Raw genomic sequence first — 57,671 nt, forward strand, 5'->3', positions numbered from 1 at the left:
CATTTCGACCTTGCCCTTGAGCGTTTCGGAGATCGGGAAGCCGATGGCTTTGATCTTGCCTGCGTAATTAGAGACCGCAGGGTCATTGAGCTGAGCTGCGCGGGCAAACGGCAGCACGGAGAATGCCGCGCGACCCTGCTGCATCCATGTCAGGAGCTCTTCGCCTTTGTTCGTCGCATAGGAACGAGGCAATGCCCCCTTCTGGAACATGTCGGCCATCACAGTCAGAGCAGTCTGCATTGCGGCCGGATCGGGCAACAACTCGAAGTCGCCATTGATGAAATCACCGCCAAAGGCGCGTGCAAACATTACCGGGAACACGGCCAGATCCGAAGCCAGGATCATGCCGGTGGCCTTGCCATGCTCGCTGATGGCGATCGTCTGTGCGACCAGTTCCTCAAGCGTCGTCGGGGGAGCGTCAAAACCAGCTTCGGCCAGCAATTCCTCGTTGTAGAACAGGCCCTGCGTCGCCGTGCGGACCGGGATGCCGATGAGACGGCCATCGATAGTCATGCCGCGCACCAGACCGGCGGCGATATCGTCAAACGCCTCGATCGGGTCCTTGTCCTGGTATTCCTGCAGTGATTCGAACAGCTTGGCATTGTCGCTGGTGGGTCGATTGTCGACCATGTAGCCGACCGAAAAATCGGTCTGCGCCAGGCTGGCTTCACGGAAGAGACGATCCATCAGAGGATTGGAGTCGAGCGTAGTGAACACCACATCGGTATCGTGCTCCTGCTTCCAGGCGGCCAGCAGGTCCTTGTCACCCTCGCCCAGCGAGGTCTGGTGCACCCGGTGGCTCAGCACCTGCAGGGTCTTGGATTGGGCAAAGCTGGGCCCGGCTGCCATCAGGGCGATACCGCCGGCCACTGTTCCCAGGAAATGACGCCGAGTGATACGGAATGTGTTGGATTCAGACATAGTTTCCTCCCATTGAAGTTTTGACTTCAGTTCAGCCCGACTTGCGTCGGGTATTGGATCAGCCCTTCGTCGCTCCGGCCGTTAGCCCCGCAACCAGGTAGCGGTTCATCAGCATGACGAAGATCAGGACGGGCAGCAGCTGGATGGTCGAAGCGGCAAACAGCACACCCCAATCCACCCCTTCGATCGAACCGATCATCTCGGAAATCACCAGCGGCGCAGTCTTGGCCTTGGTGCTGGTAAAGATGAAGGCGAAGAGAAATTCGTTCCAGGCGAACACCACCACGAACACCGCAACGGCAATGATGCCTGGCGCCGCGAGAGGCATAATGATCCGCCAAAGAACCACCGGCAGGGTCGCACCATCCATGGACGCCGCCTCATCCAGTTCGCGTGGAATCTGGTCGATAAACGTCCGCATCAGTACGGTACCGAGCGAGACAAAGAAGGTGGCGTAGAGCACTGACAGAATAAAGTGCGTGTCGGCCAAACCCAGATTGTTCACAATCGGGAACAGTGGCAGCGTGACAACGATCGGCGGGATCAGCCGGATCGCAATCAGCGACAGCAGTGACGCCCCAAGCCAGCGGCTGGAGTAACGCGAGTAGACATAGCCCGCGCACGTCGACGCCATTACCGCCAGCGCAGCAGCGCCAATGGTGACAATCGTCGAGTTCAGCAGCCCGTGGAAGAACACCGCCCACCGCTGCCACAAAGTGATGTAGTGGTCGAAAGTCGGCGCAAAGAACCACTGCGGCGGGACAGCAAAGATCTCGCGTCCCGGCTTGAACGACGACGTGATGATAAACACGATCGGGAACAGCGACCACACCAGCAGCAACAGCACTGCAAGGGTCTTGCCCGCGTTGACGAGTATACGCTCAACCCGCATTTCGCACCTGACGACGAAGGAGGTAAATGTAGCCCGACGCCAACAGCATCGAGACGATGACCATGATCCAGGCGGTTGCGGCCGCAGGACCAAATGCGCTGAAGGTAAAGGCTTCTTGGTAGAGATAGACCGCGACCACCTCGGTGGTCCGTGCCGGTCCGCCGCCGGTCAGCAACCAGACCTCGGAAAACAGCCGGAAAGCGAAGATGTAGCGGAACAGCAGCGCCACCAATATGGCTGGGCCGAGCAGAGGCATCGTGACCCGGTAGAAACTCTGCAGCGGGGTGGCGCCATCAATGCGAGCGGCTTCATAGAGATCCGATGGCAAAGCCAGACGCGCGGCGTAGATGATGACGAAGGTGAAAGGCAGATGCATCCAGATGGTCAGGATGGCGATCATGATCATCGCGTGCGACGGCTCATAGGACCACTCCAGCAGCGGCAAGTGAAGCGCTGCCAGGAGGTTGGAAACCGGTCCAACATCAGGATCGAACAGAAACCGCCACATGGCGACGCCAACAACTTCTGACACAGCGTAAGGCGCCAGGACCGCCACAAAGAGAATGCGCCGAAACCACAGACCGGAGTTGAACAGCAGCGCCATGCCGAGGGCGATCAGCATCTCAAGATGCACAGCTACGACAACCAGAACCACAGTGTTCCACAAAGCACTGTGGAAGCCTGGATCAGTCAGCACCTGAACATAATTGCCCCACCCTACGAAGCTGGCGCTTTGCCCGAACGTAGACGTGTGGAAGCTCAGCCAGATCACGTAGACGGACGGGATAACGATCACGCTGAGCAGCAGCAGTTGTACCGGTGCGAGCAGCGGCACCATCTGCCATATTCTAGAAGTCTTCATTCTTTCCTCCGACCGCACAGCCTAGGCAATGCGGCAAACTCTTTGCTGCCCGCTAGGCAAGGCGCGCCACAGAACTGCGCAACTGAAGGGATGCATCCAGCACGATGTCCTCACGCGCTTCGGGAGAGCCATTAATCCGGGACATCAAACGCCCCCATGCCCGGTCGGCGATCTGTTCCAACGGCTGACGCACGGCAGTGAGAGGGACTTTGCGAGCCGTCATCCAGGTGTAATCGTCGAACCCAACCAGGGAGATCGCATCCGGTATTTCGAGCCCCCTCCGGGCCAGTGCGGAAAGCGTCGCCAAGGTCGTAACGTTGGTCATCGCCACAATTGCTGTTGGGTGTGCATTCGCGCCGAGCCATTCGCTCAGGATTTCAGCGCCAGATTCGTGACTAAGGCCAACTTCGACGACGCGCGGCGCGGGCACACCTTGTGACGCACAGCAGTCCGTCACACCACGAATACGATCATGGATCGGGCGGAAGGCACTGACCGAAGACGCGATTGCTATGGAGCGATGCCCACAATCGATCAAATGCTGCGCCGCGCTCCAGCCGGCTGCATGGTTATTGACTGTAACAGTGTCGACCACCAAGTCGCTCTGACCCACACGGTCAACGAGGACGATGGGCAAGCCCCCTACTTCCCCGCTCAAAAGGCGAGGAACGGCGTTGGTAGCGGGGATCGCTATGATCCCCGATGGGCGCCAGCCCATCAGCGCATCAAGACGAGCCGTTTCGATGCCCTGATCGTCCTGCGACGATACAACGATGACCTGGTAGTGCGCCTCTGCAGCAAGCTGCTCGATGCGCGATACAAGCGAAGTAAAGAACGTATCGTTGAAGTTAGGAACAAGCACACCAACAACCTGCGCTCTTCCGGACTTGAGCTGCGAGGCCGCGCGGTCAACTTGATATGACAGCGCATGCGCCGCCTCTTGCACGCGCGCACGAAGCTCTTCGGTAACAAGTTTTCGCCCCGAGAACACATTCGACACGGTCGCAATAGAGACACCTGCTCTTTCAGCAACCTCCCTGATTGTAACTTTGGTCATGCAGACTCGCAGTTAAACGTTTATCTATCGTGTTAAACGTTTATCTCTTGGAAAATCGGCTGTCAAGCCAGCCGGTCGGCTATGAGCCTAGGTGTAAAAATCTATGGACACCTATTCGGGCAGGCTGAAGTTCTGCCATACCTAGGGTGGCGCACCTGTTTTCATGCCCCCGCACCGGCTTGAGAGAGACAGGCCCTCCGGGAGGTCACAAAAGTTCTGCGAAAGAATAATCGGGTATGGCGAGTGGCTTCGCGCCGGCTCAGTTCCTCCCAGCACCGTCTCGCTAACTAGCCAGGCCTCGCACCTTTACAGATCAAAAAATGGTAGACCGGCATGGAAAGATGGGGCGCCACAGCACTTGAAGTGCCGGCTAATAAATTTCGCCATCCACACAGGAGTAGTTACCTGAGCCTCTAGACAACGACCTGACCGACAGAAGGGGATCGTCCTTCTAACAGATCCAGCACACAGCGGGCCGATATGAGATTGGTTCGCGCGAGCGCCTCGCGGCTACTCCCCGCGATGTGGGGTGTGGCGACCACGCGGGGATGGCGGACGAGAGCTAGTGTTTGAGGATCATCGCCTGTCTCGCCGGCAAAGACATCTAAGCCAGCGCCCCAGATGCGGCCATTGTCGAGGGCCTGGAGCAACGCCTGTTCGTCAACGAGCCCACCGCGGGCAGTGTTCACCAGAATAGCAGTTGGCTTCATGATCTGTAGCTGGGGTGCACCGATCAAATTGCGCGTTTCGGCGCTGACCGGCACATGCAAACTGATGATGTCGGCTTGCGTAAGCAAGGCGTCAAGGGAAACCGCTTCGACCCCAAGGTGATGCCCAGCCTCCGCATCAAGAAACGGATCATACGCGAGAATACGCACACCAAAGCCGCCCAAACGTTGCGCGACGAGTCGACCGATCCGCCCGAATCCGACAAGACCCACAATCTTACCGGTGAGTTCCAATCCGGGCAAAGCCCGCCAGTCGCCCTCGGCCATGCGTGCCTGACTTTGTGGTACCCGCGCGCCCACCGACAGCATCATAGCTATGGCATGATCGGCGACCGCGGGTTCATTGCCACCGGGTGAGATGGTGACGATCTTCCCCAATTCGCCTGCCGCCGCCACATCGACCAGATCATAGCCAACGCCGCGACGTGCGATCACCTTTAATCGCTGCGATAGAGCCAGAACCGAACGGGAGACGCGTGCCGCGCCCACGATCCAGGCATCCGTGTCGGCCAAAAAAGGCGCGAGTGCGGCTTCGTCGAGATGCCCGTCAGACTGATCATAGCGCAGACCGGCACGCTCCACGGCGCAACGGTGAGCCTCAAGCCAGGCCACCGCCGCGTCATCGAAGAACCGGGTGGTGACCAAAACACGCCACTTGGCTGACATTGGTTTTTCCTTTCTTACGACATGAAGCCGCGCAATTGCAGCGTCTCGTCCACCCAGCTGCGGTCAAAACTGCCATCGGCGATGGCTTTGAAAATGCCACGTTCCATTGCGTTGTGACGCTGCGCGTCGGCCAGCACGGCCTCCGCCTGATCGATCGGGATGGCGAGCACACCATCAGCATCACCCACAATGATGCTGCCCGCCTCCACTACGGCCTGCCCAACGACCACCGGAACGTTGATTTCACCCGGACCGTCTTTGTACGGGCCGCGATGGCTAACTCCACGGGCGTACACCGGAAGGCTGCCGTTACGGACCGCGTCGAGATCGCGAATTGCACCGTCGATGACAAAGCCAGCCACCCCGCGCTTTTCGGCGTAGCGCAACATGATCTCGCCGATGATCGCATTGGTAAGGTCCCCGCCCGCCTCAACGACGACAACGTCACCGGGCCGGGCCATATCGAGTGCCTTGTGCACCATTAGATTATCGCCAGGCCGGGTGCGCACGGTAAGCGCAGTGCCACACAGCACTGTTCCATCGTGAAATGGGCGCAAATCCGCGCCGCCAGCAAAAAGCCGGTGCATATTGTCGCTAATGTTGGCCACGGGGATCGCTCGGAAGCCATCCAGCAGTGCGACAGGTGCTGGGGGAGCCATAGGCAGGATGCGCAGTGCCATAGTCATGGATCAGCCCTTCACTGCAGTTGTTGCTTCAAGATCATTGAGCGCAGCGACGAACTTATCGACGACCTGATCAACTTCACTTTCGGTTATGACCAGCGGAGGCGACATGACGATCGCATCGTTCGGGCACGCCCGGATGATCAGGCCGTGCTTCTGGCAGAGGCCGACCATGGTTGGGCCGACCTTGCGGGACGGCTCGAAGTTCTTGTGGCTGTCCTTGTCGGCAACAATCTCAAAGCCGGCGAGAAGGCCAGCGCCGCGCACCTGACCAACCAGGGGATGACTGCCAACGCGCGCGTTGAGCTGCTCGAACAGATGAGACCCCACTGTGCGGACATGAGAAATAATATCGATCTCATCATAGATCCGTAGGGTCTCAAGCGCGACCGCAGCTGGCACTGGATGGCCGGAATAGGTGAAGCCGTGCCCGAGAACGCCAATGCGATGCGCCTCGCTGGCAATGCCATCGACAACCTCCTGGGAGATCATGAGCGCGCTGAGCGGCAAATATCCGGAAGTAAGCGCCTTGGCGCAGGTCAACAGATCAGGCTGGATGCCCATCGTTGTCGACCCCCAGTGATTGCCGGTTCGGCCAAAGCCACAGATGACCTCGTCTGCAACGACGAGCACGTCATACTTGCGCAGCACCGCCTGCATTTTCTCGTAGTAGGTGCGCGGGGGCACAATCAGCCCACCACCGCCCAGAATAGGCTCCATGAACATGGCGGCCACAGTATCCGGGCCAGCCGTGAGGATCGCGTTTTCCAGCTCCTGTGCACATCGGGTCGCGTAGTCTTCCTCACTCTCGCCGGGTAGACCGGCGTGATAGAAGTCCGGCGTCTGCACATGCAGGTAGCGGTCGTTCAACGGCACGTCGAAGGAGGTATGGTTGATCACCTGACCGGTTACAGATGTGGTCGCCAGGGTAATGCCATGATAGCCGCGATGACGGCCGATGATCTTCTTCTTGCCAGGCTTGCCGCGAGCGTTGTTGTAGTACCAGATCAGCTTGATCGCAGTGTCATTGGCCTCCGAACCCGAATTCGCGAAGAACACCTTGCCCATTGGCACGGGGGCCATGGCGAGAAGCCTTTCCGCGAGTTCAATCATCGGCACGTGAGATTTGCCGGTAAAACCATGATAATATGGCAGTGACACCATCTGGTCATAGGCAGCTTTGGCCAGGCGTCCTTCGCTGAAGCCTAGAGAGGCGCACCACAGCCCCGCCATTGCGTCGATATAGCTCCGCCCCTCGCTGTCCCAGACTCGAATGCCTTCGCCACGCTCCATGATGAGCGGTTCCACTTCGGTGAGCGGATCGGAATAGGGATGAAGAACAGCAGCTTTGGCGCGGCTGGCGAGAGAGTTCAACGTGCTGGACATAGGGTTCTCCAAGACAAGCGGCACCGTCCTCATGGAAGACCATGAGCTGGGCCGATCAATGATGCGATTGTGCTAGGCGGCTACCAGGTGCCGCTATTCGATTGGGACGCCCAGGGTTCCCGCGGCGCCAGCCGCTCACCCTGCTGCAGAAGTTCTATCGAGACACCGTCGGGGGTGCGGACGAAGGCCATATAGCCATCGCGTGGCGGTCGATTGATGGTGTAGCCCATCTCCGTCAGATGCTGACTGATGGCATAGACATCCTCAACCCAGAAGGCGAGGTGCCCAAAATTGCGCCCACTCGGGTAATCCTGCGGATCCCAGTTATAGGTCAGCTCGATCTGGACCGAGGTGTCACCCGGCGTATTGACGAAAATATTGGTGTAGCGGCCTGCTTCGACTTCCTGACGACGAGTTTCAACCAGACCAAGTCCCTCGCAGAAAAAGCGCAGGCTCTCCTCGACATTGGAGATGCGCAGCATCGCATGCCAGTACTTCATGGCGTTCATTCCTAATGCATTTTGGAAAGGTGCCCGGACACATCGTCCGGGCACTGACGGATCAAACCTGGTGGGCTTTGGCCAGTGACCAGTATGGATACCCAGACTTGAGGTCGTATCCGAGATCAACGCGTGGATTACGCGCTACGATCGCAGAAAGGGTGACAAGCCCCATCATCGGCATGTCGGTGAGCACCCGACGCTCCGCTTCGCCAATCAGTGCAACCTGCGTATCGAAATCAGCCTCTTCGAGGACTTTGTCGATGAGATCGTCGACACCCGGGATCGCGACCCCATAGTGCGAATAGTTCACTCCACCGTCGCCGCTCGCCTTAACCACGGACCCCGATACCAGATGACTGACAAACGGATGCGTCGGCACCGGCGGAAGGCTGGTGATGTAAATGGTCAGCGCGTTCATGTCCTTGTTGTTCTGCGCATGCATCGTTGCGTGATCGATGATGCTCAGATCTAGGGTGATATTGGCAGCGCGCAGCTGCTCCTGAATCATCAGCATGATCGCGGCGTAATCCTCGCGCTGGCTGGTGTAGCAGGGGATGGTGATGCCATCGGGGAAACCGGCTTCGGCCAAAAGGGCGTTGGCACGCGCGGGATCGTAATCGTAGCGCAGATCTTCTGGCAGATCGTCGCGCTGCACGGCACCGGGGAATGATGGCGCCGTGATGCCGAGCATTGGCGTTGCGATACCCTGATAGGCCTCCGCGATTTGGGCATTGTTGATGGCATAGCGGAACGCCCGCCGCACCCGCACGTCATCGAGTGGCGCCCGTGTCAGATTGAGGAACAGGAACACCGATGCGCCTGGCTCGGTGGTATCAAACTGGGTGTTTGGATCGCGCTGTAGCATAGTTCCGACCCAGCCCGGGGCCCGAACGCCTTCCATCATATCGACCTGGCCCGAAGCAAAGGCCAGGGTGCGTGCTGTCGTGTCAGCAATGAACCGGACGTGCAGGCGCTCGTTGGCAGCAGGCTCACCAAAATAGTCCGGGTTCCTGACCAGGATCACGCCGTCTGCCTCGCTAACGCTTTCGAGCTGGTAAGGACCAGTGCCAATCGGATCGAGGTTCACGCCATCGCCCTTTTCTTCAGTGGCTTTGCGCGACAAGATTACGCCGGTGTGCTTGGAGAGAATGGCGTTGAACAGCGGATCGGGACGCTTCAGCGTGAAGACCACGGTGTAGTCATCAGGCGCTTCAACCGTAGAGATGATCGAGAACATCACTTTGTCTGGCGTCAGAATTTGTGGATCGAGAATGCGATCGTAGGTGAACAGCACATCGTCTGCGGTAAGCTCGCCATAGCCTTTATGGAACTGAACCCCTTTACGCAGGCGGTATGTCCAAGTCAGCCCATCAGCGCTGCTCTCGTAGCTTTCCGCCAGCAACGGCAGGAAGTCGTCTGGCTTCAACGAGAAGGAGCCGTCAGCCGGAGCGATCAGCGTCGAAAACAGATGAATAATGGCCCAAGAGTCGCCTGTAGTTCCGCCCGGGCGATAGGGATCAAGGGTTGTTGGCGCACGCGCTGCAGTCGCGATGACAACAGTCCCCCCTTCCTGCGCCAGAACTTTATAGGGCGCCAGGCCGAAACTGGTGGCAAAGCCAGCGGCGGACGCCATCAACAAAAACTCGCGACGTGAAGTACGCATTCAGATCCTCCCAATGATCCCTGCCCCATGTGCGGATCGACACCCTCAAACTTCGCCGACCCGCAAGGCCTGACCTCAAGAAATCACATTTATAGCGGCGTGGCTAGTTAGTTTGTAAAAATGCCGAACTAACATAATCAGAGGTATGGATATCGATTTTTAGTCGACATAACAGTCGGATACGCACAAAATGCGACTGCTCACACACCCGTTGATCAAAACATTTTTCCGGAAATCTGCACTCTCAATCATGCAGTCGCGAATTCGAGTTCAGCGACAGCTCGGCGCTGAGTTCCACCCGAACTTTGAGTAACAGAAAAATAGTTCGTCAAAGTGTCGAACTAAACTGATGCAGCCAGGTATATGATATGCGACTTTCGCATATAAATTCGCTCGATGAGCAACCATGAGCGCGTGGACGCCTCTCGCGAACCCGCTGTAGACAATGATGGAGATAGGCTTGCGGCGACGCGCGACCCATGATCGACCGGCAACCGGCACGACACCAGACGCTAAACTCACGCTAACCGATAGCGCCAGGGCGGTATTGCGCACACTCGCCGAACAAGGGTCGGTCACTCGACCGCAATTGGGTGCCCTCCTCGCACTGTCCAAGCCAACGATGTCGGCCGCAGTGTCGGAGCTCGACAACTTGGGTTTGCTGGCTGAAAAAGGGATCCATAAAGGCGCGACCGGCCGATCGGCTCAGATCTACGGCCTTGGACCTGGCGCAGGCTACGTCATTGGTGTCGATATTGGCGCGACGCAGATCCGCGCTCTTGCCTACGGCCTGGACGATGAACGACTGGGGGCCGCCACCAAGACCAAGCTCGCGGCGGACAAATCGTCGACGGATGGACTTATCGAGGTCATCGATGAGGTGACCAGCCTCGTGGCCGCCAGCTCGGGTCGCCGGGCTCGCCCGCTGGGGGCAATCGCAGTCGCCGTTCCGTTGAGCGTCTCAGAACGACGGCTAAAAGAAGACGCCCTGCCTCTGCAGGATATGCTTGCAACGCTGCGCAAACGATTTCGCGCACCGGTGATCGTCGAGAACAATGTGAACTGCGCCGCCATAGCCGAGCATCGTTTTGGCGCAGCTCGGGACATCGACGTACTGGCCTATCTTCAGGTGGGCGTTCGCATCGGTCTCGGGCTGATCATCGACGGCAAACTATTTCGCGGTGCCAACGGCTTTGCTGGCGAGGTGGGGCGCATTCCTTTCCCTTGGTCTGAAACCGAAGTGCCGACACGCGAAGCGCTGGAACACTTCCTTGGCGCCAACGCCTTCATGGAGCGGGTTAAAGAAGGTTGGTCGGGCGAAGACGGCGAGGTGCCCGCCGGCGCCCGCGAGTTGTTCGAACTGGCAGCGGAGGGTTCAGCGACAGCTCAAGCCTGGGTCGACCGGCATGCTCGCGATATTGGCCGGCTGGTAGCAGCCTGTATCGGCATGTTTGACCCGGGTCGCATGGTGCTCGGCGGCGGTGTTGGGCAAAATCCGATGCTGATCGGCGAAGTCAGCAAAGTTGTACAGGAGCTGACCTGGAACACCGAGATTGCAGTGGGCACCCTGGGCGACGATGCTACAGCGCTGGGCGCAATGCGCATCGCCAGTCAGTTTGGCTTGGCCCAACTGACTGGCGACCCCAGCGGCGCAATTCTCTTGCCGCCGACGCCCCGGCAGCGCCGTAGCGCGTGACCTTAACGGGTCACGCGACCCTCCACAGGATAAGCCGGATCAATGTAGCCCGGGGTGGAATCGTGGCCGGCTGGAACCATGGCGCTGAGAGTTTCTTCGTCCTGAGCGCTGTAGTCGTAATTCAGTGCCTCAACATAGCCCTGCCATTGCTGCAGCGTACGCGGCCCGGCAATAACAGAGGACACCGACTTGTTAGCCAGAACCCATTGCGTCGCCAGAGTGACTGAGTTGGTCTTACGCGTCGCCGCATAGGCTGCCACCTTCTCCGCTATGGCGAGGGATTCTTCTCGCCACTCCGTAGCCAACATACGTGCATCCTTGCGACCGGCGCGGCTATCTGGATCGGGCTCCTGACCCGCCCGATACTTACCGGTGAGCACGCCACGGGCCAGCGGGCTATAGGGCACCAGCCCAATGCCATAATGCAGAGCAAGCGGGATCAGATCGTATTCGGCGGTGCGGTTAAGCATGTTGTATTGCGGCTGGAACATGACCGGACGATCAATCCCCAGATCGTCGCACATCTGACTGACGATGGCCGCGCGCCATGGGCGGAAGTTCGACATACCGAAATAGCGAACCTTGCCGTCTCGGATCAGGCTTGCAACTGCCAGCATGGTCTCTTCAAGGGGCACATCGCGATCTTCACGATGCAGGCACAAGACGTCCAGATAGTCGGTGTCGAGCCTCTTCAAACAAGCTTCAGTGCCTTCCAAAACCCAGTGGCGCGACAGGCCGCGTGAGTTGGGATTGGTACCAGTGGCGTTGCCCATCTTCGAGCACAGAACCCAATCGCCACGATCTGCCTTGATGGCCTTACCGGTGATCTGCTCGGCCGCACCGCCGTTGTAGACGTCAGCACTGTCAATGAAATTCACACCACCATCCTTGGCGGCAGCGATGATTTCGATGGCATCCTTTTCGTTGGTCTGATTGCCGAACATCATTGTGCCCAGGCACAGCTCCGAAACGCGCAAACCACTGCGCCCTAATTGACGATAGTCCATACGATTGCTCCTCTTCGTAGACGCGAGCTATTGCGCCCGCACTGGAATGCTGCGGCGCGTCATAGCGGCAGCATCGAACTCGAGCCCCAGGCCTGGGGCTGTGGGCAAAATGAAGTGACCATCCACTGGTCGGGACGGATTGCGGAAAACTGAATCGGCGCGCTCCCAGCCGTCACACAACTCTACGGGTTTGGAGCGCAGCATGATGGTGGACAGCATGTGCAGATTGGCCATGTGACCGATGGTGGGCTGGGTCTGGTGGGGCGCCAGTTCCACCCCGTGAGCAGCAGCAATGGCCTGGCATTGCATGAGACCGGATATTCCACCCATCTTGATGATGTCCGGCTGCACCATGCGCACGCCAGCTTCGATCAGATCTTTCACGCCCTGTAGCGTATAGGTCTGCTCACCCGCCGACACGGTAATATCGAGGCGCCGGGCCAGCTCGCCGGTGGCCGCAACATTGTAGTGCTGCAGCGGCTCCTCGAACCAGATGTAGCCTAGATCCTCAAGCTCACGCCCGACGCGAATTGCTGCGCCGAGCGAATAGCCATTGTTGGCGTCAAACGCCAAGGGGAAGTCATCCCCCAGCGCCTTGCGCACGGCCCGTGCCTTGGCGATATCGCCAGCAACATCGAGATCCTGCTTGGTGCGATCCCCATCGCGGCGCAGCTTGAGGGCTGCAGGGCGCTCAGTCTCGACGCGTTGCATGGCCGTCTTTACCAGCCAATCAACCGTGTTTGCCGCCCCGCCACCCATGGACGAATAGCAAGGCAACCGACCCTGCCAGGCACCGCCCAAAAGCTTGTAGACCGGCAAATCCAGCAACTTGCCCTTGAGATCCCACATGGCAATATCAAGCGCGGCAATCGCCCCCGTCACCACGCCCTCGGGGCCAAGCTTCATACATTTGTGCAACAATCGATCGAGCAGCACCGCCTGGTCCAGCACATCTTGCCCAACCAGATCGCGCGCCATGTCATTGGCAATTACGATGAGCGATGCCAACCCGCCCTGCATGGGCGACGTTTCACCCAGGCCGAACAGTCCGTCCTCCCCCTCCACCCGCACGAAAGCGCTACGGAAGCCCTGCCCCGGCTCGGCCCACTCCAATTGAAAGGTCTCTATCTTGGTGATTTTCATGTTGGGCACTCAGGACGAAAGCGGGATCGGATTGGGCACCGCAAAGTGGCATGCAGCCTGGTGGGCATCACCAATGGAGCGCAGCGGCGGCCGCTCGACGCGACAAATATCCTGCGCCAGGGGGCATCGGGTGTGAAAATGACAACCCGGCGGAATGCGCCGTGGGCTGGGCACATCGCCCTTGAGCACAATGCGCTGGGTTTTGCGATGCGGATCAGGTTGCGGCGCAGCCGACAGCAGGGCCTGAGTATAGGGGTGATGCGGTGTATCGTAGATGGCGCGCTTCGGACCGATTTCGACAACGCGGCCTAAATACATGACCATGACCCGGTCGGCGAAGTGGCGGACCACCGCCAGGTCATGCGCCACGAAGAAATAGGAAAAGCCACGCTCTTCCTGCAGGTCTTGCAACAGATTGACGATCTGCGCCTGCACCGACACATCCAGGGCCGACACTGGCTCGTCGGCCACGATGAAGGATGGATTAAGGGCAATGGCGCGGGCAATCCCGATGCGCTGACGCTGCCCGCCAGAAAACTGACGCGGAAACTTGTCCATGATGGCAGACGACAATCCCACTTGTTCAAGCAAAGTCGCGACCTTGTCGCGGCGTTGGGTGCGGTTCAGCGATGGCTCGAAGACCTCGAATGGTTCGCCAACAATCTCGCCGACGCGACGTCGGGGACTGAGCGAACCATAGGGGTCCTGAAAGATGATTTGCGCGTTTGCACGCACCGCCCGCATGTCGCGACGCGATAGCTCGGTGACGTTAACGCCATCCAGATGGACGGTCCCACTGGTAGGCTCAATGAGGCGCAACAACAAACGCCCCAAGGTCGACTTGCCGCAGCCACTTTCACCGACCACCGCGAGCGTTTCACCCCGCGCAATCTCGAACGAGACGTCGTCAACGGCCCGGACGCCGGGATCGCTTTTCCCGAACAGGCGGCCAGCTGAACTGAAGGTTTTTCCGAGACCTTCGGCTCGCAACAGGGTCTCGGCCATTACTGCACCTCCATCTCGGTCGTCCTCACTGGCGCCGTGACCCAGCAGGCGGCTCCGTGGCCAGCGCCGTGGTCGAACATCGGTGGCATGTCCACTGCACAGCGATCGATCTTGCGCGGGCAGCGCGGCTGGAAAGGGCATCCGGCCTTGATCGATCCAGCGGGCGGAACGGATCCAGGTATCTGATAAAGCCTGCGCTCTTCGTGACCGGGGCGAACAATCGAGCGCAGCAAGCCATCAGTGTAAGGATGGGCTGGGGCGTCAAAGATTGTCGCAACAGGACCAGTTTCCACCACCCGTCCGGCATACATCACCACAACGCGATCACAGACTTCGGCAATGACGCTCAGGTCGTGAGAAATCAGCAGCACAGCGGTCCCGGTGTCCTGGCGAACCTTGTTCATCACATCCAGAACCTGGGCCTGGATGGTCACGTCCAGCGCCGTTGTTGGCTCGTCAGCGATCAGCAGGCGCGGCTCGCATGCCAGCGCCATGGCAATCATTACACGCTGGCGCATGCCACCAGAAAACTGGTGCGGATAGGCCCCCATACGGGCTTCGGCATCGGGAATGCCGACCATTTGTAGCAACTCAACGACGCGTGCCAGCCTGTCCGATCGTGACATGCGGCGGTGCAGCTTGATCGCCTCGCCGACCTGATCGCCAATTGTCATGACCGGATTGAGCGAACTCATCGGCTCCTGAAAGATCATTGAAATCTTGCTGCCGCGGATTTCCGGCATGACGTCGCGTGGAAGTTGCAAAAGATCGACCCCTTCGAACTCAATGCGACCGCGCGCGATAAGACCTGGAGGTTCGGGGATCAGCCGCAACACGGCCAGCGAAGTCAGCGATTTGCCTGATCCGGATTCCCCCACCAGGCCCACGGCCTCGCCCGCATTGACCGTAAAACTGACACCTTCAACGACGCGGGTGATCCGTCCCTTGGCGATGAAATCCACGGCCAGGTCGTCAATTTTGAGAAGCGGGCTCACGATTGCGTCTCCGGATCCAGCGCATCGCGCAGGGCATCACCCATGACATTGAACGACAGCACCACGACGGTGATAAGCAAACCAGCGCCGATGATCGGCCAGGGCGAACCAAAGATATTGCTCAGGGCGTCACGGATAATGTTGCCCCAGCTGGCGGCTGGTGGTTGCGTGCCGAGGCCAAGAAAGCTCAGCGAGGCCTCCAGGCGGATGGCCGACGCGACCCACAAGGTCAGCAACACCATGATTGGCGCGGCGATATTGGGCAGCACGTGGCGAATAATGATGCGGGGCGAACTCAACCCCACAGCGACCGCCGCCTCAACATAGGGTTCCTGAACCACCGACAAGGTTGAAGCACGGGCAACACGAGCAAAACCCGGAATGAACGCAACGGCGATAACGCCCACCACATTCCAGAAGCCACCGCCAAGGACCGAGGCAATCATGATGGCCAGCAACAACTCTGGAAAAGACAGCATGGCGTCGTTGAGCCGCGTCAAAAGACGATCAACGATGCCACCGTAGTAGCCAGCCACCACGCCGAGAATTGTACCGATCACAGCGGCAATGACGGGTGATACCAACCCCACAATCAACGAATTGCGCGAGCCGAATATCAACCGGGATAGCACGTCACGCCCGAACTGGTCGGTGCCGAGCCAATGCTCCATGGAAGGATATTGATTGATTTTGAAGACGCTCTGGGTGAGCGGATCCATCGGGGCCAGAAATGGCGCGAAAATCGCCACCAGCACCATTATCATGATGACAACGCCGGCAGCTGTCACCGCCAGATTGCCGGTGAACAGGGTCTGCAGGAAGTTGGGCGAACGGACGACAGGCACAGTCGGAACAGCCAGACTCATTTGCCAGCCCTCACGCGCGGATCGATGACGACATAGGCCAAGTCGACCAGAAGGTTGACCGAGAGTACGATGAAGGCAAACACCGCCACGCCGCCCTGAATGACGGGATAATCGCGGCGCGCGATGGCGCTGATCAACATTTCGCCAATGCCAGGCCGGTTGAATACCAGTTCGATCGCCACTGAACCGGAAAGCGTCGCCAGAAGGCTCAGGCCAATACCTGTCGCAATCGGCATCAGCGCATTGCGCAAGCCGTGACGATAGATAGCGCGAGGCTCGCGCGCTCCCTTGGCGCGCGCGGTGCGCACATAATCCTTGCCCAAAACTTCAAGCAGCGAGGTTCTGGTAAGACGAGCGACGAAAGCTGACTTCACGAATGCCAGGGTAATTGCGGGCAGCAGCAAATGGTGCAGCCGGCTCGCAAGATCAGTGCCCGCTCCGTTGATAGGCACCCAGCCGAGGTTGAGCGCGAAGACGATCAGCAACACCGCGCCCAGGTAAAAGTCAGGAACAGCGTAACCCACGAGCGAGTAGACCCGAACGGCAGCATCGGGCCATTTCCGGCGCTTGACCGCGGCCAATACGCCAAGGGGGATCCCAGCCAGAATGCCGAAGAGCATCGCCATCAGCGTCAGCTCGATCGTGTAGGGTAAGTTTCGCCCGATCATATCGACGACCAGGTTTTGACTGGTCAAAGACCGCCCAAAATCGAGCCGGACCATATCCCATAGGAAGACGAAATACTGCTGCCAGATCGGCAGATTGAGCCCCATCTGCTCTCGGAACAGCGCCAACTGTTCTTGGCTCGCATAGTCCCCCAGCGCAAGTAGAGCCGGATCACCTGGCAGCAGACGCAAGGCAACAAATACCAGGGTCAAGATCAACAAAATTGTGGGTACTGCATCCAGCACCCGCCCCAGAATTAGCCTCAGCATCTCACACCTATCCCTCCAAAGAGCCGTCGCCTTCTTAAGGAGGCATTTCGACTCTCATCGACAGCTCACCATCTATGGAGCCTTGACGCAGCAACCAAATCATAGTTTTAAGCCGATATCCAGTTAGTTCGTAAAAATTCCGAACTAACTTGTAATCGCCGAGAATTGTTGCCAGAGTACCGCGGGCCTTCACTCACGAGACCCACACTGCCAACGACGAACGCCCATGGTGGGCCGAACAGGACGACTGATGAATAACCAGCTTGTTGTTGGCATCGATATCGGAGGGACCAAGACGCATCTAATTGCGGCGAATGGCGAATCCGACCTTGCCGAACACGTGGTACGTACCGCCGAGTGGCGCGTAGCAGATGTGCAATCCAACGCAATTTCAATCCGCGATTTGGTGCAAAGCCTGTGCCGAGAGGAAACGCCTACGGCAGTGGCAGTCGGCGCGCACGGATGCGACACCGACTGGCATTGCGATCAACTGCAAGCGGCACTTGCCACAGTGCTCTCCTGCCCCGTTCGAGTCGTAAATGACTGCGAGCTCCTGATCCCAGCTGCCGGCTTTAGCGCCGGTATCGGCGTGGTATCCGGCACCGGGTCCATCGCAGTATCTCGCTCTGCTACGGGCAATATGTTGGCGGCGGGCGGATGGGGCTGGCTTTTGGGCGACGAAGGGAGCGCTCCAACTCTAGTGCGCGATGCGGCGCGCGCGGTGCGGGCTTCTATAGATCACGGCCTATCCGACGACCCGCTGATCGCCATGTTGCTGGGCGCGCTCGGCATTGATGACCCCATCAAGCTGGGCCGACGCCTCTATGAAATGGGTGATGGCGTTGTATGGGGGCAGCAAGCGCCAGTGGTGTTCGAGGCTGCAGAGGCAGGATCAAGGCTGGCCACAATGGTTGTCAGTCAGGCCGGAGAGGCCTTGGCTGAGCTAGTTACGACGCTTGTTGGCCGCGGTGCCGACGCCCGACATGTTGTTGCCGGAGGTGGCGTAATCGTCCAGCAACCGCGCCTCATGGAGGCTTTTCACACGGCCATGGCGAAAAAACATCCCTCCAGTCGGGTCACCTTGCTGGACGCCGCACCCGTCAAAGGTGCGCTCACTTTGGCGCGGCGCCTTTCCATGCCGAACGCTCACACTTGAAATCGAGGACCATCATGGAACGCGTCGGTTATCGCGCTGCAGTAAATCGCCAACCCCAAAGCCTAGCGACTTGCCTGACCAACCTTGCCAGCCTTGCGGGTGATGTGAACCTGGAGCATTTTCGTAAGGGGCCGCTAGCTCTGGTTGGCATCGGCGCCAGCTATCAAGTCGCCTTGGCCGGGGCACACTATCTTCGCCAGTCGGGTATACTTGCCCTCCCTCTCTACCCAGGCGAGTTTGAGACCAGTGATCTCAGTCTTTATGGCGGCATAATCTTGCTGTCCGCATCGGGAGAAAGCGCCGAGATTCTGGACGCAGCCACCTATGCAGCGCCTCTGCCTCGGATGGTGCTCTGTCGTGATGCCGTCAATCCGCTTGCCGAACTGTGCGATCTGGTGATTGCCGCAGAGAGCGGCGCGGACAACGGAGCCAGTTCAACCGGTTATACCGGAATGCTACTGGCAATCGGCTTGTTGACGCAGGCACTGACCAATCGGGGCATTCCGGCCGAGATCACGGCGCTTCCCGAAACAGTGGAAACCCTACTGCGCACCAATGGGCCAGCGTCGCTCCGCGCCGCCGAACGACTCGCGCTCAGCACGTCAATTGACGTGGTTGGCAACGGCGTGGGGCTGGCAACAGCCGGTGAAGGCGTGATTTTGCTGCGCGAAGCCGCGCGCATGCCCGCATTTGCCTGGGATACGCGTAACTATCTACACGGCCCGATGGAGTCACAGGACCAGAACACCGGCCTCATCGCCATCGGCACCGGCCGCGAGCCCAGCATCGCCACAGAAGCGGCTGCCTTTGGCAGCGCAGCTGTGTTGCTCGCTAACAGACAGCAGACCGACACCGCGACTTTGGTTGTACCGGTCCCGCACATGAGCGACCCAATTGCGAGGGCGATTGTCGACATTGTCGCCATTCAGATGGTCGTTGCTGAGATGCAGGATATGGCGGGCCTGACCGACACCCGCTTCCGGTATCCGCAATCGGATACAAAGCGGCGCGCGGCATCCTAGAACACGCCGCGGTGATGCAAGAGGGGTGATGCTTTGGCAGACTTGACGCTACAGACACTCCTCACGCGCCTCATCGTCTCCCTGCCGATCATTGCCGTCAGCGGCTATGTTATGGCCGTCGGCGCCCGGCTGCTAGGCGACCCCGGCCCCTCTCAGGACGGACGGCAAACACTCAACCCACTTGCCCATCTTGATGTTCTGGGCACAATTTCGATCGCAGTGTTTGGGTTGGGCTGGATACGGCCACAAATGGCGGACGCTTGCCGCATACGCGGCGGATTATGGGGCGTCGTTGCCATAATACTGGCGCCCCTTGCCTGCCTGCTGCTGCTTGCATTCGCCGCGATCAAATTATTGCCCTGGATGAGCAATGCTGCCTCGATCACCATGGCCGCTGTCCTTGCCAATGGATTAGTAGCGATGGCCCGCATGTCGGTCGGTTTCGTCATGCTCAACCTCTTACCTCTGGTCCCGCTAGTGGGTGGGCACCTGCTCTTGGCGAGCCAAGCGCGACTGCGAAGCTGGTTCGTCCGCTCGGGCTGGATATTGAGTGTTGTTGCCATCTGCATCGTGGCAACAGGGCTGCCGCATCAGATCCTAGCCCCGCATGTCGACGTCGTTTTGCGCTTTATCTCGCAAGATACGGCGAATGTGGTTCGCCAATACTAGCACGCCACCAAGCATCACTCGCGCGGCGCGTTTCCGGGCATGCCAGACCGCTCAATGAGCTCGCCAAGAACCCCGTCCGCAACCAATGATGCAATAGCCTCATCGATACTCGCCCGAAGAAAGCTATCCTGCCCGAGCAGGACCCCGGCTACGGCCATCACTGGCAGCGAGATTGGCGCGGAATCTATCTCAACGAGCTCTGCAAAGGCAGGGTGGTCATGCCTTAGCTGCCGGAAGCTCGGTCCCCACACCAGCCCAGCCGCTGCTACGCCATCAGCCACCGCCTCAAGGGTCAGTTCATCTGACGAGTATGGAAATCGCTGCCAGCGCTGCCTCGCTGGCAGATTATTGTTGTATTGCACGAAGCGGAAATCAGCGCTGGAACCAAGCGTGGCCGCGACCGGAGTTCCTGGCGCGATATCGGCAAGACGTGCCGGCGCCGATTTGGGCGCCACAAACACGTAGCCCGTTTCGTAGTAGGGTCGCGTCAGTGTCAGCCACTCGGGATAGCCAGCCGCAATCATCTTAAATCCAAGAAAGACCCGACACTCCCCCAAAAGATAGCGATAGAGCGCGATGAAATCTCCAGTTTCGTTTACGTCATCGAGTACTACCGGTCGGGCCTCTAGCAAGAGCGCGTCAGCAATCGCCTCACCAACAGCCTTGTCCAACGTCCACCCCGGATCACGGGGATCAACACAAAATTGTAGGGCATATTCGTCGCTAGGCCGACCAAACAACTCCTGGTCCGGCATATTGGGCAATTCGTTTTCCTGCGCGCCAGCCGAGGCAGCCGGCAGCATCAACAATGCAAGAGCGGTCGCTGCTAGAGCCTTCATCGCGCCAATCACCCGGTACACAAGGGAAGATTGGGGCGCCGCAGGAGGGCGCCCCATTTCGGCTTACTTTGCGTCTGGCAGGGCAAAGACCCACAGCACAGAACCCGCAACAGGGTTCTGGATTTCCGGCGTCAGCGACGCCAGCGTGTTGGCCTGACTCGAACCGCGACCAACAGCAACAGCAACGTACTGCTTGCCGTCGACTTCGTAGCTGATCGGAAAGGCATTCACGACGTTATTGGTCCGGATTTGCCACAGGATGTCACCGGTCTCGTCGTCAAATGCGTAGAAGTTTCGATCCCAACTACCACCAAACACCAAGCCGCCTGCAGTCGGCAGCAGGGCGCTGGTAATGGGCGCACGCTGGCGATAGCTCCAGCTGGTCGATCGATCGGCCAGATTGACCGCGTCGATGCGACCGATATTGCCATCGCTGCCCTCAACCGGAATGCGTGCAAAGGTTGCGCGTCCACCACCAGTATAGATCTGGCCAGCGTCGAGTGGCTGTGGCGTTGTGTTGGAGCAGAATTCCGCCAGGGGCAGGTAGAGGTTCTGAGTGCGTGGGCTGTAGGCGGTCGCGGGCCAGCCACGACCACCTGGGTCAGCCGGGCAGTTCACTGTCGTCTCGCCGATACGCGGAATGGCATCGGGATTGATGGTCTTTTCGCCGGTAACCGGATCGATTGCAGAAACGACGTTTTGCGGCACGGTTTCAACGCCCCACACCCAGTCGCCATTGTTGCGGTCGATAACCTCAACAATGCCAAGCTTGCCGGCAGTCACCAACAGCTGGCGATCTTTGCCATCGACAGGCATATCGACCAGGATACGCTCATAGATATAATCGAGATCCCAGGTATCGTTCTTGAGATGCTGATGATGCCATTTCAGCTCGCCTGTCTCGGGATCTAGAGCCAATGTCGAGTCAGTGTAGAGCGCATCATTGGTGACACCCTCCTTGGTACTGGCGGGCGACAGGCCACTCATCTCGGCAATCCATGGATAGGGCTGCCCCACACCGCTGAAGACCGTGTTGGTAGCAGGATCGTAGGTACCCGCAATCCAGACCGATGCCCCGTAGCGCGCCTCAATAGGAAGACCATTCCAGCTATCGTCACGTGCAATGGTGTTCAACCGCCAGAGCTCTTCGCCCGTATCCGGGTTATGCCCCGAAATAAAGCAACCGCCAGGCTGACCGTTACCACAGCCGGTCATGCCCTGAACGATAACGCCGTCGGCAATGACCGGGCCAGCCGAATAGCGGAACCCTTTGTTGAAGTCTGCTGGCTGCACGTCCCAGACCAGCTTGCCGGTCTTGGCGTCGAGCGCGATGATATGAACGTCTGTAGTCGCAACAATAATTTTGTCTTCATAGATGGCAATATTGCGCTTGGTTGCGCCGTTGGTACCCGTGCCCGAGTCGATGACGGATTTGGGCATGTCGCGTACATACTGCCAGAGCAGGTCGCCACTCGCGCCGTCGATCGCCTGAATCGTATCCATGTTGTTATGGATGAACAGAACGCCATCGTGGACAATCGGTGTCGTTTCAGTAGCACCTGGCGTTAGCGACCAAGTCCAGGCAACCCCCAGATTGGCCACGTTTTCCTTATTGATCTGCTCCAGCGGGCTATAGCCCCAGCCGTCATAAGTCCGCCGCCAGTGGAGCCAGTCTCCGTCGGAGGGGTTGGTCAAAGTATCCGTTGTGACTGGCGTGATCCCATCCAGTCGAGACGCTTCCTGGGCAGAGCTGATGCCCGCAGCACTCAGCGTAATCAGGACCAGGGCAGTATTCATGAGCAGGTTTCGTTTTTGCATGGCGATATCCTCCCGATGCCAGCGGCGTGCTTCGAAAAAGAGTTCCACCTCTTGTGAGCACTGCAAGATCATGTATGTATACATAACGTTCGTCAACCTTACTAACTAATATGGCAAAGTAAAGCTGACCCAGCGGCTGGCGCCGTTCAAGCACGGATCGACGAACCAACATCACCGCCCCCGCGCTCTCAGAAAAGCAAAATACAGATGGAGAGGAGACTTGATATGACGACAGCAAAAGCCAAACGCACTCTGAGAAGCCGCCTCGCAATAATTGCGGTACTGCCCTCGTTCGTTATCGCGAGCACAACGGCGTATGCCGAAGACAATCTTCCTTCAGCATCGTTCACGGCAGCTCAGGCACAGCGCGGGCACGATCAATACCGGCGCAACTGTCTGGACTGTCATGGCGAAAACCTTGATGACGGCGAGTTTGGCGGCGCTCCGCTTCGGGGAAATTCCTTCCGCAGCAAGTGGTTTGATTCTAACGCCGACTTCCTGTTCGATTACATGCAGGCAGCCATGCCGCCCGATCGCCCCGGCACGCTGAGCGATGCCACCTATGCCGACATTCTCGCCTATGTCCTCAGCCGAAATAATGTCGCCGCCGGCTCCGCAGAACTCCCGTCAAACTTCGACGCTCTCGCCGAACTCATGATCCGCCAATAGCTCACCAGCCAGGCATAACCGTGACCTCAAGTCGGCTCTGCGCCGTGTGTGAGGGTGCCTCGCCGCTGCAGGGCGGTCGCAATCGCGGTACAGAAAAGGGCCCAAGCGGCGCCGAGGCACCAGCCGGCGAGAATATCGCTCGGATAATGCACGCCCATGTAGAGCCGGCTGAGGCCAATGAGCAGGGTGAGAAACACGGCCATGCCAATGCTGAAAATGCGCAGTGCCCTTGTTGGGGCAAGCCGTGCAAGCAATGCGCCGAGCGTCAGGAATGTCACGGCTGACAGCATGGCGTGACCGCTGGGAAAGCTGGCGGTGAATTGCTGCGACATGGCAGTCAAATCCGGGCGCGGACGGTTGTAACCCATTTTCAGCACAGTGCTAAGAATGGTGCCCCCGAGCACGGAAATGAGCACAAACCAGGCCTCCGCCCGCATGCGCACCAGCCACAGGTAGGTACACACTGATGCCACGATCAATCCCAGCAGGGCGAAGCTTCCCAATGAGGTGATGTCCCGCACCATTTCCCGGAGCCAGGCCGGGCCAATGGGCACCGCAAGATTGGCTGGATCTCTGAACAGCATCAGGATCGTCTGATCGAACGCTTCCAGTTCCCCCTCAATCATCAGATCGGCGATGAACAGAAAAATCAGGATCAATCCGCTGACGGCAGCGATTGAAGCCAGGAGCTGCGCCTCGCCGCTGACAAAGCCACGAAGGCGGCGATAGGGCGTGGATCGGACCAGTCGATCGAACATTTTGGCATTTTCTCGCTATTTAGAGCGCAACGTACATCCGGGGAACACGTTCCACCTCTGCACAAAGGCGAGATTGGACCGTCCAGAACATGCCCCATCCCACCCACTACGTCATTCTCAACGCCAATGCAGGCACGGCGAACGCCACCGGCGTTACGTCGGCCGAGCTTGAACGCCTGTTCGAGGCTCATGGGCTTGATGCCAAGATAGATGCCGATAGCGAGCGCAATCTGGCGGAGCGGATCGACGCAGCGATGGCAAGCGGCGCTGAGACGATCGTAGCGGCAGGCGGCGACGGCACCATCACCGCGCTCGCGGCGGCGCTCGTCGGCAGCGACAAGAACCTGGCCATTCTGCCGCTTGGCACCGTTAATGCATTGGCAAAGGACCTTCACGTGCCGCTGGATCTGGAGGGGGCTGTCGCCGCACTGGCGACGGGCTCAAGCCAGCGGATCGACGTGGGTGAAGTCAACGGCCGCGTGTTCCTGCATAAGGTCGTCGTGGGGCTCATTCCCGGCGTCGCCGCCGGGCGAGAGCACATTCGCGGCAGGCAGGACGCCACTGCAAAAATCGGCTTTCTGCGATACTTTTTCCGCCGATTGGCGCGCGCCAGGAGGATCGCCGTGGCCATCGAGCCGAGCGATGGTGAACGTCGCGTCGAACGCGTGCAGGCCATCGCGGTCGCCAGCAACGCCTATGACGAAGGGCTCGGGCTGTTTTTCTCCCGCCACAGCCTCGATCGCGGCACCCTCACCCTCTATGTGCTGCACCACTTTACCGTCGGCGACTTCATTCGCCTCACCACCGGAATGCTGCTGGGTCGATGGAAAAACGACGAGGCCCTGACGATGGAGAGTGTTAAGGGCGTGACCATTGATGCGCGCAAACCGACCCTCAAGGTCATGTTCGACGGCGAGGTGATGAGCCTTCAGACCCCGCTGAATTTCACGATCAGGCCAGGCGCCCTGTCGGTCATCGTGCCAGCGACCACCGTAGCGCCTGAGGAGGCGGCATGAAAATCCTCCACATCTCAGACCTTCATTTCGGCCACCACGATCCCGTTCTGGCCGAGGGTTTTGCCGACGACATCAATGCGCAAAAGCCAGATCTGGTGGTGGCTAGCGGGGACTTCACCCAGATCGGCACCAGGGAGGAGTTTGTGCAGGCGCGCGAATTCCTCGACACGCTCGATGCGCCGGTCTTCGCGGTGCCCGGCAACCATGACGTCCCGGCCGTCAACGTGCTGCGCCGCTTCATCAATCCCTATGGTCTCTACCGGCGCTATATCTCGCCCGATCTTGAGCCCTTTCTAGAAATGAACGGCGTGGCCTTGGTGGGGATGCGCACATCACGACGGGCGCGCCTTGAATGGAACTGGGGACACGGCACGATTTCGCGAGGCCAGCTGGAAGAACTGGAACAGCGCTTTGCCCAGGCTTCGCCGACAGCCGTCCGTATCATTGTCGCTCATCATCCGCTGCTGTTTCCTACCGAGCCAATGGTGCAGAAGACCAAGCGCGTAAAGCGCGCGGACGACGCCCTTGCGACCTTTGCCGGCCTCGGGGTTCGCCTCGTGCTCTCCGGCCATTTTCACCTGTCCTATGTCCGCAAGCACGAGACCAATTCTGCAGCCCGCGAAGGCGAGCCAATGGGCCTCAGTAAATCGACAGTGGCACCAATTCTGATCGCCCAGGCCTCATCCGCCATCTCCACCCGTCTGCGCGGCGAGCCGAACGCCTATAACCTGATCGACATCAGCACCGACCAGATCACCGTCACGGTCCGCGAATGGCGCGACGGCGCCTGGCACACCCGCGACAAGGCAAGCGAGCCGGTATAGGGGCTTAGCGGATACGCTGACCGTCTGCGTCAAACACCAGGACGTCAGCGACGCGGAAACCTGCTCTGATCTGGTCCTGCTCTGGCGCTGCGCCGCGTTGTTCGATGATAACTTCCTCACCGCCCGGGCCACGGGCGTAGACGAAGCTGGTTCCGCCAAGATGCTCGGTGACGTCGACTTTGAGATCGAGCCAAGCGTCTGGCTCGCTCGGCTGGCTGAAGTGTTCGGGGCGCAGGCCAATGCTTAGGGCCGTACCAGGCGTGGGTGATGCGAACAGAGGCGGCAGTGCGATGATCTGACCGTCGCTGAGTGTCGCACCGCCGTTTGATACAGTGGCGCTCAGGAAGTTCATTCGTGGCGAACCAAGAAACCCAGCGACGAAAGCATTGTCAGGGTCAACATAGAGGTCGAGCGGCTTGCCGGCCTGTTCGACGCGCCCTGCCCGCATGACGACGATCTTGTCGGCCAGCGTCATCGCCTCGGTCTGATCATGGGTCACGTAGATCATCGTATTGCCAAGTGACTTGTGCAGCTTGGCGATCTCGACGCGCATCTGCACGCGCAATTCCGCATCGAGATTACTTAACGGCTCATCGAACAGAAACACCTCCGGCCGCCGTGTAATAGCGCGGCCGATAGCGACGCGCTGCCGCTGTCCTCCCGAGAGCTGTGCAGGCCGCCGCCGCAGCAATTCTCCGATGCGGAGCGTCTCGGCCGCTGCACTGACGCGCCGGTCGATCTCCGCGCGCGGGGTACCGGTCATGCGCAGGCCAAACCCCATATTTTCCGCGACATTCATGTGCGGATAGAGTGCATAGGACTGGAAAACCATGGCGACACCACGGTCTGCGGGGTCGGTGTCATTCACCTCGGCGCCACCAATGGAAATCACCCCCGCGGTGACCTCTTCGAGGCCAGCAATCATGCGCAAAAGCGTGGACTTGCCGCAGCCCGATGGACCAACGAAGACGCAAAATGCGCCATCCTCGATGGCCAGATCAATGCCATGCAAGACCCGGTGCCCCTCATAAGCCTTCTGCACACCGCTCAGTTGGACATCTGCCATGGTTATTTTCCGCCAAAACTGCCGGCGGTAAGGCCGGAAATGAATGCCTTGTTGCCAAGGATGAACACTGCGAGCACGGGCATTGTGGCAAGCACGCTCCCCGCCATCAGCAAGGGCCAGTCTGTGTTAAATTGACCCTGCAAGGTCGAGAGCGCGATCTGCACCGTCTGCATTTCAGGCTTGGTCGTCGTGATCAGCGGCCAAAGGAAGTTGTTCCACTGCGACACGAACGCAAAGATCGCCAGCGCAGCAAGGGCAGGCTTGCCCAGTGGCAGCACGATGAAGAGATAGATCCGCCAGTGGCTGCAGCCATCAAGCCGTGAGGCCTCGATCAACTCCCGTGGGATCGTCTTGAAATACTGCCGCAACAGGAACGTACCGAAGCTCGAGAAGGCGAAGGGCAGGATCAGCCCCTGATATGTGTCGATCCACCCCAGATTGCGCACCACCAGAAAATTGGGGATCAGCGTTACCTGCGATGGCACCATCAGCGCTGCCAGGTAAATCAGAAACAAAACCTCGCGCCCCCGGAACTGCAAGCAGGCAAAAGCGTAAGCCGCCATCGAGCACACGATCAGCTGCAAAATGGTGATGGCGCCGGTCACCATCAGCGAATTGGCGAAGGCCCGGCCAAACGGGATGACCGTGAAGACACGGAGGAAATTGTCCCAAAGCGGTGCCTCGACCCACAGCGTAGGCGGAAAACGGAACACTTCCGCGTTCGGCTTGATGGCCGTCGAAATCATCCAGGCGAAGGGTGCGCAGGTGATGATGACACCCGCCAAAAGCGCGATGAAGATCACCCAGTCCCAGGCACTGTGGCGCGTTGGTCTAGCCATAGTGCACCCAGCGGTTCTGCAGGCGATACTGCACCAGCGTAATGAACAACACGATCGCGAACAGTATCATCGCAGCGGCGCTGGCATAGCCCATCTGATAGAACTGGAACCCGTTCTGGTAGATGTAGAAGACCAGCGTATTGGTGGCGTTTGCCGGACCTGCATTGGTCATGATGAAGACCAATTCGAACACCTGAAAACTGCCGATCAGCGTGATAATCAGCACAAAAAATGTCGTCGGGGACAGCAGCGGCAGGGTGATGAACCACAGCCGTTTCCATCCCCGGGCCGCGTCGAGCGCAGCCGCGTCATAAACATCCTGACGGATGTTCTGCAGGCCCGCCAAAAACAGCACCATGCCATTGCCCAGATTTTGCCAGACCGACACGATGATAACAGCCGGCATGGCCCACTTGCTCGACGACAACCACTTCGGCGGTTCGGCGATGCCGACAGCGCTCAGCAGCGCGTTGACCACACCGAAATTGGTATTGAAGAGCCACGACCACACCAGAGCCGCCGCGATGGTGCTGGTCACGACCGGAAGAAAATAGGCGATCCGCAGCACGGTTTTGCCGTGGATCACGCGATTAAGGCCGAGCGCGAACAGCAGTCCGAGCACGATCTGGATCGGCACCGACGCCAGCACATAAAGTCCGGTATTACCCATGACCTGCCCAAAAATGCGGTCATTGAACAGGCTGGTATAGTTCTGTAGCCCCACGAACTGGGGCGGGTTGAACAGGTCCCATTGGGTAAAGGAAATGACGAGAGCCGCCACCACCGGCAAGCCGGTGAACAGCAGAAAGAGCACGAGGCTTGGCAGCAAAAACAGCCAGGCCACGCGTTCATCTCTTAGACGCAGCGGTGTGCGAGCTCGCGCCATCGTCTAGCTATCTACGCCGTAAATGCCAGCGGCATTGCGGTAGAAGATCTGGTCTTGCTCGTCCTCGGTGAGACCCATCGTGTCGAAGGCCGCCTTCCAGCGCAGGATATCACCCTTGATGCGGCGCAGGTCACTGTCCGAACCATAGAGCAATTTGCGCGGGCTGATTTCCTTGCCGATATAGCCGCCCTCGACGATGTGGTTGTGCACCACGTCGCCACCCGAGATATCGAAATAGAGCCGTGGACGCCAACGGGCGACCGCACTGGCGGTGCGATAATCCGGCCAGCCGAGGTGGGCACCGATGATGAAGAGCTCGGGGAAATAGAACGCGATGGTGTCGAGATAAATCGGCTGCATACGGGCGCTGGAGAACCCATATTGCTCGCGCTTGATATTACGCGACAGCCGCGTCACCAGTGCATCTTCCTCGGGCGAGCCTGCCGCTGGAGGCGCCTTCCAGGCGTCTTCCTTGGAGCCTTCGAGATAGTCGACTGGTCCACCCAGCACACCCGTATGGAACAGAATGCGCAGACCACGCGCCTGGGCCGCCTCATAGAACGGGTAGTAGTCGGGATGGTCGTAGTTCTTTGAAACCCCGGTCGTCTTGATGCCGTGGAATCCGCGCTGATAAAAATCCTCGACGAGGCTCACCGGGTCCTTATCCAGCTCCAGACGGCCCAGCGCGATGATCAGATCGGGACGCTGTTCGAGCGCCCAGGACAGCTTGTCATTGCCTCGACCCGGATTGGCCAGCAGCGCGACCTTCTGCACACCCGCATCTTCACAGGTGTCCGACAAAGCTTCGAGAAAACCCTTTTCCGCGTCGCGGCCGAACAGTTTGTCCCAGAAGCCATAATGCACGTGGGAATCGAAAACCCGCATGACCTATCTCCCTTATTGTCTGGAAGCTGCCCGGCGCCTGACGCCGGGCAGCAAGCGCGCGTTACTCGGCCAGCTTTGCGGTTACGTCCGCAACGATGCCGCCGATGGCGTCCTTTGCCGTCGCTTCACCGTTCCACACCAGATCCAGCGCAGGCTGCAGATAGAGGTTGGTGATGTCGACGTATTTGGGGAAGGACGCATTCAGCTTGCCGTTGGCTGCTTCAGACAGGAACACATCAGCGAACGGCGCTTTGAAGGCCGCCTTCACGGCTGCGTTGCCAATCTGGGCAGGCACTGCCGATGCGTTAGCGGATGCAAACACCACCTGACCGGGCTCACCGGCCAGGTAGGCGAAGAAGTTCCAGGCCGCTTCCTTGTCCTTGGCATTTGGATTGATGCCAAAACCAGCGCCACCAAGACTGTTGGACCGGATGCCCGTTGGGCCCTTTGGCAGCGGCGCCACCGCCCACTCAAAGTCGGCGTCTGCGAACGTGCCCAGACGCGCCGCATTGGCAAACACGATAGCCGCCTGCTGGCTCGAGAACAGCTGGCCCGTACCGCCAGCCTGATCCAGCTCGGTGAAGTTCGGCGTCACTTTGTCGACATTGATCAGGTCGCCGATGAACTGGATGGCCTCAAGGCCCTTTGGTTCGTCCAGCGTGAATTTAGTCGGGCGCGTTGGGTGATCGAAGGTCGTTCCACCGTTCTGGCGAACCCAGTTGCTCCAGTTGTTCTTTTCGATGGCAAGACCATAGCGGGTGATGCGACCACCATCGGTAACGGTCAGCTTGATCGCTGCATCGCGCAGCGCTGCCCAGTCCCAATCCGCAGTTGGATAGGCAACGCCAGCCTCATCAAAGGCGGCCTTGTTGTAATAGAGCACATTGGTGTCGTTATCGCGCGGCACCGAGTAGAGCACGTCGTCCAGCTGATGGATCAACAGAGCTTCCGGATTGAACTGATCGATCGGGAAACCCTTGTCAGCGATCCACTTGTCCAGAGGTTCCAGTTGCCCACGCGCCGCGTAAGTGGGCACATTGGTGATGAAGAACACATCCGGACCAGCGCCCGCAGCAAGCTGCGCATCAAGACGGGTGAAATAGCCAGACCACGGCGCATGCTGCACTTCAATTTTGACGTCTGGATTGGCCGCCTCATAATCCGCCACGATCTTTTCGAACGGCGGCAACTCGGCAGGATCGCCCCAATAGGCGAAACTCACCTTGGTCTCAGCCATGGCCGGGGCGGCGAACGCCAGTGCCAGAGCGGTTGTAACGAGAAGAAGCTTGTTCATGTCAGTTCTCCAGGGGTTTAAATGGGTGAGGCACGCGCCGCCGCCCCTGCAGCAGCGTGTGCAAACTGGAACCGATTGTTGCCGACGGATGTATGTGTGAGAAATCCTCCAACGCGGCACGCATCGGGCTGGCCCGACCGCCTGTGCCCGTGGTCGAGAGCGAGCCCGCCAACACTGCCAGCTGAGCTGCATTCAGCCAGTCAGCGCCCTGCTCAAGGCCAAGCAGAAGACCCGCATTGAACGCGTCTCCAGCGCCGATGGTGTCGACCACTGCCACCGTCGGCGCTGGGACGGTGACGACGTCACTCCCCTGCACCAGCAGCGCGCCATCTCCGCCATTTTTGATCAGCAAGACGGGCACCAGTGGCGCCAGCCGCGCGATGGCAACATCAAGATCATCCGTCTCGGCCAGCGTCAGCGCCTCGGCGGCGTTAGGCGAAAAGACATCGCAATGCGCAAGAAAGGCCCTGACGCCAGGCGTTGCCAGTGTGAACTCCCCGCCCCGACCATCGGCCAGCACCCGAGCATTCACCGCGCGCGCCGCCGCAATAAACTCGAGCCAATCCGAATCGAAACGGAACGTCTGCAGCAGCCATTCGGGCCGATCGAACAGAACATCCGTCGATGGCGGCGCCACCCGTGGCGCGCTATGGCTCAAGAAACCGCGTTCGCCATTGCCTGTGAACGCCACGGACAGGCGCTGTACCGGCCCATCGACATGTTCGAACGCCCGTTCATCCAGACCATCGCGTCGCGCCTGATCCAGCACGAATTGGCTGAAGAGGTCATTGCCAAACTGATTGGCCCAGCGGCTCGTCACCCCGAGGCGGCTAAGCGCCAGCGCCATATTGTAGGTGCCGCCCGGCATGATGCTGAGGCCATCGGCAAAATGCTCCTCGCCCAGCCGTGGCACGCCATCGAGCCCACTCAGGATCAGATCGCAGAAATACTCACCTGCCACCAGGACGCTCATGACCAGTCTCCGGTGAAATCGGCATGCGCCGCCAGATATTGATCCACCAAAGGCGTGGCCCGGGAGTAGGACAGCACCAGAGGATGAGCCGCCAGCGCCTCGATTGCGAGCACGCGATCCCGCGCCGCAATGGCGGCAACAGTCAGCCGCTCGTAGTGCTTGACGCTTTGGATGAGGTAGGACTGCTGCTCCGGCAGATTGCCCACCGCCACCGGACGAATACCGTCGGCGTCGATAGTGCAGGCAACCTCGACAATGTCGTCATCACGGAGCGCGGCAATCGCCCCTTGATTGGGCACATTGAGCCCGGTCCGCAATGCCCGCCCGCCGGTCAAAGCCTCGATGATGTCCAGGGCGACACCAGCATAGCCTTCGCCATCGGGCGCAACCGGCGCCTCTTCGATCGCCGTGGTCTGGCGCGCACTCCGCATATACGAGCCACTGCGGCGTTGTTCATAGGCGAAATACGCCGCGAGGCCTGCCGCGGGATCAGCCGTCAGGTCAATTTCCGCGAGTTGCCCCTGCAGCTCGGCATTGAGAAGACCGATCTCTTCGCCACGGCTCGGGCCAGCCTGCAACGCCGCCACGGCCTTCTCGGCATAGTAGAAATAGTAGAGGTATTCATTCAGCCAGACGCCGTGCCGACGCACCAGGCTCCGTTCGAACACGCGCTGCGCGCTGCTATCGAGAAAGCGATCATCAGCCAAAGCACGCGGCAGCACATCGACGCCATCAACCAGCACGCGCGGGCTGAATGACAGGTGGTTGAGGCCAAACAGCTCCGCGTCGACCTGCCGCGAACTAATTCCCAGCCAGTGGGCAACGGCATGTTGAGCGCCATTGGCGCTATCGCAAATGCCAACCGCCTGACTGAACCCGGCGTTGTGCAGCGCCTGTGTTACCAGCCCCGCCGGGTTGGTGAAATTGAGCAACCACGCATTGGGCGCCAGCTCTTGGATCAAGCGGGCGTAGTCAAGAATGATCGGAATGGACCGGAGCGCCATAGCAAAGCCGCCGGCGCCAGTCGTCTCCTGCCCCAACACCCCCAGATCGAGCGCAATCCGCTCATCGGCAATGCGCCCGGCGATGCCGCCAGGACGAATGGTGGTGACCACAAAGTCAGCGCCCGTTATCGCGACGCGCGCATCGGTGGTCGTGCTGATGGTAACGGCACTCGCCTGCTGTCGGACGATTTCACGGGCAATCGTGCCGAATATCTCCAGCTGGGCACCGTCCGTATCCATCAAGGCAATTTCAGAAAGACCAATCTTGCTCGCTCGCGTCAAAGCAGCCTGCACGAAAAGCGGTGCCCGGACACCACCACCGCCAATGAGCGCGAGCTTGACCATCAGTGATCCAATCCAATCTGGCTATAGCTGGTTATATCCAGTGATACTAAGTGATGCATTTCGATCTGAGAAGCCCTATGAGCCTGAGGTAGAAACCATTATGGGGATGAGCGCTCCACGCAGTCGGCGCGGAAACCTGCTTGTCTTTTGTCTATAGAAACAATCGAGTATAACAGCGACATGATCAAGGGCGTAGTCCGCAACAGTCCGCTGCCACTTTACCAGCAAGTGAAGAAAAACCTGCTCGACCTGATGCGAAGTGGAGAAATCCCTTCCAGCGGCAAGATTGCGTCTGAAAGAGAGCTGGTCGCGCAACTGGGCGTCAGTCGTATTACCGTGCGCCAGGCACTCAAGGAATTGGTCGCTGATGGACAGCTTCAGAGCCGACCGGGGAAAGGGTTTTACACCACCGCCAGAAGCGGTCGTGGCCACGAGCTGGAAGTGGTCCGCAGCTTCAGCGAGATGGCGCTGGCCAATGGGAGCGTTCCGGGAACAAAACTGCTGTCGCTGGATGTGATGGAGCCGCCCGAGGACATCGCGCTGGGCTTGGCACTTGAGCCTGGCGCCAAGGTCGTTCACCTCAAAAGGCTGCGCTTGCTCGACGATCTGGCCGTTTCCGTTACGCAGGACTGGCTCCCCGCCACGCTGGTACCAACTCTCGCCATGCTTGAATGGAACAAGTCCAACCTCTCGCTCTATGCCGAGCTTCGCGAACGCTACGCCGTCATTCCACTTCACGGCCAAACCAGATTGAGCGCCGCATTGGCGGAGCCTGACGAGGCCGAGCTCCTTGGCCTGACACCACCGGCAGCCGTGCTTGTCGTCGACCAGATCGCCTATGGGGCTGGTCGGATACCGATCAACATGACGCACTCCGTCCAGAACCCAAAGACCTATCCTCTAAGGCTCAGCCAGGGCACCGCCTCCTTCGCGCAGTGATTGGTACCCCATCAGCCCGCCGCTCTCATGCCTCTCCCGTCGCCTCCCGGTTGCGGTTGTGCAGGCCCGCGACCTCGGGCGTCAGGGCTTCGCCGAAATCGGAGAGTTCATAGACCGGGCGGATTTCGATTTCGCTGGGGCCGGGCATGGGATTGGGACAGCGTTTGACCCATTCCACAGCCTGATCCATGTCCCGCACGTCCCAGATCCAGTAGCCCGCCACCAGCTCCTTGGTTTCCGAAAATGGCCCATCGATCACCATGCGACTGGCACCGTCGAAGGCGACGCGCTTGGCCTGGCTCGTTGGCTTCAGGCCATCGCCCGCCAGCATGATCCCCGCCTTGATCAACTGCTCATTGTATCGGCCCATTTCCTCGAGCATCGCCGTGGTCGGCTGCATGCCCTCTTCGCTGTCGGTCGTTGCCTTCACAAACACTACAACGCGCATTTTTCATCTCCTCGGTCTGCGGCCCCATTGGCCGCCTGAATAAGCGACGAACGAGCCCACGCGATTTCGACATCATGGGATCGTGCCCCACTCCCGCCACCCTCGCAAATCACCTATATGGTTGGGACCACTGCAAGTGAGCTGACCTTGACCGAACACTTTCTCATCGAGCGCCCCTCCTTTGATCCGGCAACGGGCAAGGCTGTTTTCACCTATGGGCTCGATGACCTGCGCTTCACCGAGACTCTCACCCTGCCCGCTGGCGCCGATCCCAGCGCTGCAGCGTCACCGTCCTTCGCCAAGCTGCTGGAGCTGACGGCGATTGTCCTCGGCGTCAGCTACTTCAAGCTCAAGGCCCCCTTCGTCATCGCTGCGCCGGAGATCGCGCTGAGCGAGGCGGAACGCGCGTTCACCATCGACGTCTATGAAAACGGCCTTGGCGAGTTTTACGCCCGCAACAATCTGATGCGCTTCGGCAAGCTCTCCATCGAGGCGCCGCTTGATTCCGAGGCCACGCGCCCCACGCTCGACCTGCCCAACCGCACTCTGCTGCCCATTGGCGGCGGCAAGGACTCGCTGGTGAGCGTCGATCTGCTGACCCATACCGGCGTCGCGTTCAGCCCCTTTGCGGTCAATCCCAAGGGCCCGATCATCACCTCGATCGCCGTGATCGGCACGCCGCCGGTCTATGTCACCCGCACGCTCGACGCCGAGATGATCCGGCTGGGCAAGGAGCCCGGCTATTACAATGGCCACGTCCCCTCCACCGCCATCAATTCCATGATCGCTGCGCTCTGCTCGGTGCTGTTTGGCTACAACCAGATCGTGCTGTCCAACGAGCGCTCGGCCAGCGAGGGCAATGTCGAGTTCGATGGCCGCGAGACCAATCACCAATATTCCAAGTCGCTGGGCTTCGAGCTGCTGATCGCCTCGATCCTCAGCGATGCCACCGGCGGCGCGCTGAAATACTTCTCGCTGCTCCGCCCCTATTCGGAAGCGCGCATCGCCTCCCTATTCACCCACGAAACCAAGTTCGACCACGTCTTTTCCAGCTGCAACCGCAATTTCCGCCTCACGGGGAACGACGGCCCGCTCTGGTGCGGCGAATGCCCGAAATGCCATTTTGTGTTCCTGATCTTCGCGCCCTTCATGGCCAAGGACCGGCTGCTGTCCATCTTCGGCAAGAACCTGCTCGACAATCCCGCTCATGAAGGCTCGTTCCGCGAACTGGCTGGCCTTGCCGGCCAAAAGCCGTGGGAATGCGTCGGCGAAATTCTTGAAGCCGCCGCCTGCCTTTATACGCTCACCCGCCATGCAGACTGGCACGACGCGGCAGTGGTGAAGGCGGTCAAGGCCGACCTCTTCGCCCAATATGGCGAACCGGCGCTGCAACTGGCCATGGCCGAATGCCTGACCGACAGCCACGACCACCACATTCCACCCGCGCTCGCTGCCAAGGTGGCCGCCTATGCGGTTTGAAGAACCCGTCCTGCTCTATGGCGCGGGCCGCGAGGCCCTCTCCACCCGCGCCTTCCTCAAGGCCCGCCAACCCGACCTGAAGGTCTTCGTCACCGTCGATAGCGGCACCGCCGATATTCCGGACACCGAACAGATCGCCCCCGAGGACCTGCCCGCTGCCATCCAGGACCACCGCTTCGGCCTGATTGTCAAAAGTCCGGGCGTGTCGCGCTACAAGCCCATTTTCGACATCGCCCGCGCCGCCGGCATTCCCACCACGTCCAACCTCAACCTCTGGGGCGCCGCCTATCGCGCTGGTCGCACCGTCATCGCCATCACCGGCACCAAGGGCAAATCCACCACCGCCACCCTGGTCCATCTGATGCTGACCAGTTCCGGTGTCGATGCTGGCCTTGCCGGCAATGTCGGCCTCGCGCCGCTCGAAGCGGCCGACCGCAACGCCGTGGTGATCTTTGAACTGTCGAGCTATCAGACCGCTGACATGAGCTTCCTGCCCGATCTGGCGGCGGTGACCAATCTTTATCCAGAGCATGTCGACTGGCACGGCTCGGTCGAGCGCTATTTCGCCGACAAGCTTCACCTGATTGATCGCGACGGCGACTTCCCGGTTGCCCTCGGCGCTGGTGCCAAAACCAATGCGCTCGTGGCCAGTGCCGTGCGCGACCATCGCCGCCTCGTCCGCGATCTCACCCGCGACGAACTCGCCGTCATCGACGCCGCCGCCGCCACGTCGCGCCTCAAGGGCAGTCACAATCTGGACAATGCCCGCCTCGCCGCACAGATCGCGCTGGCCACCGGCGGCACGCTCGATGGCGTTGTCGCCGGGATTGCCGCCTTCGCGCCCCTACCCCATCGGCTTGAAGAACACCGCATTGGCGGGCTGACGTTCGTCAATGACTCGATTTCGACCACGCCTGAAGCCACCAAGGCCGCCCTCGCGGCCTATCGCGGCCATCGCATCGCGTTGATCGCCGGTGGGCATGAGCGCCAGCAGGATTATGCCGAACTAGCAGGCCTACTCGAAGGTTATGGCGTCAGCACTCTGGTCTGCCTGCCCGTCACCGGCGAGCGCCTCGCCGCTGCCGCCAAAGCCACCGCGCCCAGCATTGACACCATCAGCGCGCCAGACCTCGAAGCCGCGATGCACGCGCTCCATGCGCGCCGCAACAGCTTCAATGCTGTCATCCTGTCGCCGGGCGCGCCGTCCTATAACCAGTTCAAGAATTTCGAAGAACGCGGCCGACGCTTCGTCGCGCTCGCCAACACCATTTTCGGTCAGGAAACGCCATGAACGGCGCTGCTTATCTCGCCATCGCCATAGTTGGCGAAGTGATCGCCACATCGTTCCTGCGCGCCTCGGCCGGCTTCACGGTTCTCGTCCCATCCATTGTCGTGGTGGTCGGCTATTGCGTCACGTTCTACTTCTTCTCACTGGCGCTCCAGACCATTCCGGTCGGCATTGGCTATGCCATCTGGTCCGGCGTCGGCATCATTCTCGTGTCGATCATCGCCTTCTTTGCCTATGGCCAAACCCTTGACGTGCCCGCCCTTATCGGTATCGGCCTGATCCTGGCCGGTGTGCTGGTGATCAACCTGTTCTCCCACTCGGCAACGCACTAAGGCTCGTGCCGGGCGACCCGGCGCGTCACGGCCCGCAGCGACGCCAGCACCACAACGGCCAACAGCGCCACGCCAAAGGCTACGATGTAGTAGCCTAGCGACGTGGCGACGCCGACGGCTCCCGCCAGCCACATGCCCGCCCCGGTGGTCAGCCCCTGCACATTGCCCCGCGAGCGGAAGATCGCCCCCGCCCCCAGAAACGCAATGCCCGCCGTCACCGCTTCGACGGCACGGATGGGGTCCGCCTGCGGCCCGCCTGTGCCCGGCTCGATAGTGTGGAAAATCTCAAAGGCGAGGATGGTGAACAGGGCGGCCGCCACAGACACCAAAATATGCGTCCGCAGCCCCGCCTCCGCCGTGCTGATCTCGCGCTCAAAGCCGATCATGGCACCCAGCAGCGCCGCAATCAGCAGGCGAATGGCGAGGATATGTTGCGGCAGGTAAGTTGCGACAAAGCCAAACTCATTGCCGACATCCATGACAGATTGCTCCATTGAAACGCTGTCTTAGAACCCCGTTCCCCGCGCTTGGTTCCCGCCACTCCCAGAGCATCAAACCGTCTTGAGCCACCCGCCATCGACGAAATAGGTCGAGCCGGTCGAATAGCTCGCCTTGTCCGAACACATGAAGACAAAGAAGTTGGCCAGCTCTGCGGGCGTCGCAAACCGCTTCATGCCGCCAGCCTCGTCGGCAACACCCTGAAGATGTGCCTGCCAGCCGTCTTCGCCAGCAATCTGCTTGGCGGTTTTGATCCAGTCCGGCGTCAGCACCAGCCCCGGATTGACCGTGTTGACGCGGATATTGCTGCCCACCACTTCATTGGCCAGCGTCTTGGAAAACATCATCAAGGCGGCCTTGGTGGTGTTGTAGATCGGCTCATACCACAGCGGCTGCACCGCGCAGATCGACGCATTGTGCAGGATCACCCCACCGCCGCGAATGGTCATGCCGGGCACCAGTCCGCGCGCCAGCCGCACGGCGGCCATCACATGCAGATCCCAGTAATACTGCCACTTGGCATCATCGGCTTCGGCAATGGTTTCGTTCGAGCCGGTACCCGCATTGTTGATCAAGATATCGGCACCACCAAAGGCCCGGGCCACGCCCTTGATCACGGCATCGCATCCCTCGGCTGTCGCCACGTCGGCAGCAATTGCCGTCGCGATGACCCCGAACTTGTCGGCGACCCGCGCCGCCTCGTCGTCGCCGCGCTCCTTGTTGCGCCCAACCAGCACCAGATTGGCGCCCTCCTCCGCCAGTCCCTCAGCCACCGCCAGCCCAATCCCCACCGTGCCGCCGGTGATGACAGCAACCTTGTCACGCAAGTTCAAATCCATGTCGTTCCTCCCTTGGGACCCGCCACGACCTCGTCCTTCGACAAGCTCAGGATGAGGTCTGCTGCCTAGTCACCGTCTTCCCGAAGACCTCATGGTGAGCCTGTCGAACCACGAGATCTGGCCCGATATTCCCGCTTACTGCGCCACGCGGATTTGCAGTTTCACATCGCTTGGCCGTGCCTCGACGGCCCGGTCAAAGGCCGCAATGGAATCCTCGAACGCAAAGGTCTCGGAAATCAGCGGCTTCAAATCCACCTTGCCCGACGCGAACAGCGCAATGGCCCGGTCATATTGGTGCGCATAGCGGAACACGTTCTCGATGCGCAGCTCTTTGGTCGACGCCCCGGCAATGTCCACCGCCACCGGCTCCACCGGCAGGCCGACCACCACAATGGTGCCGCCCGGACGCGGCAGGTCCATAATGGTCTTCCAGGCATGGGGCGAGCCCGAGCACTCGAACACCACATCCGCACCCCAACCGTCGGTCAGTCGCGCCACTTCCTCGACAATGTTCTTTTCCCGGATGTTGACGGGAATGACGCCCTGATACTGCGCGGCGATGTCGAGCTTGGGCTGCGCCAGATCGGCCACGATCACCCGCGCACAACCACCGGCCAGCGCCGCAATCGCCACCATGGTGCCGATCGGCCCCGCACCCAGCACCACCGCCGTATCGCCCGGCTTGATCGACGCCTTGTAGGCCGCCTGCATACCAACGGCGAACGGCTCGACCATCGCGCCTTCGGCAAAACTCACATTGTCGGGCAGCTTGAAGGTGTAATTGGCCGGATGCACCACTTCGGGCGTCAGCACGCCATGGATCGGCGGCGTCGCCCAGAAACGCACTGCCGGATCGACATTGTACATTCCGAGGCGGCTGGCGCGTGAATTGGGATCGGGGATGCCCGGCTCCATACAGACGCGGTCACCGACCTTGAGATGGGTCACGCCCTCGCCAATCTCGGTCACAGTGCCAGCGGCCTCGTGGCCCAGCACCATAGGCGCGTTGACTACGAAGGGGCCGATCTTGCCATGGGTGTAGTAATGCACGTCCGACCCGCAGACCCCGACCGTGTGGATGGCAATCTTGACCTCGCCCGGCCCCACCTCCAGCGGCATCTCGATATCACGCAAAGCCAGTTCGTGCTGGCGTTCAAGAACAAGGGCGCGGACTTTGGTCATTCGGGCAATTCCTGAGCATAAGAGTAGCGGGCAGAGCAATCGCCCAGCACCAACCATCTAACCCCCGGCGCCAATTCCGCGAAAGCCGAAATCGTTGCCACTCGGCAGGAAGTGATGCGCGGCGCGAGGCTTTGATTGCTGTCCCCAATCTCCCACCTCCACCACGCTGCCCTCGGACTTGATCCGAGGGCCACTCACAACACGGCACGAGCGGCCAGAGGCCTCGGATCAAGTCCGAGGGCAGCGCGGTGTGAGTTGCAGTATGAGACCTCAAACGGATCCCAAAATACCTACTGCGCCGCCTCCACCTGTCCCGGAGGCGCAAGGGCTCCCGTCATGATCGCCACCGCATCGGACATAGAATAGTCCTGCGGCCGGATCACGGCGATGCGCTTGCCTAGCCGGTGAATGTGAATGCGGTCAGCCACTTCAAACACATGCGGCATGTTGTGGCTGATCAGAACGATCGGCAGGCCGCGCCGCTTCACGTCCAGCATCAGCTCCAGCACGCGGCGGCTTTCCTTGACGCCTAGGGCTGCGGTCGGTTCGTCCATGATGACGACTTTGGAGCCAAACGCCGCCGCCCGCGCCACTGCCACGCCCTGCCGCTGCCCACCCGAAAGGGTTTCCACCGACTGGTTGATGTTCTGGATGGTCAGCAGACCCAGCTCGCTCAGCTTTTCACGGGCCAGCCGGTTCATCGTCGACCGATCGAGCAGCCGGAATATGTTCCCGAGCGGGCCCGACTTGCGCATCTCGCGGCCGAGAAACATGTTGTCGGCAATCGACAGCGCCGGTGACAAAGCCAGGTTCTGATACACCGTTTCAATGCCCGCCAGTCGCGCTTCCATCGGCGATTTGAAATGCACTGGCGAACCATCGAGCTTGATCACCCCCGCATCGGGGATCATCGCGCCACACAGCGCCTTGATCAGGCTGGTTTTTCCCGCCCCATTGTCCCCGATCACCGCCAGGATTTCCCCCGGCATTAGGTCAAAGTCGGCATTGTCCAGCGCCACCACCTTGCCATAGCGCTTCTGCAACCCGGTTGCCGACAGGATCGGCTGAGGACCGGCAATCGGCGTGGCCGTGAGGCCCGCAATTGTTTGATCAAGGGTCATGCGGAAATCTTTCTGATCCACTGGTCGGTGGTGACCGCGATGATGATGAGCGCGCCAACGGCAAATTCCTGCCACAGCACATCGACACCAGCGAGTGCGAGCCCGTTGCGGAACATGCCCACGATGAGCGCACCAAGCAGCGTGCCGACGATCGAGCCACGCCCACCAAACAGCGAGGTGCCGCCGATCACCACGGCCGTGATGGAATCGAGGTTTGCCGTCTGGCTGCCGAGCGGAGACACCGCGCCAACCCGCCCGATCAGCACCCAACTGGCCAAGGCACAGATGAACCCGGCGAGCGTGTAAACGCCGATCAGCGTCCAGGTGGTGTTGATACCCGCCAGTCGCGCCGCTTCCGGATCATCGCCCGTCGCGTAGATATGCCGCCCAAAAGCCGTGCGGTTGAGAATGTACCAGAGCGACACCGCAATCAGGATCATCACCATCGAGCCGATGGTCAGGATCGCCCCGCCGCCTAGCGCCACGCGCGCGCCCATCCATTGCAGCATCGGCGCAATCGCCGCGATGTCCTGGCTCCGGATGGTCTCCGATTGCGAGATGAAGATCACCATGGCGCCATAGATGGACCATGTGCCCAGCGTCACGATAAACGGCGGCAACTTCACCAGCGCCACCAGCAGGCCATTGATCAATCCGCACAGGATGCCGGTGCAGATGCCCAATACGAAGCTGATTTCAACAGGCACACCCGCCACAACCGACAGCCGCCCCATCACGATGGAACTCAGGATCATGATCGCGCCGACGGACAGGTCGATACCCGCGGTCAGGATAATCAGCGTCTGCGCCATGCCCAGCACGCCGATGATCGTCACCTGCTGCAACACCAGCGACAGATTGAACGGCGCGAAGAACTTGGAGCCTGCTGCAATCGAGAACACCACGATGGCAACGATCAGCACGATGAACGGAATGGCCGTCGGATAGCTGTGCAGGAAAGACTGAATTCTGCGGATCGGGCCGGGCGCGTCCTCGTCAAAGCTGGCCACAGACTGGGCGGCGCCCACCAGGCCCTTTTCGGCAGTCACAGATCCGGTTGCATCATCACTCATAAGAGCCCCCTCCCAAGGGCTAAAACTGTTTCATCGGGGGCCGTTCAGCCTCGCCTGGCGACACGCGCTCAGGGAGACTGAACCGTCCTCCGACGACTGTGTCAGGTTAGCCCCAGCAGAGCTCGGCACCCTTGGCGGTGTCGATCGAGTCAACGCCCGCCACTGGCTTGTCGGTCACCAGCGCAGCGCCGGTGTCGAAGAAGTCGAGGCCCGGCGTTGCCGCTGGCTTTTCGCCCGTATCGGCAAACTTCTTGATCGCTTCCATCGCCATCGCCGCCATCTTGAGCGGGTATTGCTGGCTGGTGGCGCCGATCACGCCCGCCTTGACGTTGGCAACGCCTGGGCAACCGCCGTCGATCGAAACGATGGTCACCGAACCATCATCCTTGCCGATCGCCTTGAGCGCTTCATAGGCGCCCGCAGCGGCTGGTTCGTTGATGGTGTAGACGAGGTTGATGTCGGGGCATTTCTGCAGCAGCGTTTCCATGGCGGTACGGCCGCCATCTTCAGCGCCACCGGTCATTTCGTGCCCGCAGATGCGCGCATCGTCTTCGTCCCCATACTTGTTGGGGTCCTTCACATCGATGCCAAACCCGGCCATGAAGCCCTGGTCGCGCAGATAGTCCACCGTTGGCTGGTTCACCGCCAGATCCAGCATGGCAATCTTGGCGCTTGAGGCCTTGTCGCCCAGCGTGCCCTTGGCCCACTCGCCGATCAGCTCACCGGCCTTGCGGTTGTCGGTTGCAAAGGTCGCGTCAGCCGCATCGATGGGGTCGAGCGGGGTATCGAGCACGATGACCAGCAACCCGGCGTCGCGCGCCTGCTTGATGGTCGGCACGATGGCGGCGGAATCCGATGGCACGATGGCAAAGCCCTTCGCACCCGCCGAAATCAGATTTTCGATGGCCGCAATCTGGCTGTCATTGTCGCCGTCGAACTTGCCGGCAAAAGTGCGCAACTCGATGCCGAGTTCGGTTGCCTTGGCCTGCGCGCCTTCGCGCATCTTGACGAAGAAGGGGTTGCCTTCCGTCTTGGTAATGAGGCCCACAACAGCCTCTTGAGCGTAAGCGGCACTGCCGCACATCAAACCGAGCATCACGGCGCCAGCGGCCGCGACCTTCAAAAACTTAGCCATTAATGTCTCCTCCCAGGAACTTTTGCTTGGCATCCTGCGCCGTCCCGGCAGCGCGTTCGGACGTGCCATTCGATCGCGCCGGGTACTCCTCCGTGGCTGGATCGACCCCTTTAAAAGAGGCGAACTTTGTGGCCCTGTCAATTAGTTTATCCAATTGATTTATTAATTGACAGCGCCATCGTATGGAGCGACCGTCCTGACGCTGAAATGCACAAGTTGATGAAAACGATTGCAATTTTGTCGGGGATGCAGCCTATGACTGCAGCAACAAAGACTTACGGACGTTAATAGGGGGCGTCGCGAATGGTCAGAAAGAGCAGCGCACACACTGGCCTTGACGCCTTGAGCCGCGGCACCAATCAGGCTGGGGTGCGCCTTTACAATGAACGTTTGGTTCTCTCCCTGATCCGCCGCCATGGCAGTCTACCCAAGGCCGAGATTGCACGCCGCACTGGCCTCTCCCCCCAGACTATCTCCACCATCGCCAATGCCCTTGAGGATGACGGGCTGTTGCTTCGCCTTCAGCCGTTACGCGGCAAGGTCGGGCAACCGCTTGTGCCCTACGCCATCAATCCGGGCGGCGCGTTCTTCCTGGGCATCAAAATCGGCCGCCGCAGCTCGGACGTGGTGCTGATGAATTTCGTCGGCACTGTTCTGGGCCGCATTCACGAGCCCCATCCCTACCCCACGCCCGACACCATTCTCGCGCTGGCACAGCGCGGCATTGATGAGCTGGCCGGCGCGCTCAGCGCAGAAGATCGTGCCCGCATTGCCGGCTTTGGTGTCGCGTCGCCTTTCGAGCTGTGGAACTGGAAGACCCAGTTTGCCGCGCCGCCGGAAGTGCTTGAGGCTTGGCGCGTCACTGACATCCGCAAGTCCATCGCCGATCTCTGCCAGTGGCCGGTCTATTTCCACAATGATGGCACCGCCGCCTGCGCCGCCGAGCTGGTGCTTGGCACTGCCGAACACGGCGAAGACTTCCTCTATGTGTTCCTCGGCTCGTTCATCGGTGGCGGCGTCGTGCTCAATGGCCACCTGTTCCCCGGGCGCACCGGTTATGGCGGCGCCATTGGCCCCCTGCCCGTGCCCACGGCAGATGGCGGATATCAGCAAATCCTGCGGAGTGCGTCGATCTACGTGCTGGCCGAGCGGCTCGTTGCCGCAGGCACAGACCCGAGCGTGCTGTGGAACGACCCCAGCGACTGGGGCGATCTGGGCGAACCGCTCGATCTCTGGATCGAAGAAGCCGCCCGAAGCCTCGCAGTGGCAATCCTCAGCGCGGTCTCCATCATCGACTTCCGCACCATTGTCATCGACGGCGCTTTCCCGCCCAATGTGCGGCAGCGCCTGGTTGAAGCGTCTCGCCAATCGGTCACGACCTTCGACCTCCAAGGCCTGCCGCCCTTCTCCATTGATGAGGGCACCATGGGCTTTGCCGCCCGCGAGGTTGGCGGCGCCTGCCTGCCGCTTTTGGCGAACTTTACCCAGGATCGCGAAGTGCTGTTCAAGGAGAGCAGCTAGCCCTTTGTCAGACAGCTGACCTCTTGGTAACCTGTCGGAAATCTCGCCTGCTATAGTCTGCTGCCTGAGGGGCACGATTATATATGCAGACTAGCAGTTCGACACACGAACGGTGGCCGTTCTCTGCCGCTATCTTACTCCCGGTAGTGCTGGCTCTCACCATCACCGCCGCGGCTGTACTCGGCTATATCATGTGGTCCACCTCAACCATCGATGAGCGTGCGCTCCAGCGTCAACGCGTCATGCTGACCGAAGTTCTCAAGACCAAACAGGCTCGCGCCCGTCTGGATATCGAGAATGTCGCAATCTGGGACGAAGCCGTCCTCAACACCAAAATCTCCTTCAATTTCAATTGGGTCGACTCAACGCTGGGCCGCTGGCTGCATGACGTGTTCGGGCAATCCGCCACGGTCCTGCTCGACGCCTCCAACACGCCGCTCTATGTGATGCGCGAAGGGGTCAACGCCCCTGCGGCCAGTTTCACCAGCATGGCAAATGCCATCGTCCCCTTGGCCAATCGCATCCGTCTGCGTAATGCCGGACAGACCGGGATGTATGGAGAAGACCGCCCCCGCGGGATCAGCGACATCAGCGTTGTCGACGGCGTTCCCTCCATCGTCAGCGTCATGTCCATCATCTCGAGCTCTGGCGCCTACCCCCAGACCGCCGGCAGTGAGTTTGTCATTGCCGCAGCCATCAGCCTCGATGAGGCGTTGGCCGATGAACTGTCACGCGACTACTTGTTCGAGAACGGTCGCTTCACACTGATCCCATCCAATCTGCCGGAGCGCGCAACCTTTTCCGTGCGCGACAATGCCGGGCACTTCGTCGCCTATTTCGAGTGGGAGCACGATCAGCCCGGCACGCTCATGCTGCGCCAGACGGCTCCGGCCATGCTGGTCGCCTTTCTGATGGCGGCGATACTGGTGGCACTCCTGCTCATCCAGCTAAAGCGGTCCTCCGCTGCCATTGACTCAGCCCGTCGCCACGCGGAGCATCAAGCCGCCCATGATCAGCTCACCGGTCTGCCCAATCGCTCCAGTTTTGACAGGCACCTGCAGCAGGCGCTGCTGAACCGCCAGGCGGGCGGCGCGCAGATTTCGCTGATGATGCTTGATCTTGATCGCTTCAAGCACGTCAACGACACGTTGGGGCACCAGGCCGGCGATGCCCTGATCAACGAGGTTGGCCAGCGCATCCGCATGGTGGTGGGGCCTCACGTGATGATCGCTCGCCTTGGCGGCGACGAGTTCGGTATTCTCACCTCTCCACGCGGTCCGTCCATCGATGTGCCGGCCCTCTCCGCCAACATCATCGAGGCGATCCGCCGCCCCTTTGAAATCAACAAGTTCCACGCCCATGTCGGCGCGAGCATCGGCATCGCCACAACGCGCAGCGATGGCACCGACCCACGCGAGCTGGTCCGCAAAGCCGACATTGCGCTCTATGAAGCCAAGGCCGCAGGCCGCAATCGCGCTGTGCAGTTCGAAGAACAGATGCATGAGCTGCTGCAGCTGCAACACACCATCGAAGGCGAACTGCGCGAAGCGCTCCGCCGCCATGATCAGTTGAGCGTCGTGTTCCAGCCGCTGATCGATCAAAAGAGCCGCAAGGTCATTGGCGCTGAAGCGCTGGTCCGCTGGAACCACCCCAAGTTCGGATACATCTCCCCCACCCGCTTCATTCCGATCGCCGAGAGCACCGGCATGATCGAGGCACTTGGCGAGTTCGTGCTGCTGCGTGCCTGCGAGCTTGGCGCCACCGCTCCCGGTCGCACCATCGCGGTCAACATCTCGCCGACACAGCTGCGCAATCCCAATTTTTCCAGCACGGTTTTTGACGTCCTGCACCAGACCGGCATGCGCCCGACCGATCTTGAACTGGAAATCACCGAGTCGATCCTGCTCGACGACGAACACATTTCCTCACAGAACCTGCGCACCTTCCGTGACGCAGGCATCCACATCGCATTGGATGATTTCGGCACGGGTTATTCCTCGCTGAGCTATCTCAAGCGCTACCCGGTCGACCGCATCAAGATTGACCGTTCCTTTGTCAGCCAGCTGGCCGAGGGGCACGTTTCGGTCGCCATCACCCAGGCAATCGTCACCCTCGCCCATGCCATGGATATCCAGGTGACGGCAGAAGGCGTCGAAACCGAAAAACAGGCGGAAATTCTGGGAGCCATGGGCTGCAATACGCTGCAGGGCTATCTCTTCTCGCCCGGCACCTCGCCTGCGCACATCATCGAGATTTTCTCCGAGGCCGCCAACAAGCCCCAGCGTCGCCACTCAGTCGTCAGCTGACCGAGGCACAAAGCCGTCAAGCTGTTGCAGTTGCACATCGATCCGCCCTTGACGGCGCGTCGACTTCAGCCGACCTTCAGCCATGAATAAGCACCACGACGCATCCGCCCCCACTGCAGAAACCCTCACCCGCATGATCATGGCCGGACAGGGCAAGGTTCCTGCCGACATCGTCATCCGTGACGTGCAATTGCTCGACGTCATCACCGGCGCCATCACCCGCACCGATATCGCCATTATCGGTGATCGCATTGTCGGTACCCACGCCAGCTACGAGGGCAAAACGGTCATCGACGGCAAGGGCCGTTTCGCTGTTCCGGGCTTCATCGACACCCATCTGCACATCGAATCCTCCTTGGTCACGCCGTTCGAGTTCGACCGTTGCGTCCTGCCCCATGGCGTCACCACCGTCATTTGCGATCCCCATGAGATCGCCAACGTGCTCGGTGCCGAAGGCATTCGCTACTTCCTCGATTGCGCCGAACAGACCGTGATGGATGTCCGCATCAATCTGTCCTCCTGCGTGCCGGCGACTGCATTCGAGACCTCCGGCGCCTCGCTCGAAATCGAGGACCTCGAACCCTTCCGCAGCCACAACAAGGTCATCGGCCTTGCCGAGATGATGAACTTCCCCGGCGTGCTAAATGCCGACCCGGGAATTATCGCCAAGCTCGTCGCTTTCCAGGGCGGCCATATCGATGGCCACGCCCCGCTGCTGCTCGGCACGGCCCTCAACGGCTATCTCGCCGCCCGCATTCGCACCGACCACGAAGCCACATCAGCTGCTGAAGCGCGCGAAAAGCTCGCCAAGGGCATGGCCGTCCTGATCCGCGAAGGCTCGGTCTCCAAGGACCTCAATGCGCTGGGTGAAATCCTCGACGAAAACACCTCAAGTTTCGTTGCCCTCTGCACCGATGATCGCAATCCGCTCGATATCGCCGAAGAAGGCCACCTCGACAGCTCCATTCGCCGCCTCATCGCCATGGGCCGTCCGCTGCATCACGTCTATCGCGCCGCCAGCCATTCCGCCGCCCGCATCTTCGGCCTCACCGATCGCGGCCTCGTCGCCCCCGGCTGGCGCGCCGATATTGCCCTGCTCGATAGCCTCGAAGACTGTCAGGTCTCGGACGTCCTCACCGGTGGTCGTCTGGTCAGCCCCGACCTCTTCGCCGCCCGCGTCCCCGTCGAGCCGGTTGGCCTCACCTCGATGAAGGCCAAGCCGGTTTCAGCCGACGATTTCATCGTGCCGCCCCGCGCCGATCAGAACCAGACACCGGTCATTGGCGTCAAACCCGGCCTCATTCTCACTTTCCGCGAAAGTGCGACGCTGGAGGTTAGCAGTGTGGGAACACTTCCGGACCTGTCTGCTGACGTTTTGAAGGTCACCGTTATCGAGCGCCACGGCCGCAACGGCAATATCGGGCGCGGCTTCGTCAAGGGGTTCGGCCTCAAGCGCGGCGCCATCGCATCATCAGTTGGCCACGACAGCCACAACATCACCGTCATCGGCGCAACCGACGAGGATATGGCCGTGGCCGTCAACCGTCTGATCGCGCTGGGCGGCGGCTTTGCGGTCTCCGACGAGGGGAGGATAACTGCCGAGCTCGCCCTGCCAATCGCAGGCCTGATGAGCCCCAAACCCTTCGAGGACGTCACCCACGACCTGCACGCCCTGCGCGACGCCGCCTACGCCCTCGGCTGCGTCCTGCCCGAGCCGTTCCTGCAAGTCGCCTTCCTCGCCCTCCCGGTCATCCCCCACCTCAAAATGACCGACCGCGGCCTGTTCGACGTCGACAAATTCGACTTCGTAAACTGAGCAAATGAGCGATCTGATCCCCTCTCCCCTGAGGGGAGAGGGTTAGGGTGAGGGGTTCAGACGTCGAACGACCACTCTGCCCCAACCGAATACTGAACCCCTCACCCGGCGCTATGCGCCGACCTCTCCCCTCAGGGGAGAGGTGATCAGGTTCATTGCATGGTTTTTTTCGCAGCTTCCCGCGCCTTCACCTTCCGGCGCGCGGCGTGCAGCAGTGGCTCGGTATAGCCGCTTGGCTGGTCGGCGCCATGCAGCGCCAGATCCAGTGCGGCCTGAAACGCCACCGACTGGAAGTTCTCGGCCATCGGCCGATAGATCGGATCACCAGCATTCTGCGCATCGACAACCGAGGCCATACGCTCGAACACCGAGGTCACCTCGTCGCGGCTCACCAGCCCATGGCGGAGCCAGTTGGCCACGGCCTGCGAGGAAATGCGGCAGGTGGCGCGGTCTTCCATCAGCCCGACATTGTTGATGTCTGGCACCTTGGAACAGCCAACGCCCTGCTGCACCCAGCGCACCACATAGCCAAGAATGCCCTGCGCGTTGTTTTCCAGCTCGCGGGTAATCTCCTCGCGGCTCAGCGAAAACGGCACTTGCACCGGCATTGAGAACAGATCATCCAGGCTCGGCACCGCCTCATTGTGGCGACGGCGCTGCGCCTCGAACACGTCGATCTCATGATAGTGCAGCGCATGCAGCGTCGCGGCAGTCGGGCTCGGCACCCAGGCGGTATTCGCACCCGCATTGGGGTGACCCGACTTGGCCGCCATCATCGCCGCCATATCGTCCGGCCGCGCCCACATGCCCTTGCCGATCTGTGCCCGACCAGCCAGGCCACAGGCCAGCCCGATCAGCACGTTGCGATCCTCATAGGAGCCAATCCAGCGCTCGGATTTGATCTCGTCCTTGCGCAGCACTGCCCCCGCTTCCATCGAGGTGTGAATCTCGTCGCCGGTACGGTCGAGGAACCCCGTATTGATGAAAAACACGCGTTCGCGCGCTTCATAGATCGCCGCCTTAAGGTTGGCGGAAGTCCGGCGCTCTTCGTCCATAATGCCGATTTTGATGGTCAGCGGCGCAAGCCCCAGCATCTTCTCGACGGAAGCGAAGATCGCGCAGGCAAACGCCACTTCCTCAGGTCCATGCATCTTCGGCTTGACGATGTAGATCGCGCCATGGGCGCTATTGCCGCCCTTGTCATGCATGGCGCAGAGCACGGTAACAGCCGCATCCATCAGGCCTTCGCCAATCGGCTTGCCATCCACCAGCACCGCATCGGTTGTCATCAGATGGCCGACATTGCGCACCAGCAGCAGTGAGCGCCCCTTGAGCACCAGCGGCAAACCGTTGACGTCCTTGAACGTCAGGTCAGGCTTGAGCGTGCGCGTGACCTGCTGCCCGCCTTTTTCAAAGGTATCCGCTAGCGTGCCGTCCATCAGGCCGAGCCAGTTGCGATAAACGCCAACCTTGTCTTCGGCATCCACCGCCGCGACAGAATCCTCGCAATCCAGGATCGTCGTCAGCGCGGCTTCCACGATGATGTCGCTGAGCCCGGCCTTGTGCACCTTGCCGGTCGCGCTGCTAGGCTCAATGACCAGGATCACATGCAGCCCATGATGCTCCAGCACCAGCTGGCCCGCATCCTGCGTCCCGCCATAGCCAACGAACGCATCGGGGTCTTTCAGCGCCGTGCGGCCAGCACCGGTATCCACCGCAAGGCTGCGAATGTCGCCATCTTTGACCACATGGTAGCCGGTCACATCGCGATGACTGCCACTGATCAGCGGGAAGGTCTCGTCTAGAAACGCAGCCGCCTTGTCGACCACCGCCTGCCCGCGCGCCGCGTTAAAGCCCTTGCCTGGTGCCAGCTCGCCGTCGCGGCTGATCACGTCGGTGCCGTAATAGGCATCGTAAAGGCTGCCCCATCGCGCGTTGGCGGCGTTCAGGGCATAGCGGGCGTTGGACACGGGCACGACCAGCTGCGGGCCGCAGAGCGTCGTAATCTCGGGATCGAGCCCATTGGTATCAATGGTGAAATCGGCGGGCTCGGGGACCACGTAGCCGATATCGCGCAGGAAGAATTCATAGCCCTGCGGGTTGTTGACCACCGGCCCATATTTGCGGTGCCAGTCATCCACCTTGCCCTGCAGGTCGTCGCGCTTGGCCAGCAGCGCAGCATTGGTGGGGGCATGTTCGGCAATCAGCGCGGCAAAGCCCGACCAGAACTGGTCGGCACTCACACTCAACCCCGCCAGCGCTTCCTTCTCGACGAAATCTACCAATAGGGGATGAACCGAAAGGCCGGACTTCGTCTGATAGGTGGTCATGCTGCTTCCTTCTTCTCCCCGCTCCACGCGAGCCGGGATTGGCGTCTGTCGGGGTGAACCTAGGCGAGACCGCCCGGTGTCACAACCCACCCAAAGTTGACTTCGCCCTTGCACCAGCAACATAGACCTCGGCGATCGACCGATCGTCACCCAGCGTCTGGAGCAGGAACAATTCTTCAGCCAGCGTCGTCACCGTCGCCATTCTCAGTGCCATGGCGGGCGTGGCAGACGCATTGATCACGATCAAATCCGCCGCATTGCCCGGCGCAATCGCGCCGATCGTTCCCTCCAGCGAAAGCGCGCGCGCATTGCCCAGCGTCGCCATGTAGAACGAATTGAACGGCGTCAGCCGCTGGCCCCGCAATTGCAGCACCTTGTAGCCCTCGTCGAGCGTCCGCAGCAGCCCGTAGTTGGTGCCGCCGCCGATATCGGTCGCAATGCCGATCCGCACGCCCGCCTGCATTAGCCGCCCGCGATCAAACAGCCCGGAGCCTAGGAACAGGTTTGAGGTCGGGCAGAACACGGCCACCGAGCCGGTCTCCGCCAAGACGCGTGTCTCCCGGTGATTGAGATGGATCGAATGCCCCAAAAGCGTCTTGGGGCCCAGGATGCCATAGTCTTCGTAGATGCCGGTATAGTCGGGCGAGTTCGGATAAAGCTCCATAGAGAAGCTGATCTCGGCGTCATTCTCGCTGAGATGCGTCTGCACGTAGCACTCGGGATGCTCGGCCACCAAAGCCTGCGCCGCCTCCATCTGGGCGGGGGTCGAGGTGATGGCGAAGCGCGGCGAGACGGCATAAAGCCCCCGTCCCCGCCCATGCCAGCGCCCGATCAGTTCCTTGGTGTCGTCGTAGCTGGATTGGGCCGTGTCGCAGAGCGCTTCGGGCGCATTGCGATCCATCATCACCTTGCCGCCAACCATCAGCATATTGCGCTTTTCGGCCTCGGCGAAATAGGCGTCCACCGAGCGCGGATGGCTCGAGCAATAGGCCACAGCCGTCGTCGTGCCATTGCGGATCAGCTCGTCATAAAACGACGACGCAATGGCGTTGGCATGCCCCTGCTGGCTGAACTTCTGCTCTTCCACGAAGGTGTAAGTGTTGAGCCATTCCAGCAACGACCCCGCATAGGACGCGATGATCTGGCTCTGCACATAGTGCAGATGCATGTCGATAAAGCCGGGCAGGATCAGATGCGGCCGGTGGTCGATGATCTCGGCATTGTCGTCAGCCACAAAATCGCCAACGGCAACGATCTTGCCGTCCTCGATGGTGACCGCGCCATCTTCGAGATACCGGTAACTCGCATGGTCATCGAGGCCCTGCGGCTCGCTGATAAAGCTCAGCACCCGGCCACGCAGAATGGTCCGGCTCATTGTCCCGAACCCTCGCGGAACCACTCGACCAAAAGAGCACGCTCCTCCTTGGTCATCTCCGTCACATTGCCGGGCGGCATGGCGTGCGTATAGCCAGCTTGCATGGCAATATCCTTGGCGTGGTTGGCGATGGCGATATCGCTATCCAAAATGACGTTCTTGGGCGGCTCGTAAATCCCGGGCCACACCGGCTCGGCCGTATGGCACATGGCGCAGCGCGTCTGCACGGCTAGGCTGGCAGCGGCAAAGTGCTCTGCACCAAGAAAGCTCTCGGCCGCACGAGACGCCACCTCCTCTCCCGCCGAGCCGACCAGCTTTGGTCCGCTCGACAGCCACGCGATGATAATGAACAGGATCGCGGCCACCGCCCAGGTCCAGTGTGGATTGCCCTTGCGGGCATGGCGCGTGTTGAAATAGTGACGGATGACCACGCCCACGAGGAAGATCAGGCTGGCAATGATCCAGTTCCACTGCGTGGCAAAGGCCAGCGGGTAGTGGCTCGACAGCATGAAGAAGATGACGGGCAGCGTCAGATAGTTGTTATGCAGGCTCCGCTGCTTGGCGATCTTGCCATATTTGGCGTCGGGCACCTTGCCGGCCTTGAGGTCGGCCACAACGATCTTCTGGTTGGGGATGATGATCATCGCCACGTTGGCCGCCATGATGGTCGCGGTAAACGCGCCCATATGCAGCATCGCCGCGCGGCCGGTGAAAAGCTGCGTATAGAGCCAGCTCATCGCCACCAGGATCGCAAACAGCACCAGCATCAGCCCGGTGGTCGAATTGCCGATCGGGGATTTGCAGAGACTGTCATACAGCACCCAGCCCAGCACGATGGAGGCCATCGACAACAGGATCGCCTGCCACTGCACCAGATCGAGCACGTTGCGATCGATCAGGTAAATGTCCGCGCCAACGTAATAAATCAGCGCCAACAGCATGAAGCCGCTCAGCCAGGTCCAATAGCTTTCCCATTTGAACCAGGTCAGGTGTTCGGGCAAAAACTCAGGCGCAACCAGGTATTTCTGGATGTGATAAAAACCGCCGCCGTGCACCTGCCATTCCTCGCCATGCGCCAAAGGCGGCAGGCTTGGCGTCTTGCGCAGGCCAAGGTCGAGCGCGATGAAGTAAAAGGACGAGCCGATCCAGGCGATGGCGGTGATGACGTGCAGCCAGCGCACGGCAAACATCAGCCATTCGTACAAAATTGCATAATCTGGCATGTCGGCGTCCCTTGAATAGGCCTCATGGTGAGCCTGTCAAACCACGAGGGCGTGCCTGCGATCCCACCACGGCCATACCCCTGAGGCGCCGTCTGCAGGCTGATCGAAAAAGAGGCGGGCAAGTGCCCACCTCTCAATTTGTGTCGTCAATGTCGCCTATGCAGGCTGTTCGACGCCTTCGACATACCAGTCCATGCTGAGCAGCTCTGCATCGGTCAGTGCGACGCCAGCAGCAACGCGCTCAACGCCGGTATTGTCCTTGATCGGGCCCATGAAAATGTTGAACGAGCCATCGATCTGGCCGGTGCGGGTCGCCTCGGCGGCAGCCACGACGTCCTCTGGCACCTTCTTGCCGTATGGCCCCATCTCGACGACGTTCTCCTTGAGACCTTCCCAAGTGTCTCCGGCAACCCAGGTACCAGCCAGCACGGCTTCTGCCGATGCCAGGTAGTGCGGACCCCAATGGTCGATGATGGCGGTCAGCTGCGTATCTGGCGCAAAGGCGCTCATGTCCGCACCCTGGCCGAAACCACCGATGATGCCGCGTTCGGCAGCAACCTGCAGGGCCGCTGGGCCGTCGGTGTGCTGGGCAATGATGTCGATGCCCTGGTCGATCATGGCGCGGGCAGCGTCAGCTTCCTTGGCCGGGTCATTCCAGGTCGAAATGTAGACCGGCTTGATCGTGAAGTCAGGGTTCACCTTACGGGCAGCGAGCACGAAGGAGTTGATGCCCATCACCACTTCAGGAATTGGGAACGAGCCGATATAGCCGGCCTTGCCAGTCTTGGACATGTGACCAGCAACAGTGCCGCAAACCACGCGGCCTTCGTAGAAGCGCGCATTGTAGAGGCCCACATTGTCGGCCTTCATATAGCCCGTGGCATGCTCGAATGCGATGTCTGGGAACTGCTGGGCGACCTTGATCACCGAGTCACCGAAGCCGAAGCTCGTTGCGAAGATCAGGTTGCAGCCCTGCTGAGCCAGCTCACGCAGAACGCGTTCGCAGTCCGGGCCTTCCGGCACGTTCTCGACGAAAATCGTCTCGACCTTGTCGCCGAGATGCTCCTCGACATAGATGCGGCCCTGGTTGTGCGCGTAGTTGTAGCCGTTGTCGTTGATCGAACCGACATAAACGAAGCCGATTTTGACCTTTTCGAGCTGGGCGAAAGCGCTGGTGCCAAGCAGCGGCAAAGCTGCGGCGGCACCACTGATCTTCACGAAGGTGCGGCGAGTAAGTGTCATCTGTTTCTCCTGAATGACTTACATTCGATTGAGAGGATCGTTGGCTGTCTTCTCAATTTGCAGGCAAGAACGGCTTGCCGAGGCAGGCCGGGGCATTTGTGGAGGCATCGCGGCGGATCGAGATGAGCACCAGAACCGCGATGGTTGCGAGGTAAGGCATTGCTGCCCACACCTCAGATGGGATGACCGACAATGGCCCGCCGCCAGCTTTGGCGTAGAGTTCCATGGTCATCACAAGGCCGAAGAGGTAAGCGCCCGCCAAAAGGCGGAACGGCTTCCACGACGCAAAGACCACCAGCGCTACGGCAATCCAGCCGCGCCCGGCAGTCATCCGTTCTGCCCATTGGGGCGTCAGCAGCAGCGGGAAACAGGCCCCCGCAATACCAGCCATCGCCCCGCCGAACATCACGGCGAGATAGCGCACACCGGTCACCGAATAGCCGATCGAGTGTGCGGATTGATCGTTCTCACCCACGGCGCGCAGGATCAGGCCCGCCCGCGTCTTGTGCAGGAAGTACCAGATAGCCACGACCATGATGAACGAGAAATAGATCGGGAAGGCATAGCCAAACAACACCTTGCCGATGGGATGGGTCGCCAGTTCAACCGGAAACAACGGCTGCATTAGCGTCACCGGGCGGGCCGAATAGGACGAGCCCGCCAAGGCAGAAAACCCGGTGCCGAAAATCGTCAGAGCCAGGCCGGTCGCGGTCTGGTTGGCCGACAAAGACAAGGTCAAGAAACCAAAGATCAGCGAGGCCATAACGCCCGCTGCAGCCCCTGCCAGAAGAGCGAGGTATGGATTGCCGGTGTGGAACTGCACAACGAAACCGGCAATCGCGCCGATCAGCATCATGCCTTCAACGCCCAGATTGAGCACACCGGAGCGTTCCACCACCAGCTCGCCCAGCGCGGCGATCAGGATGGGCGTGGACGCCCCCACGACAGTCACCAGAATGGCGATGGCAAGCGTCAGATCCATTTACGCTGTCTCCACGCTGGCCTGATGCGTCACGCGGCGCACCCGATATTTGATGAGAATGTCCGCCGCCAGCAGGAAGAACAGCATCATCGCCTGGAAAATGCCGGTCGCCGCATTGGGCAGACCAATCGTTGTCTGCGCCACCTCGCCACCGACAAAGGTGATGGCCAGCACGACACCCGCGACAATCACGCCAAGCGGATTGAGCCGTCCGAGGAAAGCCACGATGATCGCGGTAAAGCCGTAATTGGTCGGAAAGCCCGGCACCATGCGCTGAAATGGCCCGGCCACTTCCAACACGCCCGCTAGCCCGGCCAAACCACCGCTAACCAGCATGGCCAGCCAAATCGTCTTGTTCTCCGAGAACCCGCCATAGCGCGCTGCACTCGGTGCGGCACCGACCACACGCATACGGTAGCCGAACACAGTCCGCGTCATCACGAACCACGCGATAAAGCCAACGAGAACCGCCATCGGCACGCCCAGATGCACAATGGTACCGGGAATAATAGTGGGCAGCCGCGCCGCTTCCGAGAACAGCCGCGTCTGGGGGAACCCCATGCCCATCGGATCTTTCCAGGGCGCACGGATCAGATAATAGATCAGCTGAACCGACGCATAAGTCAGCATCAGGCTGGTCAGGATTTCATTGACGTTGAGACGCGTCTTGAGCAGCGCTGGAATGGACGCATAAGCCATGCCGCCAGCCATGCCCGCCAGCACCATCAGTGGCAGGATCCACCAGCCGGTCATGCCCCAGGTCGCCAGCGCCACACCGGTTCCGGCCAACCCGCCGATGATATACTGCCCCTCGGCGCCGATGTTCCACACATTGGCGCGGTAGGCGATCGACAGGCCCACGCCGATGATGATCAGTGGCGCCGCTTTGACGCCAAGGTCCTGCCATTTGTAGGGATTGGTCAGTGGCGTCAGGAAGATTTCGCGCACGGCGCCGAAGCCATTATAGCCGATCAGCGAGAAGATGATCCCGCCCAGCAGCATGGTCAGCAGTACCGCCGCCACCGGCGTAGCGTACAGCATGAACCGGCTCGGTTCGCGACGCTTCTCAAGCCGGAACTGCATCGCTTGCCTCCACGCTCTGGTGTACGCCGCCCATCAGCAACCCGATTTCTTCCACCGATACGTCCCCAACAGCGCGTGACGCCGACAACTGCCCCATATTGATCACCGCCAGCGTGTCCGACAGCGCCAGCAATTCATCGAGATCCTGGCTGATGACCACGATGGCGGATCCCGCAGCCGCCAGATCCACCAGTGCCTGATGGATCGCCGCCGCCGCGCCCGCATCAACGCCCCAGGTCGGCTGGCTCACCACCAGCACGCTCGGCTTTTGCAGGATTTCCCGGCCCATAATGAATTTCTGCAGGTTGCCGCCCGACAGCGACCCAGCCGTCGAAGCAGGACCCAGCGCCTTAACGGCGAAGTCGGCGATCACTCGACCCGTATAGGT

General features: G+C 60.3%; 53 protein-coding genes (2 of these 53 cut by a window edge). 14 read left to right on the top strand and 39 right to left on the bottom strand.

Annotation, left to right across the window (positions count from 1 at the left end; translation table 11 throughout):
* The 9 genes from WH87_RS12825 to WH87_RS12865 all read right to left on the bottom strand — a co-directional run.
* Positions 1-921, bottom strand: the 5' portion of a protein-coding gene (locus tag WH87_RS12825) for an ABC transporter substrate-binding protein (protein ID WP_046137396.1). The gene continues 363 nt to the left of window position 1, outside the view; the window shows 921 of its 1,284 coding nt (coding positions 1-921); the start codon lies at positions 919-921; the stop codon falls past the left edge of the window.
* A 58-nt stretch (positions 922-979) separates the two neighbouring features.
* Positions 980-1,813, bottom strand: coding sequence for a carbohydrate ABC transporter permease (locus WH87_RS12830; RefSeq protein ID WP_046137395.1), 834 nt, complete (start codon positions 1,811-1,813; stop codon positions 980-982).
* Positions 1,803-2,675 carry a carbohydrate ABC transporter permease gene (locus tag WH87_RS12835; protein ID WP_046137394.1) on the bottom strand — a complete coding sequence of 291 codons (873 nt, stop codon included), beginning with the start codon at positions 2,673-2,675 and terminating at the stop codon, positions 1,803-1,805. Before WH87_RS12835 ends, WH87_RS12830 begins: the two co-directional genes overlap by 11 nt.
* Before the next feature lie 52 nt (positions 2,676-2,727).
* Positions 2,728-3,732, bottom strand: coding sequence for a LacI family DNA-binding transcriptional regulator (locus WH87_RS12840; RefSeq protein ID WP_046137393.1), 1,005 nt, complete (start codon positions 3,730-3,732; stop codon positions 2,728-2,730).
* A gap of 413 nt (positions 3,733-4,145) precedes the next feature.
* A complete protein-coding gene (locus WH87_RS12845) occupies positions 4,146-5,126 on the bottom strand; it encodes a phosphoglycerate dehydrogenase (protein WP_046137392.1) in 981 nt (326 codons plus the stop codon).
* A gap of 14 nt (positions 5,127-5,140) precedes the next feature.
* A complete protein-coding gene (locus tag WH87_RS12850; protein WP_046137391.1) occupies positions 5,141-5,812 on the bottom strand; it encodes an RraA family protein in 672 nt (223 codons plus the stop codon).
* Positions 5,813-5,815: 3 nt separating this feature from the next.
* Positions 5,816-7,195, bottom strand: coding sequence for an aminotransferase (locus WH87_RS12855; RefSeq protein WP_046137390.1), 1,380 nt, complete (start codon positions 7,193-7,195; stop codon positions 5,816-5,818).
* Between the two features lie 80 nt (positions 7,196-7,275).
* Complete coding sequence (locus tag WH87_RS12860) at positions 7,276-7,695, bottom strand: VOC family protein (RefSeq protein WP_046137589.1); 420 nt, start codon at positions 7,693-7,695, stop codon at positions 7,276-7,278.
* Positions 7,696-7,756: 61 nt separating this feature from the next.
* Positions 7,757-9,361 carry an ABC transporter substrate-binding protein gene (locus WH87_RS12865; RefSeq protein WP_046137389.1) on the bottom strand — a complete coding sequence of 535 codons (1,605 nt, stop codon included), beginning with the start codon at positions 9,359-9,361 and terminating at the stop codon, positions 7,757-7,759.
* A gap of 622 nt (positions 9,362-9,983) precedes the next feature.
* Between WH87_RS12865 and WH87_RS12870 the strand changes: the two genes are divergently transcribed.
* A complete protein-coding gene (locus WH87_RS12870; protein WP_210165692.1) occupies positions 9,984-11,057 on the top strand; it encodes an ROK family protein in 1,074 nt (357 codons plus the stop codon).
* Between the two features lie 2 nt (positions 11,058-11,059).
* On the opposite strand, the gene WH87_RS12875 is transcribed toward WH87_RS12870, so the two are convergent.
* Genes WH87_RS12875 through WH87_RS12900 form a run of 6 tightly spaced genes read right to left on the bottom strand, consistent with a single transcriptional unit; the run spans position 11,060 to position 17,008 of the window.
* On the bottom strand, positions 11,060-12,064 hold the full coding sequence (locus WH87_RS12875; RefSeq protein ID WP_046137387.1) for an aldo/keto reductase: 1,005 nt from the start codon (positions 12,062-12,064) through the stop codon (positions 11,060-11,062).
* A gap of 27 nt (positions 12,065-12,091) precedes the next feature.
* Positions 12,092-13,207, bottom strand: a complete 1,116-nt coding sequence (locus WH87_RS12880) for a mandelate racemase/muconate lactonizing enzyme family protein (protein WP_046137386.1) — start codon at positions 13,205-13,207, stop codon at positions 12,092-12,094.
* Positions 13,208-13,216: 9 nt separating this feature from the next.
* On the bottom strand, positions 13,217-14,212 hold the full coding sequence (locus WH87_RS12885) for an ABC transporter ATP-binding protein (RefSeq protein WP_046137385.1): 996 nt from the start codon (positions 14,210-14,212) through the stop codon (positions 13,217-13,219).
* A complete protein-coding gene (locus WH87_RS12890) occupies positions 14,212-15,207 on the bottom strand; it encodes an ABC transporter ATP-binding protein (protein ID WP_046137384.1) in 996 nt (331 codons plus the stop codon). The genes WH87_RS12885 and WH87_RS12890 overlap by 1 nt, the downstream gene beginning before the upstream one ends.
* Complete coding sequence (locus WH87_RS12895; RefSeq protein WP_052726169.1) at positions 15,204-16,073, bottom strand: ABC transporter permease; 870 nt, start codon at positions 16,071-16,073, stop codon at positions 15,204-15,206. Before WH87_RS12895 ends, WH87_RS12890 begins: the two co-directional genes overlap by 4 nt.
* The gene (locus WH87_RS12900) at positions 16,070-17,008 is read right to left on the bottom strand and encodes an ABC transporter permease (RefSeq protein ID WP_046137383.1); all 939 of its coding nucleotides are present in this window, start codon (positions 17,006-17,008) and stop codon (positions 16,070-16,072) included. The genes WH87_RS12895 and WH87_RS12900 overlap by 4 nt, the downstream gene beginning before the upstream one ends.
* A 250-nt stretch (positions 17,009-17,258) precedes the next feature.
* Between WH87_RS12900 and WH87_RS12905 the strand changes: the two genes are divergently transcribed.
* From WH87_RS12905 to WH87_RS19090, 3 genes are read left to right on the top strand one after another with little or no spacing between them, the layout of a single operon-like run.
* Positions 17,259-18,164, top strand: a complete 906-nt coding sequence (locus WH87_RS12905; protein ID WP_046137382.1) for a BadF/BadG/BcrA/BcrD ATPase family protein — start codon at positions 17,259-17,261, stop codon at positions 18,162-18,164.
* A gap of 14 nt (positions 18,165-18,178) precedes the next feature.
* Positions 18,179-19,186: an SIS domain-containing protein gene (locus WH87_RS12910; protein ID WP_052726167.1), complete on the top strand. Its 1,008-nt coding sequence runs from the start codon at positions 18,179-18,181 to the stop codon at positions 19,184-19,186.
* 33 nt (positions 19,187-19,219) lie between these two features.
* Positions 19,220-19,855 (top strand): zinc metalloprotease, encoded by a 636-nt coding sequence (locus WH87_RS19090; RefSeq protein WP_156458222.1) that lies wholly within the window; start codon positions 19,220-19,222, stop codon positions 19,853-19,855.
* 14 nt (positions 19,856-19,869) lie between these two features.
* Here the strand turns inward: WH87_RS19090 and WH87_RS12920 are convergent, their stop codons facing one another.
* Positions 19,870-20,694 carry a type 2 periplasmic-binding domain-containing protein gene (locus WH87_RS12920; RefSeq protein WP_197410808.1) on the bottom strand — a complete coding sequence of 275 codons (825 nt, stop codon included), beginning with the start codon at positions 20,692-20,694 and terminating at the stop codon, positions 19,870-19,872.
* A 63-nt stretch (positions 20,695-20,757) separates the two neighbouring features.
* Positions 20,758-22,512 carry a pyrroloquinoline quinone-dependent dehydrogenase gene (locus WH87_RS12925; RefSeq protein WP_197410809.1) on the bottom strand — a complete coding sequence of 585 codons (1,755 nt, stop codon included), beginning with the start codon at positions 22,510-22,512 and terminating at the stop codon, positions 20,758-20,760.
* Positions 22,513-22,737: 225 nt separating this feature from the next.
* Here WH87_RS12925 and WH87_RS12930 point away from each other — a divergent pair, with 225 nt between their 5' ends.
* Positions 22,738-23,181 (top strand): c-type cytochrome, encoded by a 444-nt coding sequence (locus WH87_RS12930; RefSeq protein ID WP_052726164.1) that lies wholly within the window; start codon positions 22,738-22,740, stop codon positions 23,179-23,181.
* Between the two features lie 26 nt (positions 23,182-23,207).
* Here WH87_RS12930 and WH87_RS12935 read toward each other — a convergent pair whose 3' ends face one another.
* Positions 23,208-23,939, bottom strand: a complete 732-nt coding sequence (locus WH87_RS12935; RefSeq protein WP_052726163.1) for a phosphatase PAP2 family protein — start codon at positions 23,937-23,939, stop codon at positions 23,208-23,210.
* Between the two features lie 89 nt (positions 23,940-24,028).
* Here WH87_RS12935 and WH87_RS12940 point away from each other — a divergent pair, with 89 nt between their 5' ends.
* A complete protein-coding gene (locus WH87_RS12940) occupies positions 24,029-24,955 on the top strand; it encodes a diacylglycerol/lipid kinase family protein (protein WP_046137380.1) in 927 nt (308 codons plus the stop codon).
* Positions 24,952-25,779: a metallophosphoesterase family protein gene (locus WH87_RS12945; RefSeq protein ID WP_046137379.1), complete on the top strand. Its 828-nt coding sequence runs from the start codon at positions 24,952-24,954 to the stop codon at positions 25,777-25,779. The genes WH87_RS12940 and WH87_RS12945 overlap by 4 nt, the downstream gene beginning before the upstream one ends.
* Before the next feature lie 4 nt (positions 25,780-25,783).
* Here WH87_RS12945 and WH87_RS12950 read toward each other — a convergent pair whose 3' ends face one another.
* The 7 genes from WH87_RS12950 to WH87_RS12980 all read right to left on the bottom strand — a co-directional run bounded on the left by WH87_RS12950 (position 25,784) and on the right by WH87_RS12980 (position 33,071).
* Complete coding sequence (locus tag WH87_RS12950) at positions 25,784-26,845, bottom strand: ABC transporter ATP-binding protein (RefSeq protein WP_046137378.1); 1,062 nt, start codon at positions 26,843-26,845, stop codon at positions 25,784-25,786.
* A gap of 2 nt (positions 26,846-26,847) precedes the next feature.
* Complete coding sequence (locus tag WH87_RS12955) at positions 26,848-27,684, bottom strand: carbohydrate ABC transporter permease (protein WP_046137377.1); 837 nt, start codon at positions 27,682-27,684, stop codon at positions 26,848-26,850.
* Positions 27,677-28,528 carry a carbohydrate ABC transporter permease gene (locus tag WH87_RS12960; protein ID WP_197410810.1) on the bottom strand — a complete coding sequence of 284 codons (852 nt, stop codon included), beginning with the start codon at positions 28,526-28,528 and terminating at the stop codon, positions 27,677-27,679. Before WH87_RS12960 ends, WH87_RS12955 begins: the two co-directional genes overlap by 8 nt.
* Before the next feature lie 45 nt (positions 28,529-28,573).
* Positions 28,574-29,455 (bottom strand): amidohydrolase family protein, encoded by an 882-nt coding sequence (locus WH87_RS12965; RefSeq protein ID WP_046137375.1) that lies wholly within the window; start codon positions 29,453-29,455, stop codon positions 28,574-28,576.
* A gap of 61 nt (positions 29,456-29,516) precedes the next feature.
* Entirely contained in the window at positions 29,517-30,749 is a 1,233-nt protein-coding gene (locus tag WH87_RS12970; RefSeq protein WP_046137374.1) for an ABC transporter substrate-binding protein, read from the bottom strand.
* Between the two features lies 1 nt (position 30,750).
* Positions 30,751-31,722, bottom strand: a complete 972-nt coding sequence (locus tag WH87_RS12975) for a carbohydrate kinase family protein (protein WP_052726161.1) — start codon at positions 31,720-31,722, stop codon at positions 30,751-30,753.
* Entirely contained in the window at positions 31,719-33,071 is a 1,353-nt protein-coding gene (locus tag WH87_RS12980) for a family 4 glycosyl hydrolase (RefSeq protein WP_046137373.1), read from the bottom strand. Before WH87_RS12980 ends, WH87_RS12975 begins: the two co-directional genes overlap by 4 nt.
* Before the next feature lie 180 nt (positions 33,072-33,251).
* On the opposite strand from WH87_RS12980, the gene WH87_RS12985 reads away from it, so the two are divergent.
* Positions 33,252-34,010, top strand: coding sequence for a GntR family transcriptional regulator (locus WH87_RS12985; RefSeq protein WP_046137372.1), 759 nt, complete (start codon positions 33,252-33,254; stop codon positions 34,008-34,010).
* A 25-nt stretch (positions 34,011-34,035) separates the two neighbouring features.
* Here the strand turns inward: WH87_RS12985 and WH87_RS12990 are convergent, their stop codons facing one another.
* Complete coding sequence (locus WH87_RS12990) at positions 34,036-34,458, bottom strand: YciI family protein (RefSeq protein ID WP_046137371.1); 423 nt, start codon at positions 34,456-34,458, stop codon at positions 34,036-34,038.
* 147 nt (positions 34,459-34,605) lie between these two features.
* On the opposite strand from WH87_RS12990, the gene WH87_RS12995 reads away from it, so the two are divergent.
* Genes WH87_RS12995 through WH87_RS13005 form a run of 3 tightly spaced genes read left to right on the top strand, consistent with a single transcriptional unit; the run spans position 34,606 to position 37,557 of the window.
* Positions 34,606-35,937, top strand: coding sequence for a hypothetical protein (locus WH87_RS12995; protein WP_156458223.1), 1,332 nt, complete (start codon positions 34,606-34,608; stop codon positions 35,935-35,937).
* The gene (gene murD, locus WH87_RS13000) at positions 35,927-37,228 is read left to right on the top strand and encodes a UDP-N-acetylmuramoyl-L-alanine--D-glutamate ligase (protein ID WP_052726159.1); all 1,302 of its coding nucleotides are present in this window, start codon (positions 35,927-35,929) and stop codon (positions 37,226-37,228) included. Before WH87_RS12995 ends, murD begins: the two co-directional genes overlap by 11 nt.
* On the top strand, positions 37,225-37,557 hold the full coding sequence (locus tag WH87_RS13005) for an SMR family transporter (protein ID WP_046137370.1): 333 nt from the start codon (positions 37,225-37,227) through the stop codon (positions 37,555-37,557). Before murD ends, WH87_RS13005 begins: the two co-directional genes overlap by 4 nt.
* Here the strand turns inward: WH87_RS13005 and WH87_RS13010 are convergent.
* The 6 genes from WH87_RS13010 to WH87_RS13035 all read right to left on the bottom strand — a co-directional run bounded on the left by WH87_RS13010 (position 37,554) and on the right by WH87_RS13035 (position 43,405).
* Positions 37,554-38,036 carry an MgtC/SapB family protein gene (locus WH87_RS13010; RefSeq protein ID WP_052726158.1) on the bottom strand — a complete coding sequence of 161 codons (483 nt, stop codon included), beginning with the start codon at positions 38,034-38,036 and terminating at the stop codon, positions 37,554-37,556. The genes WH87_RS13005 and WH87_RS13010 overlap by 4 nt on opposite strands.
* Positions 38,037-38,108: 72 nt before the next feature.
* The gene (locus WH87_RS13015; protein ID WP_046137368.1) at positions 38,109-38,894 is read right to left on the bottom strand and encodes an SDR family NAD(P)-dependent oxidoreductase; all 786 of its coding nucleotides are present in this window, start codon (positions 38,892-38,894) and stop codon (positions 38,109-38,111) included.
* A 135-nt stretch (positions 38,895-39,029) separates the two neighbouring features.
* Complete coding sequence (locus tag WH87_RS13020; protein WP_046137367.1) at positions 39,030-40,076, bottom strand: NAD(P)-dependent alcohol dehydrogenase; 1,047 nt, start codon at positions 40,074-40,076, stop codon at positions 39,030-39,032.
* A 290-nt stretch (positions 40,077-40,366) separates the two neighbouring features.
* Complete coding sequence (locus tag WH87_RS13025; RefSeq protein ID WP_046137366.1) at positions 40,367-41,197, bottom strand: ATP-binding cassette domain-containing protein; 831 nt, start codon at positions 41,195-41,197, stop codon at positions 40,367-40,369.
* Entirely contained in the window at positions 41,194-42,270 is a 1,077-nt protein-coding gene (locus WH87_RS13030; RefSeq protein ID WP_052726157.1) for an ABC transporter permease, read from the bottom strand. The genes WH87_RS13025 and WH87_RS13030 overlap by 4 nt, the downstream gene beginning before the upstream one ends.
* 106 nt (positions 42,271-42,376) lie before the next feature.
* Positions 42,377-43,405: a sugar ABC transporter substrate-binding protein gene (locus WH87_RS13035; RefSeq protein ID WP_046137365.1), complete on the bottom strand. Its 1,029-nt coding sequence runs from the start codon at positions 43,403-43,405 to the stop codon at positions 42,377-42,379.
* A 303-nt stretch (positions 43,406-43,708) separates the two neighbouring features.
* Here WH87_RS13035 and WH87_RS13040 point away from each other — a divergent pair, with 303 nt between their 5' ends.
* The 3 genes from WH87_RS13040 to ade all read left to right on the top strand — a co-directional run bounded on the left by WH87_RS13040 (position 43,709) and on the right by ade (position 49,048).
* The gene (locus WH87_RS13040; protein WP_046137364.1) at positions 43,709-44,926 is read left to right on the top strand and encodes an ROK family transcriptional regulator; all 1,218 of its coding nucleotides are present in this window, start codon (positions 43,709-43,711) and stop codon (positions 44,924-44,926) included.
* 83 nt (positions 44,927-45,009) lie between these two features.
* Positions 45,010-47,232, top strand: coding sequence for a putative bifunctional diguanylate cyclase/phosphodiesterase (locus WH87_RS13045; RefSeq protein ID WP_046137363.1), 2,223 nt, complete (start codon positions 45,010-45,012; stop codon positions 47,230-47,232).
* An 82-nt stretch (positions 47,233-47,314) separates the two neighbouring features.
* Positions 47,315-49,048, top strand: a complete 1,734-nt coding sequence (gene ade / locus WH87_RS13050; protein ID WP_046137362.1) for an adenine deaminase — start codon at positions 47,315-47,317, stop codon at positions 49,046-49,048.
* 152 nt (positions 49,049-49,200) lie between these two features.
* Here ade and WH87_RS13055 read toward each other — a convergent pair whose 3' ends face one another.
* The 7 genes from WH87_RS13055 to WH87_RS13085 all read right to left on the bottom strand — a co-directional run.
* On the bottom strand, positions 49,201-51,378 hold the full coding sequence (locus WH87_RS13055; RefSeq protein ID WP_046137361.1) for a malate synthase G: 2,178 nt from the start codon (positions 51,376-51,378) through the stop codon (positions 49,201-49,203).
* Between the two features lie 79 nt (positions 51,379-51,457).
* Positions 51,458-52,753: a guanine deaminase gene (guaD, locus tag WH87_RS13060; RefSeq protein ID WP_046137360.1), complete on the bottom strand. Its 1,296-nt coding sequence runs from the start codon at positions 52,751-52,753 to the stop codon at positions 51,458-51,460.
* Complete coding sequence (locus WH87_RS13065) at positions 52,750-53,976, bottom strand: urate hydroxylase PuuD (protein ID WP_046137359.1); 1,227 nt, start codon at positions 53,974-53,976, stop codon at positions 52,750-52,752. The genes guaD and WH87_RS13065 overlap by 4 nt, the downstream gene beginning before the upstream one ends.
* A gap of 156 nt (positions 53,977-54,132) precedes the next feature.
* Complete coding sequence (locus WH87_RS13070) at positions 54,133-55,218, bottom strand: BMP family ABC transporter substrate-binding protein (protein WP_046137358.1); 1,086 nt, start codon at positions 55,216-55,218, stop codon at positions 54,133-54,135.
* 52 nt (positions 55,219-55,270) lie between these two features.
* Positions 55,271-56,200: an ABC transporter permease gene (locus WH87_RS13075; RefSeq protein ID WP_046137357.1), complete on the bottom strand. Its 930-nt coding sequence runs from the start codon at positions 56,198-56,200 to the stop codon at positions 55,271-55,273.
* Positions 56,201-57,283, bottom strand: a complete 1,083-nt coding sequence (locus WH87_RS13080) for an ABC transporter permease (RefSeq protein ID WP_046137356.1) — start codon at positions 57,281-57,283, stop codon at positions 56,201-56,203.
* Positions 57,267-57,671, bottom strand: partial view of an ABC transporter ATP-binding protein gene (locus tag WH87_RS13085; protein ID WP_046137355.1) — the final stretch only. 1,128 nt of this gene lie beyond the right edge of the window; 405 of the gene's 1,533 nt are visible here — the last part of the coding sequence; its start codon lies off the right edge, out of view; the stop codon is at positions 57,267-57,269. Before WH87_RS13085 ends, WH87_RS13080 begins: the two co-directional genes overlap by 17 nt.

It is taken from the genome of Devosia epidermidihirudinis (assembly GCF_000971295.1).
Classification (GTDB): Bacteria; Pseudomonadota; Alphaproteobacteria; order Rhizobiales; family Devosiaceae; genus Devosia; species Devosia epidermidihirudinis.

Bases quoted from the DNA above. Each gene is read 5' to 3' on its own strand.
- WH87_RS12910 (WP_052726167.1), top strand. From the start codon at position 18,179: ATGGAACGCGTCGGTTATCGCGCTGCAGTAAATCGCCAACCCCAAAGC.
- WH87_RS12945 (WP_046137379.1), top strand. From the start codon at position 24,952: ATGAAAATCCTCCACATCTCAGACCTTCATTTCGGCCACCACGATCCC.
- WH87_RS12855 (WP_046137390.1), bottom strand. From the start codon at position 7,195: ATGTCCAGCACGTTGAACTCTCTCGCCAGCCGCGCCAAAGCTGCTGTT.
- WH87_RS12965 (WP_046137375.1), bottom strand. From the start codon at position 29,455: ATGCGGGTTTTCGATTCCCACGTGCATTATGGCTTCTGGGACAAACTG.
- WH87_RS12975 (WP_052726161.1), bottom strand. From the start codon at position 31,722: ATGAGCGTCCTGGTGGCAGGTGAGTATTTCTGCGATCTGATCCTGAGT.
- WH87_RS12845 (WP_046137392.1), bottom strand. From the start codon at position 5,126: ATGTCAGCCAAGTGGCGTGTTTTGGTCACCACCCGGTTCTTCGATGAC.
- WH87_RS13020 (WP_046137367.1), bottom strand. From the start codon at position 40,076: ATGACCAAAGTCCGCGCCCTTGTTCTTGAACGCCAGCACGAACTGGCT.
- WH87_RS13005 (WP_046137370.1), top strand. From the start codon at position 37,225: ATGAACGGCGCTGCTTATCTCGCCATCGCCATAGTTGGCGAAGTGATC.
- WH87_RS12935 (WP_052726163.1), bottom strand. From the start codon at position 23,939: ATGTTCGATCGACTGGTCCGATCCACGCCCTATCGCCGCCTTCGTGGC.
- WH87_RS12985 (WP_046137372.1), top strand. From the start codon at position 33,252: ATGATCAAGGGCGTAGTCCGCAACAGTCCGCTGCCACTTTACCAGCAA.
- guaD (WP_046137360.1), bottom strand. From the start codon at position 52,753: ATGAGCCGGACCATTCTGCGTGGCCGGGTGCTGAGCTTTATCAGCGAG.
- WH87_RS13025 (WP_046137366.1), bottom strand. From the start codon at position 41,197: ATGACCCTTGATCAAACAATTGCGGGCCTCACGGCCACGCCGATTGCC.
- WH87_RS12925 (WP_197410809.1), bottom strand. From the start codon at position 22,512: ATGCAAAAACGAAACCTGCTCATGAATACTGCCCTGGTCCTGATTACG.
- WH87_RS12980 (WP_046137373.1), bottom strand. From the start codon at position 33,071: ATGGTCAAGCTCGCGCTCATTGGCGGTGGTGGTGTCCGGGCACCGCTT.
- WH87_RS12850 (WP_046137391.1), bottom strand. From the start codon at position 5,812: ATGACTATGGCACTGCGCATCCTGCCTATGGCTCCCCCAGCACCTGTC.
- WH87_RS12860 (WP_046137589.1), bottom strand. From the start codon at position 7,695: ATGAAGTACTGGCATGCGATGCTGCGCATCTCCAATGTCGAGGAGAGC.
- WH87_RS12905 (WP_046137382.1), top strand. From the start codon at position 17,259: ATGAATAACCAGCTTGTTGTTGGCATCGATATCGGAGGGACCAAGACG.
- WH87_RS13075 (WP_046137357.1), bottom strand. From the start codon at position 56,200: ATGGATCTGACGCTTGCCATCGCCATTCTGGTGACTGTCGTGGGGGCG.
- WH87_RS12830 (WP_046137395.1), bottom strand. From the start codon at position 1,813: ATGCGGGTTGAGCGTATACTCGTCAACGCGGGCAAGACCCTTGCAGTG.
- WH87_RS12895 (WP_052726169.1), bottom strand. From the start codon at position 16,073: ATGAGTCTGGCTGTTCCGACTGTGCCTGTCGTCCGTTCGCCCAACTTC.
- WH87_RS12870 (WP_210165692.1), top strand. From the start codon at position 9,984: ATGTCGGCCGCAGTGTCGGAGCTCGACAACTTGGGTTTGCTGGCTGAA.
- WH87_RS13055 (WP_046137361.1), bottom strand. From the start codon at position 51,378: ATGACCACCTATCAGACGAAGTCCGGCCTTTCGGTTCATCCCCTATTG.
- WH87_RS12840 (WP_046137393.1), bottom strand. From the start codon at position 3,732: ATGACCAAAGTTACAATCAGGGAGGTTGCTGAAAGAGCAGGTGTCTCT.
- WH87_RS12920 (WP_197410808.1), bottom strand. From the start codon at position 20,694: ATGAAGGCTCTAGCAGCGACCGCTCTTGCATTGTTGATGCTGCCGGCT.
- WH87_RS12955 (WP_046137377.1), bottom strand. From the start codon at position 27,684: ATGGCTAGACCAACGCGCCACAGTGCCTGGGACTGGGTGATCTTCATC.
- WH87_RS12900 (WP_046137383.1), bottom strand. From the start codon at position 17,008: ATGCTGAGGCTAATTCTGGGGCGGGTGCTGGATGCAGTACCCACAATT.
- WH87_RS12990 (WP_046137371.1), bottom strand. From the start codon at position 34,458: ATGCGCGTTGTAGTGTTTGTGAAGGCAACGACCGACAGCGAAGAGGGC.
- WH87_RS12875 (WP_046137387.1), bottom strand. From the start codon at position 12,064: ATGGACTATCGTCAATTAGGGCGCAGTGGTTTGCGCGTTTCGGAGCTG.
- WH87_RS13065 (WP_046137359.1), bottom strand. From the start codon at position 53,976: ATGCCAGATTATGCAATTTTGTACGAATGGCTGATGTTTGCCGTGCGC.
- WH87_RS13080 (WP_046137356.1), bottom strand. From the start codon at position 57,283: ATGCAGTTCCGGCTTGAGAAGCGTCGCGAACCGAGCCGGTTCATGCTG.
- WH87_RS12880 (WP_046137386.1), bottom strand. From the start codon at position 13,207: ATGAAAATCACCAAGATAGAGACCTTTCAATTGGAGTGGGCCGAGCCG.
- WH87_RS13010 (WP_052726158.1), bottom strand. From the start codon at position 38,036: ATGGATGTCGGCAATGAGTTTGGCTTTGTCGCAACTTACCTGCCGCAA.
- WH87_RS12865 (WP_046137389.1), bottom strand. From the start codon at position 9,361: ATGCGTACTTCACGTCGCGAGTTTTTGTTGATGGCGTCCGCCGCTGGC.
- ade (WP_046137362.1), top strand. From the start codon at position 47,315: ATGAATAAGCACCACGACGCATCCGCCCCCACTGCAGAAACCCTCACC.
- WH87_RS12885 (WP_046137385.1), bottom strand. From the start codon at position 14,212: ATGGCCGAGACCCTGTTGCGAGCCGAAGGTCTCGGAAAAACCTTCAGT.
- murD (WP_052726159.1), top strand. From the start codon at position 35,927: ATGCGGTTTGAAGAACCCGTCCTGCTCTATGGCGCGGGCCGCGAGGCC.
- WH87_RS12950 (WP_046137378.1), bottom strand. From the start codon at position 26,845: ATGGCAGATGTCCAACTGAGCGGTGTGCAGAAGGCTTATGAGGGGCAC.
- WH87_RS13070 (WP_046137358.1), bottom strand. From the start codon at position 55,218: ATGACACTTACTCGCCGCACCTTCGTGAAGATCAGTGGTGCCGCCGCA.
- WH87_RS13035 (WP_046137365.1), bottom strand. From the start codon at position 43,405: ATGGCTAAGTTTTTGAAGGTCGCGGCCGCTGGCGCCGTGATGCTCGGT.
- WH87_RS12970 (WP_046137374.1), bottom strand. From the start codon at position 30,749: ATGAACAAGCTTCTTCTCGTTACAACCGCTCTGGCACTGGCGTTCGCC.
- WH87_RS12835 (WP_046137394.1), bottom strand. From the start codon at position 2,675: ATGAAGACTTCTAGAATATGGCAGATGGTGCCGCTGCTCGCACCGGTA.
- WH87_RS12940 (WP_046137380.1), top strand. From the start codon at position 24,029: ATGCCCCATCCCACCCACTACGTCATTCTCAACGCCAATGCAGGCACG.
- WH87_RS13015 (WP_046137368.1), bottom strand. From the start codon at position 38,894: ATGGATTTGAACTTGCGTGACAAGGTTGCTGTCATCACCGGCGGCACG.
- WH87_RS13045 (WP_046137363.1), top strand. From the start codon at position 45,010: ATGCAGACTAGCAGTTCGACACACGAACGGTGGCCGTTCTCTGCCGCT.
- WH87_RS12930 (WP_052726164.1), top strand. From the start codon at position 22,738: ATGACGACAGCAAAAGCCAAACGCACTCTGAGAAGCCGCCTCGCAATA.
- WH87_RS13030 (WP_052726157.1), bottom strand. From the start codon at position 42,270: ATGAGTGATGATGCAACCGGATCTGTGACTGCCGAAAAGGGCCTGGTG.
- WH87_RS13040 (WP_046137364.1), top strand. From the start codon at position 43,709: ATGGTCAGAAAGAGCAGCGCACACACTGGCCTTGACGCCTTGAGCCGC.